The 56,454-nt window shown below is 63.3% G+C and carries 55 protein-coding genes (2 of these 55 running past the window's edge); 26 read left to right on the top strand and 29 right to left on the bottom strand.

Features of this window, described 5'->3' with window-relative positions; all coding sequences use genetic code 11:
* The 4 genes from NKH91_RS16405 to NKH91_RS16390 all read right to left on the bottom strand — a co-directional run.
* Window positions 1-718 carry the 5' portion of a carbohydrate ABC transporter permease gene (locus tag NKH91_RS16405; RefSeq protein ID WP_023676025.1) on the bottom strand. It extends 140 nt beyond the left edge of the window, so only the first 718 of its 858 coding nucleotides appear in the window; it begins with the start codon at window positions 716-718; its stop codon lies off the left edge, out of view.
* Window positions 719-727: 9 nt separating this feature from the next.
* Window positions 728-1,651, bottom strand: a complete 924-nt coding sequence (locus NKH91_RS16400) for a carbohydrate ABC transporter permease (protein ID WP_023716724.1) — start codon at window positions 1,649-1,651, stop codon at window positions 728-730.
* Between the two features lie 153 nt (window positions 1,652-1,804).
* On the bottom strand, window positions 1,805-3,250 hold the full coding sequence (locus NKH91_RS16395) for an ABC transporter substrate-binding protein (protein WP_352493964.1): 1,446 nt from the start codon (window positions 3,248-3,250) through the stop codon (window positions 1,805-1,807).
* Between the two features lie 44 nt (window positions 3,251-3,294).
* Window positions 3,295-4,269, bottom strand: coding sequence for a sugar-binding transcriptional regulator (locus NKH91_RS16390; protein WP_023716722.1), 975 nt, complete (start codon window positions 4,267-4,269; stop codon window positions 3,295-3,297).
* Window positions 4,270-4,495: 226 nt separating this feature from the next.
* On the opposite strand from NKH91_RS16390, the gene NKH91_RS16385 reads away from it, so the two are divergent.
* The 7 genes from NKH91_RS16385 (at window position 4,496) to NKH91_RS16355 (ending at window position 12,484) form a co-directional block, all read left to right on the top strand.
* Entirely contained in the window at window positions 4,496-5,539 is a 1,044-nt protein-coding gene (locus tag NKH91_RS16385; RefSeq protein WP_352639008.1) for a LacI family DNA-binding transcriptional regulator, read from the top strand.
* Between the two features lie 38 nt (window positions 5,540-5,577).
* Window positions 5,578-6,846 carry an ABC transporter substrate-binding protein gene (locus tag NKH91_RS16380; protein WP_352639007.1) on the top strand — a complete coding sequence of 423 codons (1,269 nt, stop codon included), beginning with the start codon at window positions 5,578-5,580 and terminating at the stop codon, window positions 6,844-6,846.
* 77 nt (window positions 6,847-6,923) lie between these two features.
* Window positions 6,924-7,769, top strand: a complete 846-nt coding sequence (locus NKH91_RS16375) for a carbohydrate ABC transporter permease (protein ID WP_352639006.1) — start codon at window positions 6,924-6,926, stop codon at window positions 7,767-7,769.
* Window positions 7,766-8,605, top strand: coding sequence for a carbohydrate ABC transporter permease (locus NKH91_RS16370; protein WP_352639005.1), 840 nt, complete (start codon window positions 7,766-7,768; stop codon window positions 8,603-8,605). The genes NKH91_RS16375 and NKH91_RS16370 overlap by 4 nt, the downstream gene beginning before the upstream one ends.
* 21 nt (window positions 8,606-8,626) lie before the next feature.
* Window positions 8,627-9,667: an ABC transporter ATP-binding protein gene (locus NKH91_RS16365; RefSeq protein ID WP_023716717.1), complete on the top strand. Its 1,041-nt coding sequence runs from the start codon at window positions 8,627-8,629 to the stop codon at window positions 9,665-9,667.
* 38 nt (window positions 9,668-9,705) lie between these two features.
* Window positions 9,706-10,986: an amylo-alpha-1,6-glucosidase gene (locus NKH91_RS16360; RefSeq protein WP_023716716.1), complete on the top strand. Its 1,281-nt coding sequence runs from the start codon at window positions 9,706-9,708 to the stop codon at window positions 10,984-10,986.
* 82 nt (window positions 10,987-11,068) lie between these two features.
* A complete protein-coding gene (locus tag NKH91_RS16355) occupies window positions 11,069-12,484 on the top strand; it encodes an FAD-binding oxidoreductase (RefSeq protein ID WP_352493960.1) in 1,416 nt (471 codons plus the stop codon).
* Window positions 12,485-12,519: 35 nt separating this feature from the next.
* Here the strand turns inward: NKH91_RS16355 and NKH91_RS16350 are convergent, their stop codons facing one another.
* The 13 genes from NKH91_RS16350 to NKH91_RS16290 form a co-directional block, all read right to left on the bottom strand.
* Window positions 12,520-13,449 (bottom strand): pseudouridine-5'-phosphate glycosidase, encoded by a 930-nt coding sequence (locus NKH91_RS16350; RefSeq protein ID WP_352547528.1) that lies wholly within the window; start codon window positions 13,447-13,449, stop codon window positions 12,520-12,522.
* Between the two features lie 10 nt (window positions 13,450-13,459).
* Complete coding sequence (locus tag NKH91_RS16345; RefSeq protein WP_352547505.1) at window positions 13,460-14,569, bottom strand: carbohydrate kinase; 1,110 nt, start codon at window positions 14,567-14,569, stop codon at window positions 13,460-13,462.
* A gap of 83 nt (window positions 14,570-14,652) precedes the next feature.
* On the bottom strand, window positions 14,653-16,170 hold the full coding sequence (locus tag NKH91_RS16340) for a zinc-binding dehydrogenase (RefSeq protein WP_352639003.1): 1,518 nt from the start codon (window positions 16,168-16,170) through the stop codon (window positions 14,653-14,655).
* Between the two features lie 10 nt (window positions 16,171-16,180).
* Window positions 16,181-16,618: an SRPBCC family protein gene (locus NKH91_RS16335; protein ID WP_352639001.1), complete on the bottom strand. Its 438-nt coding sequence runs from the start codon at window positions 16,616-16,618 to the stop codon at window positions 16,181-16,183.
* Window positions 16,619-16,699: 81 nt separating this feature from the next.
* A complete protein-coding gene (locus NKH91_RS16330; RefSeq protein WP_352884706.1) occupies window positions 16,700-18,886 on the bottom strand; it encodes a flotillin family protein in 2,187 nt (728 codons plus the stop codon).
* 79 nt (window positions 18,887-18,965) lie between these two features.
* Window positions 18,966-21,221 carry an ABC transporter permease gene (locus NKH91_RS16325; protein ID WP_352638999.1) on the bottom strand — a complete coding sequence of 752 codons (2,256 nt, stop codon included), beginning with the start codon at window positions 21,219-21,221 and terminating at the stop codon, window positions 18,966-18,968.
* Window positions 21,214-21,999 (bottom strand): ABC transporter ATP-binding protein, encoded by a 786-nt coding sequence (locus tag NKH91_RS16320; protein ID WP_352493955.1) that lies wholly within the window; start codon window positions 21,997-21,999, stop codon window positions 21,214-21,216. The genes NKH91_RS16325 and NKH91_RS16320 overlap by 8 nt, the downstream gene beginning before the upstream one ends.
* 27 nt (window positions 22,000-22,026) lie before the next feature.
* Window positions 22,027-23,274, bottom strand: a complete 1,248-nt coding sequence (locus NKH91_RS16315) for an ABC transporter substrate-binding protein (RefSeq protein WP_352638997.1) — start codon at window positions 23,272-23,274, stop codon at window positions 22,027-22,029.
* 46 nt (window positions 23,275-23,320) lie between these two features.
* On the bottom strand, window positions 23,321-24,346 hold the full coding sequence (locus tag NKH91_RS16310) for a branched-chain amino acid ABC transporter permease (RefSeq protein WP_352638996.1): 1,026 nt from the start codon (window positions 24,344-24,346) through the stop codon (window positions 23,321-23,323).
* Window positions 24,343-25,344 (bottom strand): branched-chain amino acid ABC transporter permease, encoded by a 1,002-nt coding sequence (locus tag NKH91_RS16305; RefSeq protein WP_023716705.1) that lies wholly within the window; start codon window positions 25,342-25,344, stop codon window positions 24,343-24,345. The genes NKH91_RS16310 and NKH91_RS16305 overlap by 4 nt, the downstream gene beginning before the upstream one ends.
* 74 nt (window positions 25,345-25,418) lie before the next feature.
* Window positions 25,419-26,759 (bottom strand): metal-dependent hydrolase family protein, encoded by a 1,341-nt coding sequence (locus NKH91_RS16300; RefSeq protein ID WP_023716704.1) that lies wholly within the window; start codon window positions 26,757-26,759, stop codon window positions 25,419-25,421.
* A 54-nt stretch (window positions 26,760-26,813) separates the two neighbouring features.
* Window positions 26,814-27,593 (bottom strand): alpha/beta fold hydrolase, encoded by a 780-nt coding sequence (locus NKH91_RS16295; protein ID WP_352638995.1) that lies wholly within the window; start codon window positions 27,591-27,593, stop codon window positions 26,814-26,816.
* Complete coding sequence (locus NKH91_RS16290) at window positions 27,590-28,468, bottom strand: fumarylacetoacetate hydrolase family protein (RefSeq protein WP_023716702.1); 879 nt, start codon at window positions 28,466-28,468, stop codon at window positions 27,590-27,592. The genes NKH91_RS16295 and NKH91_RS16290 overlap by 4 nt, the downstream gene beginning before the upstream one ends.
* 21 nt (window positions 28,469-28,489) lie before the next feature.
* Between NKH91_RS16290 and NKH91_RS16285 the strand changes: the two genes are divergently transcribed.
* Entirely contained in the window at window positions 28,490-29,335 is an 846-nt protein-coding gene (locus NKH91_RS16285) for a FadR/GntR family transcriptional regulator (RefSeq protein WP_352884709.1), read from the top strand.
* Window positions 29,336-29,379: 44 nt separating this feature from the next.
* Here the strand turns inward: NKH91_RS16285 and NKH91_RS16280 are convergent, their stop codons facing one another.
* Window positions 29,380-30,228 (bottom strand): MurR/RpiR family transcriptional regulator, encoded by an 849-nt coding sequence (locus tag NKH91_RS16280; RefSeq protein ID WP_023716700.1) that lies wholly within the window; start codon window positions 30,226-30,228, stop codon window positions 29,380-29,382.
* Window positions 30,229-30,443: 215 nt separating this feature from the next.
* On the opposite strand from NKH91_RS16280, the gene murA reads away from it, so the two are divergent.
* The 9 genes from murA to NKH91_RS16235 all read left to right on the top strand — a co-directional run bounded on the left by murA (window position 30,444) and on the right by NKH91_RS16235 (window position 41,081).
* Window positions 30,444-31,700, top strand: coding sequence for a UDP-N-acetylglucosamine 1-carboxyvinyltransferase (gene murA, locus NKH91_RS16275; protein ID WP_352638993.1), 1,257 nt, complete (start codon window positions 30,444-30,446; stop codon window positions 31,698-31,700).
* Complete coding sequence (locus tag NKH91_RS16270) at window positions 31,697-32,587, top strand: glucosamine kinase nucleotide-binding domain-containing protein (protein WP_352884711.1); 891 nt, start codon at window positions 31,697-31,699, stop codon at window positions 32,585-32,587. Before murA ends, NKH91_RS16270 begins: the two co-directional genes overlap by 4 nt.
* 186 nt (window positions 32,588-32,773) lie before the next feature.
* Window positions 32,774-33,679, top strand: a complete 906-nt coding sequence (gene murQ, locus NKH91_RS16265; RefSeq protein ID WP_502896899.1) for an N-acetylmuramic acid 6-phosphate etherase — start codon at window positions 32,774-32,776, stop codon at window positions 33,677-33,679.
* Window positions 33,680-33,778: 99 nt separating this feature from the next.
* Window positions 33,779-35,299 (top strand): ABC transporter substrate-binding protein, encoded by a 1,521-nt coding sequence (locus NKH91_RS16260; RefSeq protein WP_352884714.1) that lies wholly within the window; start codon window positions 33,779-33,781, stop codon window positions 35,297-35,299.
* Between the two features lie 34 nt (window positions 35,300-35,333).
* Window positions 35,334-36,293: an ABC transporter permease gene (locus NKH91_RS16255; RefSeq protein WP_352638989.1), complete on the top strand. Its 960-nt coding sequence runs from the start codon at window positions 35,334-35,336 to the stop codon at window positions 36,291-36,293.
* Window positions 36,293-37,132, top strand: coding sequence for an ABC transporter permease (locus NKH91_RS16250; RefSeq protein ID WP_352638988.1), 840 nt, complete (start codon window positions 36,293-36,295; stop codon window positions 37,130-37,132). Before NKH91_RS16255 ends, NKH91_RS16250 begins: the two co-directional genes overlap by 1 nt.
* Window positions 37,129-38,877 carry an ABC transporter ATP-binding protein gene (locus tag NKH91_RS16245; protein ID WP_352638987.1) on the top strand — a complete coding sequence of 583 codons (1,749 nt, stop codon included), beginning with the start codon at window positions 37,129-37,131 and terminating at the stop codon, window positions 38,875-38,877. The genes NKH91_RS16250 and NKH91_RS16245 overlap by 4 nt, the downstream gene beginning before the upstream one ends.
* Before the next feature lie 72 nt (window positions 38,878-38,949).
* A complete protein-coding gene (locus NKH91_RS16240) occupies window positions 38,950-39,951 on the top strand; it encodes a serine hydrolase domain-containing protein (protein WP_352884716.1) in 1,002 nt (333 codons plus the stop codon).
* A gap of 5 nt (window positions 39,952-39,956) precedes the next feature.
* Window positions 39,957-41,081 (top strand): anhydro-N-acetylmuramic acid kinase, encoded by a 1,125-nt coding sequence (locus NKH91_RS16235; RefSeq protein WP_352884717.1) that lies wholly within the window; start codon window positions 39,957-39,959, stop codon window positions 41,079-41,081.
* Here NKH91_RS16235 and NKH91_RS16230 read toward each other — a convergent pair whose 3' ends face one another.
* Together NKH91_RS16230 and NKH91_RS16225 are read right to left on the bottom strand one after the other, a co-directional pair.
* Complete coding sequence (locus NKH91_RS16230; protein ID WP_352482743.1) at window positions 41,082-41,510, bottom strand: GNAT family N-acetyltransferase; 429 nt, start codon at window positions 41,508-41,510, stop codon at window positions 41,082-41,084.
* Between the two features lie 49 nt (window positions 41,511-41,559).
* Complete coding sequence (locus NKH91_RS16225; protein ID WP_023716690.1) at window positions 41,560-42,741, bottom strand: MFS transporter; 1,182 nt, start codon at window positions 42,739-42,741, stop codon at window positions 41,560-41,562.
* Between the two features lie 48 nt (window positions 42,742-42,789).
* On the opposite strand from NKH91_RS16225, the gene NKH91_RS16220 reads away from it, so the two are divergent.
* The 3 genes from NKH91_RS16220 (at window position 42,790) to NKH91_RS16210 (ending at window position 44,947) form a co-directional block, all read left to right on the top strand.
* Window positions 42,790-43,329 carry an Lrp/AsnC family transcriptional regulator gene (locus NKH91_RS16220; protein WP_352482745.1) on the top strand — a complete coding sequence of 180 codons (540 nt, stop codon included), beginning with the start codon at window positions 42,790-42,792 and terminating at the stop codon, window positions 43,327-43,329.
* A gap of 138 nt (window positions 43,330-43,467) precedes the next feature.
* The gene (locus tag NKH91_RS16215) at window positions 43,468-44,007 is read left to right on the top strand and encodes a dihydrofolate reductase family protein (protein WP_023716688.1); all 540 of its coding nucleotides are present in this window, start codon (window positions 43,468-43,470) and stop codon (window positions 44,005-44,007) included.
* A gap of 22 nt (window positions 44,008-44,029) precedes the next feature.
* Complete coding sequence (locus NKH91_RS16210; RefSeq protein WP_352482747.1) at window positions 44,030-44,947, top strand: sigma-70 family RNA polymerase sigma factor; 918 nt, start codon at window positions 44,030-44,032, stop codon at window positions 44,945-44,947.
* A 74-nt stretch (window positions 44,948-45,021) separates the two neighbouring features.
* Here NKH91_RS16210 and NKH91_RS16205 read toward each other — a convergent pair whose 3' ends face one another.
* From NKH91_RS16205 to NKH91_RS16180, 6 genes are read right to left on the bottom strand one after another with little or no spacing between them, the layout of a single operon-like run.
* Complete coding sequence (locus NKH91_RS16205) at window positions 45,022-46,281, bottom strand: ABC transporter substrate-binding protein (protein WP_023716687.1); 1,260 nt, start codon at window positions 46,279-46,281, stop codon at window positions 45,022-45,024.
* Window positions 46,282-46,329: 48 nt separating this feature from the next.
* Window positions 46,330-46,758, bottom strand: coding sequence for a DUF4440 domain-containing protein (locus NKH91_RS16200; RefSeq protein WP_023716686.1), 429 nt, complete (start codon window positions 46,756-46,758; stop codon window positions 46,330-46,332).
* Between the two features lie 8 nt (window positions 46,759-46,766).
* Window positions 46,767-47,822, bottom strand: a complete 1,056-nt coding sequence (locus tag NKH91_RS16195) for an aldo/keto reductase (protein WP_352638981.1) — start codon at window positions 47,820-47,822, stop codon at window positions 46,767-46,769.
* Window positions 47,819-48,172, bottom strand: coding sequence for a TIGR04076 family protein (locus NKH91_RS16190; protein WP_352482752.1), 354 nt, complete (start codon window positions 48,170-48,172; stop codon window positions 47,819-47,821). The genes NKH91_RS16195 and NKH91_RS16190 overlap by 4 nt, the downstream gene beginning before the upstream one ends.
* Window positions 48,173-48,661, bottom strand: coding sequence for a DUF3830 family protein (locus NKH91_RS16185; protein ID WP_352482754.1), 489 nt, complete (start codon window positions 48,659-48,661; stop codon window positions 48,173-48,175).
* Window positions 48,658-49,395 carry a GntR family transcriptional regulator gene (locus NKH91_RS16180; RefSeq protein ID WP_084642406.1) on the bottom strand — a complete coding sequence of 246 codons (738 nt, stop codon included), beginning with the start codon at window positions 49,393-49,395 and terminating at the stop codon, window positions 48,658-48,660. The genes NKH91_RS16185 and NKH91_RS16180 overlap by 4 nt, the downstream gene beginning before the upstream one ends.
* 125 nt (window positions 49,396-49,520) lie before the next feature.
* Between NKH91_RS16180 and NKH91_RS16175 the strand changes: the two genes are divergently transcribed.
* From NKH91_RS16175 to NKH91_RS16150, 6 genes are all read left to right on the top strand, one after another.
* The gene (locus tag NKH91_RS16175; protein ID WP_352482755.1) at window positions 49,521-50,318 is read left to right on the top strand and encodes an ABC transporter ATP-binding protein; all 798 of its coding nucleotides are present in this window, start codon (window positions 49,521-49,523) and stop codon (window positions 50,316-50,318) included.
* The gene (locus NKH91_RS16170) at window positions 50,315-51,064 is read left to right on the top strand and encodes an ABC transporter ATP-binding protein (RefSeq protein WP_023716680.1); all 750 of its coding nucleotides are present in this window, start codon (window positions 50,315-50,317) and stop codon (window positions 51,062-51,064) included. Before NKH91_RS16175 ends, NKH91_RS16170 begins: the two co-directional genes overlap by 4 nt.
* The gene (locus NKH91_RS16165; RefSeq protein ID WP_352482758.1) at window positions 51,061-51,969 is read left to right on the top strand and encodes a branched-chain amino acid ABC transporter permease; all 909 of its coding nucleotides are present in this window, start codon (window positions 51,061-51,063) and stop codon (window positions 51,967-51,969) included. Before NKH91_RS16170 ends, NKH91_RS16165 begins: the two co-directional genes overlap by 4 nt.
* Entirely contained in the window at window positions 51,966-52,949 is a 984-nt protein-coding gene (locus NKH91_RS16160) for a branched-chain amino acid ABC transporter permease (protein ID WP_352884801.1), read from the top strand. Before NKH91_RS16165 ends, NKH91_RS16160 begins: the two co-directional genes overlap by 4 nt.
* Window positions 52,946-54,238 (top strand): NAD(P)/FAD-dependent oxidoreductase, encoded by a 1,293-nt coding sequence (locus NKH91_RS16155; protein ID WP_352638979.1) that lies wholly within the window; start codon window positions 52,946-52,948, stop codon window positions 54,236-54,238. The genes NKH91_RS16160 and NKH91_RS16155 overlap by 4 nt, the downstream gene beginning before the upstream one ends.
* Window positions 54,239-54,314: 76 nt before the next feature.
* Window positions 54,315-54,461 (top strand): hypothetical protein, encoded by a 147-nt coding sequence (locus tag NKH91_RS16150; RefSeq protein ID WP_023716676.1) that lies wholly within the window; start codon window positions 54,315-54,317, stop codon window positions 54,459-54,461.
* 52 nt (window positions 54,462-54,513) lie between these two features.
* On the opposite strand, the gene NKH91_RS16145 is transcribed toward NKH91_RS16150, so the two are convergent.
* The 3 genes in view from NKH91_RS16145 to NKH91_RS16135 are tightly spaced (at most 5 nt apart) and all read right to left on the bottom strand, a layout consistent with a single transcriptional unit that may run on beyond the window.
* Window positions 54,514-55,350 carry a GNAT family N-acetyltransferase gene (locus NKH91_RS16145; protein WP_352638978.1) on the bottom strand — a complete coding sequence of 279 codons (837 nt, stop codon included), beginning with the start codon at window positions 55,348-55,350 and terminating at the stop codon, window positions 54,514-54,516.
* Window positions 55,351-55,355: 5 nt separating this feature from the next.
* A complete protein-coding gene (locus NKH91_RS16140) occupies window positions 55,356-56,096 on the bottom strand; it encodes an aspartate/glutamate racemase family protein (protein WP_352884719.1) in 741 nt (246 codons plus the stop codon).
* A gap of 2 nt (window positions 56,097-56,098) precedes the next feature.
* On the bottom strand, window positions 56,099-56,454 hold the final stretch of the coding sequence (locus tag NKH91_RS16135; protein WP_352638976.1) for an ABC transporter permease. It continues 463 nt past the right edge of the window; only the last 356 of its 819 coding nucleotides appear in the window; the start codon falls outside the window, past its right edge; its stop codon occupies window positions 56,099-56,101.

The raw sequence follows: 56,454 nt of genomic DNA, 5'->3' as shown, positions 1-56,454 counted from the left end.
CGAGCGCGCCGACCGTCACCGGCTGCTTGTCGGCCGAGGCGAGCACCAGCGCAAAAACGAAATTGTTCCAGGCAAAGATAAAGGCGAGCAGGCCGGCAGCGGCAATGCCTGGGCCGGCGAGCGGCAGCGCGATCTTGCGGAAGGTAGCAAACCAGGAATGTCCGGCAATGCGGTAGGCGTATTCGATGTCGGCCGGTATATCCTCGAAATAGCCGCGCACGATCCACAGGATCAGCGGCAGGCAGATCAGCTGGTAGACCCAGATCAGCCCGATATAGGTATTGGCCAGCCCGAGCTTCTGGAAATAGAGGGTGAGCGGCAAAAGCACCAGCAGCGCCGGCGCGAAACGGAACGACAGCAGCGTGAAGGCAATGTCCTCCGAGCCGCGAAACTTATGCCGCGCAAACGCATAGGCGGCCGGCACGCCGAGCAGCAACGCGACGGCAACCGAGGTGACCGACAGGAAGACGGAATTCCAGAGATTGCGCATGAAGGCGATGTCGAGCGTGCCGGCCGCCGTCATCAGCTTGCCGGTGATCAAGGCGGTGTAGTTGGCGAGCGTCGGCTCGAAGACAAGCTGTGGCGGAATCCGCAGGATTGTCTCGTTGGTCTGGAATGACATCATCAGGATCCAGACGATCGGGAACATGAAGAAGATCACGACCAGCGCTAGGGCTATGCCGCGCAGGATGCGTTCGAGAAGGGAGGTATGTTCCATGCCAGCCTCCTATGCCTGGCCGCGGGCGCGTTCGCGCAGCCGCAGCCAGTTCTTGATGAAGATGTTCGAGAGGAAATAGGTGATCGCCCACAGGATGATCATCAGCGCCGCCGAGCGGCCGACATTGGTCGACTGGAAGAAGTTGAGATAGGCCTCGACCTGGAACACGGTCAGCGTGTCGCCCGGACCACCCTGGGTCATGGCGTAGATGATGTCGAACTGCTGGATGGAATCGAGCAGGCGGAACAATGTCGCCGTCAGGATATAGGGGGTTAGCATCGGCAGGGTGATGCGGAAGAACACGAAGCTGCGCGGCACGCCGTCAAGTGCTGCCGCCTCGAAGGGCTGCGTCGGCAGGCTGCGCAGACCGGCAAGCAGCAGGATCATGATGAAGGGCGTGTAGACCCAGATGTCGACAAGCACGACGGTGAGCAGTGCCGTCGAGGGCGACGAGGCCCAGCGGAAGTCCTGCAGCCCGATCAGGCTGGCGAGATAGCTGAGCACGCCAAAGCCGGGATTGGTCATCAGCTTCCACATCAGCGCGGCGAGCGCTGGCGCCGTCATCAGAGGCATCAACAGCATGATTGAGATGAAGTTGTTCAGCGTCGAGCGCTTTTGCAGCAGCATGGCGATGCCGAGACCGAGAAGCAACTCGAGCACGACGGTGATGCCGGCGTAGAGCAGCGACACCTGCAGCGTGTTCCAGAACTTCGGGTCGGTGAAGAACGAGATATAGTTGTCGCCCCAGTTGAATTGCCGCGCCCAAGGCTGGCTCAATCGGTAGCGCTGGAAAGAATAGACCACCGATGTGAAGAACGGGATCAGGATGCCGATGCAGACCAGCAAGGCCGGCAAGCTAAGGAGATAGGGCAGCACCCGCTTGCTGATCCTGAAGCCCGACGGCCTGTTTCTTTGTATTGTCGCCGCAGTCATCTGCTGCTCCGTCATTCTGTTGCTTCGCCGTCCCGGCCGCCCAAGGGAGCAAGGCGGCCGGTCGGGCGAGCAGGCGGTACCGCTCGGCACCGCGTCGCAAACGTATCACATCTCAAAGGCTGACCCGCGGACGGGCCAGCCTTGGCCGCGGCTTTAGCCGAGCCCGGCTTCCTTGAGCTGGCTGTTGATGCTCTCGGCCAACTTGTCGAGGCCTTCGTCGACCGGCACTTCCTTGGCCACCATCTTCTGCAGCGTCGCCGCCCATTCGGTGGTGAGATCGAAGAACAGCGGCTGCGGTGTGAACTTGATGCTGGCGCCCGGCGCCGAGACGTCGAACATCTCGACGTAGCCCGGATAGCTCTTGTTCAGCTTCTCGCGGAACATCTCGTCGTTCCAGACCGACTGACGAACCGGATTGACGAAGTCCATCTTGGTCGCACCGAACAATGCATGCTCGGGTCCGGATGCCCATTGCATGAAGTACCAGGTGGCGTCCTTGTCCTTCGAGAAGTTGGACATCGACAGCGACCAGATCCAGATATTGGGCGTCGGCGCCTTGGCGGCCGGGTTGGCCTTGAACGCCGAAAAGGCGAGCTTGCCGGCCATCTTGTTGTCGCCGCCATTCATGAAATAGCCGAGGATATCGGCGTCGAAAATCATCGCCGACGCACCTGCACCGAGATCGGTGCCGACCTGATACCAGGTGTAGGTCGACCAGTCCTTGGGGCCGCTCTCCTGGATCATCTGCACCCACTGCTTGTGGAAAGCCTTGGATTCGGCGGTGCTCATCGCGGCCGACAGCTTGCCGTCAGCCGAGACGTTCAGGTCCTTCTGGTCGAAATTAGCGTAAGCCGACAGGAAGCCCGGGTGGATCGTTGCCCAGGAGCGCGAGCCGCGCACGCCGATGCCGTAGACGCCGCCACCAACATCCTTGGTAAGCTTCGCCGCCGTAGCGACCATTTCATCCATATTGCCGGGAACGCTGACGCCGACCTTGTCGAACATGCCCTTGTTGTAGGTGATGTTGTTCTGCTCGAAGCCCCACGGAATGCACCATTGCTTGGCGTCTTCCGAACCGAGCGCGCCGCCCGGCTGGCCGTTCCAGGCGCAGGAATTCTTGACGCCGGGCAGGAAGTCGTCCCAGGCATATTTCGGGTTGGTCTTGGCCGGATCCTTGATCCATTCGTTGAGATCGGTGATCCAGCCGGCCGGGCCGTAGGTCCAAGTCATGTAGGCGCCGGTCATGAAGGCATCGTATTCGGGCGAGCTGGCCGACAGCGCGGCGGTAACCTTGTCGAAATAGACGTCTTCGGGGAACACGTCATAGACGACTTCCATGCCGGTCAGCTTCTTGAAATTGTCGAGGTTGGCAATCATCGCATCGGCGTAAGGATGCTTGTTGAGCAACAGCTTGATGGTCTTGCCCTTATGCGCCTGCCAGTCGAAATCAGCTGCGAGGGCACGGGTCTGCCCGAAATTGAGCAGTGTACCGGCGGTGCTGGCGGCAAGGCCCATTGCACCAAGGCCCTTGATCAGCCCACGGCGGTCGACTTGTCCACGCAGGAACGCGTCGATGAGGTCTTTCTCTTTCTCATGCATTTCTCTTCTCCTCCACAGGGTAGTTTCAACGAAATGGTTGCCGGCTACCCGACCGGCGTCTGTTCCACGAGCGATCGCGCCGTCCGCTCGTCGGTTATCAAGCCTTTGAGATAGCGGCCCTCCAGCACTGACTTGATGGCGCGAACCTTCACCTTGCCGCCGGCGACGGCGACAATCCTGCGGTTGCTGATGTCTTCGCGCGCCAGTGCCAGCGCCCGGTCGGAAAGCGTCGTCGCGACGGCCTTTCCGGCATCGTCGAAGAAATGGCCGAGCAGTTCGCCGACGCCGCCGTTGCGGCGGATCTCCTCCATCTCGCCCTTTTCGATCATGCCGGTGGCGACAAGCGAGGCCTCACGCTCGGCGGTGCCAATGCCGGCGATGAGCAAGTCGGCGGTCTTGGCGAGGTCGAAGACATCGCTGACGCCCTTCTGCCCGAGCAACACGGTTCGATCCTCGACCGTGTTGGCGAACATCGGTACGGGCATCACATAGGCTTCCGCACCAGTCCGCTCGGCGACGCGGTGGATGACGTCATGCGGATTGGCCGAGAACTTGCGCGTCAGGCCGCCAAGCAGCGAGACGAAACGGATCCTGCCGGCCGATATGCGCGGCAGATATTCCACGCAGGCGGCAAGCGTGCGGCCGTGGCCGACGCCGATCAGCGCCTCTTCGCCGCGTTCGATCTCGCGCTTGAGAAACTGCGCGCCGGCAATGCCGAGCGCCTTGAGCGGCAGGTCCTCGGCATCGAAGTCCGGGACCACCTCGCAATAGTCGAGGCCGTAACGGCCGGACAACTCGTCCTCGAGTTCCACGCATTCTGAGACTTCGCCGTCGATATAGACTTTGACCAGGCCTTCCTGATTGGCCTTGGTGATGAGGCGATGCGCCTTGAGGCTGGTCAGGCCGAGCCGCTTGGCGACTTCCGACTGGGTCAGGCCGCCGGCATAGTGAAGCCAGGCAGCGCGGGCTGCCATCCCGGTCTCGTCGTCGCGCAGCAGGCCGTTGCCAAAACCAACCATTTTCGCCCTTGATATTTTTATCAGTTGCTGCAAAATTTTTCACAAGGCGTCGCCCGAGTCAAGCAACCGCTGCGTTTAAATCTCCGTCCGGGAGCTTGCCGGCCCGGGGCCGAACAGGGCCGCGCGAACCAACGGGCAAGAAGCAACACCGATCGCGCGCATTTAAAACGTTTGCAATTTCGCTTGGACTGATTACAAACGTTTCAAACTTCGTTCGGGAGGAACGATGCCGGGCCGCGTTACCACCCTCAAGGAACTAGCCGCACAGCTCGGCCTGTCGATCACCACCGTTTCGCGCGCCCTTGCCGGCCACGAGCAGATCGCGTTGAAAACGCGCCAACGTGTCACCGAGGCCGCGCGCCAGGCCGGCTATGTGCCGAACACGGCAGCCCGCACGCTAGTCTCCGGCCGCAGCGGTTTTGTCGGCATGGTGCTGCCGATCCGCGGCCCCAATCTGGTCGATTCCTTCCTCGGCGAATTCGTCACCGGGCTCGGCGAAGGGTTGGTTTCGCACGGTTCCGACCTGATCCTGGCCGCAGCGGCGCAGGGCCAGTCGGAACTTTCCGTGCTTCGCCATGTTGTCGAATCCGGACGCGCCGATGGGGTCGTCGTCACCCGCATCGCCGAGGTCGACGAGCGGCTTACCTACCTGCGTCAACGCAATTTTCCGTTCGTCGCGCATGGCCGGCTGCTCGACGGTGACTTTGCCTATCATTGGCTCGATACCGATGGCGCGCACGCATTCGGCGAGGCCTTCGACATGCTGTACGATCTCGGACACCGCCATTTCGGCCTGGTGACGATTTCCGAGCCGATGACGTTTCGCCATCTCAGGCAGGATGGGCTCGCTGCCGCGATCGCCCGCCGAGGCGATCCGACGGTCAGGCTCGATGTGGCGACGGCACCGCGGTTCGATCGCGGTGCCCGCATCCAGGCAATCAACGGGCTGCTGCACGCCACCGAGCGGCCGACGGCCATTGTCGCGCTGTTCGACGAGCTGGCGCTGACGGTGATGGAAGAGGCTGCCCGAGCCGGCCTTGCCATTCCTCGCGACCTTTCGGTGATCGGCTTCGACAACATAGCCGCCTCAGCCTATGCGCCGCCGGGGCTAACCACTTTCGACGCCTCGATCCGCCAGTGCGCGCGCGAGATCGGCGAGATGCTGCTGACCGTCATCGGCAACAGGCCGGACGCGCCACTGACGCGGCTGGTCCGGCCGACACTTGTCTCGCGGGCAAGCCATGGCCCGGCACCCACAAGACAGAACTGACGCCCGCTTCGCGGCGCAACCCAGGGAGGAAGATGACGATGAATGCTTTGCGGATATTGGCCGGCGCCGTGCTGGCGCTGTCGCTCGCTGCCGGCGCAGCGCAAGCCCAGCAGGTGTTGTTCTGGTCGACACAGGCGCGACCTGTGGAAGAGACGCAAAAAATGCGCGGCGAGGTGCTGAAGGGGTTTGATGGCCAGGTCGACTATCAGGTCGCCGAGGACGGGCCTTGGCTCACCCGCCTTCAGGCCGAACTGCAGGCCGGCTCCGGCACCATAGGCGTGCTCGGCGGCCTGCACGGAGACTTCTCCACCGTCGGCGCGAACCTTGTCGATCTCTCTGGCGTCGATCTCGGTGGCGTCAAGGTCAACGAGACCTACAAGAAGCTCGGCATGCTCGGCACCGGAGAGCAGAAGTACCTGCCGTGGATGCAGGCCACCTTTCTGATGGCGGCCAACAAGCAGGCGCTGCAATATCTGCCGGCCGGCACCGATCTCAACACCATCACTTATGACCAACTGATCGAGTGGGCGAAAAACAGCGCTGAAAAGACCGGTTCGCCCAAATTCGGTTTTCCCGCCGGCCCGAAAGGGCTGAAGCACCGTTTCTTCGAGGGTTTTCTCCTTCCGTCCTACACCGGTTCGATGGTGTCCAAATTCCGCTCGGCGGAGGCCGAGACGGCGTGGAACAAGTTCAAGGAATTGTGGCAATACACCAACCCGAATTCGACCAACTATGCCTTCATGCAGGAGCCGCTGCTGACCGGCGAAGTCTGGGTGGCATTCGATCACGTGGCGCGCCTCGCCGACGCCTTCAACCAGAAACCCGATGACTTCGTCGCCTTCCCGGCGCCGGCCGGCCCGGCAGGCCGCGGCTACATGCCGGTGGTCGCCGGCGTCGCTATCCCGAAGACCTCGCCCGACATGGACAAGGCCAAGGCACTGGTCGCCTATATGTTGAAACCGGAAACCCAGATCGCGACGCTCAAGGCGACAAACTTCTTCCCCGTCGTCGACGTCAAGCTGCCCGACGACATGCCGGCCTCGGTGAAGGCCTTCAGCCCAGTGATCGCCACCATGACCGGAGCCCCGGATGCGCTGCCGGCGCTGCTGCCGATGGGACTTGGCGGCCTCGGCGGCAAGTTCAATCAGATCTACACCGACAGCTTCGAGCGCATCGTGCTCGGCGGCGAGGATGTGCACGGCGTGCTCGACGAACAGGCGACGGCACTAAAGGCGATCGTCGAACAGGCGAAGGCGCCGTGCTGGGCGCCCGACAAACCATCGCAAGGCGCCTGTCCCGTCGATTAAGAATCCTCCCCGGGCGTCCGGACTTTTCAGCGCGCCGGGCGCCCACCCCTTTTCAAGCATCGAATAGAGAGCGCTCCATGCATGGCAAGGCCCTGCCCTATCTGCTGCTGATGCCGGCGACGTTGTTCCTCTGCGTCTTTTTCCTCTACCCGTTCGTGTTGGTCGCGTTCGAGGCGTTCACCCGCGACGGCGGCTTTACACTCGACAATTTCCGCACGATGGCGGGCAGCTGGAAATTCCCGGTCACGGTCCGCAACACGCTGCTGCTGAGCGCCATCGTCGTGCCGATCCAACTGGTGATGGCGCTGCTGATGGCGATGGTGGTGTCGCGGCTTGAAACCGGGCGCAGCGCCGCGCTTTATATCTTCGCTATTCCGCTCGGCATCTCCGATCTCGCCGCTGGGCTGATCTGGCTCGCCATCTTCGACCAGTCCGGCTTCCTCAACACCTTGCTCTCCAATCTCGGCGTCATCGACAGGCCGGTCATGTTCCTCGGCTACCAGAGCAAGCTGACGATCTTCATCGCCGTGGCGCTGGCCGAGATCTGGCGTGCGACCGCCATCATGATGGTCATTCTGGTCGCCGGCATGGGGCTCATCCCCCGGGAATATTACGAGGCGGCGGAGGTTTTTGGCGCTAGTCCGTGGAAGCGCTTCATCAAGATCACGCTGCCTCTGCTGCGCCCCAGCCTGCAGACGGCGATCATCCTGCGCGTCATCCTTGCCTTTGAGGTCTTTGCGGTGGTTGCAGCACTCGGCGGCACCAATCTGCCGGTGCTGATGGGCGAGACCTACAATTGGCAGTTCACGCTGCAGGACCGCAGTGTCGCCGCCGCCATGGCGCTGTTCATCCTCGCCATATCGATCGGTTTCACGCTGTTCTTCCTGCGGGTGCTGCGTGTGCCGAAGGAGGCGCGGATATGAGCACGGTGGAACTGTCGATCGCCGCGCCTGAGGCCCGCAAAGCCGGCAACTGGTTGCTGGTCGCCACCGTCATCCTGCTTTGCATCTGGGTGCTGCTGCCGATCTATCTGTTGATCGTCAACGCGCTGTCGTCGCCGGAAGAGGTGACCGCCTTTCCCAAGCGCTTCTTCCCGTCATTCGATTTCGGCAGCCTTTCTTTCTTCATCAATTTCGCCGGCGTCACCAAGGCGCTGTGGAACTCCGTTCTTGTCGCCACGCTGACGATGCTCCTCTCGATCGGCTTCGGCGCACCCGCGGGCTACGCGCTGTCGCGCTTCGAATTCCCGGGCAAGGAAACGTTCCGTTTCCTCGTGCTGATGACCCGCGCCTTCCCGCTGCCGCTGCTGGCGCTACCGCTGGCGGTGATGTTCATCCGCACCGGCCTCGACGACACCGCGATCGGGCTGGCGCTGGTCCACACCACGCTGGCGCTGCCATTCGCGGTGCTGATCACGTTCTCGCTCTTCTCCGGCATTCCAGTCGAGCTGGAGGAAGCGGCCTGGACGCTCGGCTGCACGAGATTGCAGGCATTCCGAAAAATCATTCTACCGCTGGCGCTGCCGGGCATCGCGGCGTCGGCGGTATTTGCCTTCACCATCTCCTGGAACGAAGTGTTTGCCGCCGCCGTGCTCACCATCGAGAACCGGACGCTGACCGCCTTCCTGCTGCAGAGCCTCGGCGAATCGCCGCTCTACCTCAAATTCGCCGGTGGCGCGGCACTGGTCATCCCGGCGCTGATCTTCATCTTCGCCGTTCGCAAATATCTGTTCGCCATGTGGGGGATCGCCAACCGATGACGCGCACAAAAGAGAACGCCGATGGCTGAGATCGCCATCAAGCAGGTCGCAAAACGTTTCGGTGGCTTCACCGCGCTGCATTCGATCGACCTGACCATCGCCGACCAGGAATTCATGGTGCTGCTTGGCGCCTCGGGTTGCGGCAAGACCACGCTGCTGAGGATCGTCGCCGGGCTCGAAACGCCAAGCCAGGGCGAGGTCTGGATCGGCGGCCGTCGCGTCGACCATCTGCCGCCGCGCGAACGCGGCATCGCCATGGTGTTCCAGAATTACGCCGTGTTTCCGCACCTGACCGTGTTCGAGAACATCGCCTTCGGCCTGCGCATGAAGAAGCTGCCGCAGCAGGAGGTCGAGGGGCGCGTCAACCGCACCGCGGAGCTCATGCACATCGAGCAGCTTTTGAAGCGCTATTCGGGCCAGCTTTCCGGCGGCCAGCGCCAGCGCGTGGCAGTCGCTCGGGCACTTGCGATGGAGCCGGACGTGATCCTGATGGACGAGCCGCTGTCGAACCTCGATGCGCTGCTGCGGCTCGAAATGCGCGCCGAGCTCAAGGGCGTGCTCGCCGCGTCCAAGACCACCACCATCTATGTCACTCACGATCAGGTCGAGGCGATGAGCCTCGCCGACCGCATCGCCGTCATGCATCAGGGCCATATCGTCCAGGCCGCCTCGCCGGTAGAGGTCTATCGCAATCCGGCCGCACGCTTCGTCGGCTCCTTCATCGGCAACCCGCCGATGAATTTCATCCTGGCGACGAAGGCGGCAGACGGCAGCTGGACCGTCGCCGGGCTGACGCTGCCCGGCCCCAAATCGGACAAGCAGACGATAGAATTCGCCATTCGCCCCGAGGATGTCGACACCGGCACCGAAGGGCTGCACGCCACCGTGCGCGTTGTCGAGCCGCTCGGACCGCACACGCTGGTCACCTGCGATGTCGAGGGCGGCCTGTTCCGCGCCATCCTCGAATCGAATGCCACGGTCGCCGTCGGCGATCACCTGCGGCTCTTGCCCAAACCCGACCGCATCCGCTGGTTCGACCCCGAAACCACCAACGCGCTTTGATCCAAACGCCCTTCAATCCTGAAAGTACGACCGCCCCCATGATATCTCTTGCTGTCGACGAAACCATCGCCCGCGCCGTAGAGGTGCTCAGGGAAAACGACCAAGGCACCTACACCATACCGACCAAGGGCCTCTACCCGTTCCAGTGGAACTGGGATTCCTGCCTGACCGCGCTCGGTCTTGCCCACTACGATGAGGCTCGAGCCTGGACCGAGATCGACACGCTGTTCGCCCACCAGTGGCCGGACGGCATGGTACCGCACATCGTCTTCCATGTCTGGAGCGACGGCTATTTCCCGGGACCGGAGGTCTGGCGGACGGACCGCCCGACCGCCACCTCGGGCATCACCCAGCCGGCGGTCGCCGGCTTTGCCGTGCGCCGCTTGTTTGACCAGGCCAAGGACAAGACGCTGGCGGCCGAGCGTGCCCGGGTGTTGCTGCCGAAAATCGATGCCTGGCACCGCTGGTTCTACGAAAACCGCGACCCGAACGGCGAAGGGCTGGTCGCCATAATCCACCCATGGGAGTCCGGTCGCGACAACTCGATCGACTGGGACGAGGCGTTTGAGCACGTGCCGACCGAAGGCGTCGAGCCCTACACCCGCCGCGACATCCTGCACGCCGATCCGGCGCATCGTCCAACCAAGGCACAGTATGACCGCTATATCTGGCTGCTGCAGCATTTCCGCGGGCTTGGCTGGGATAATGCCAGGCTGCACGATGCCTCGCCGTTCCAGGTCGTCGATCCCGGCTTCAATGCCATTCTGATCCGTTCCGCCGCCGATCTTGCCGATCTCGCCGAGGCACTTGGCGAAACCGAAATCGCAAAAGCCAACCGCGCCCGTGCCGAAAACGGGCTTTCGACGATGGAACGGCTGTGGAGCGACACACATAGCCAGTACATTTGTTTCGACCGAGTGGCCGGAAAGCACGTTGACAGCGCGTCGGTCGGCGGCATTCTGCCGGTGTTTTCGGCTATTCCGGAAAGCCGGGCAGCGGCCATCGCCGCAACGATCGAGCGCATCGCCGGCAAAGCGCGTTACATCGTCCCCTCGCACGATCCTGGCGATGCGCGCTTCGACGCCAAGCGCTACTGGCGCGGCCCGGTCTGGCTGGTGGTCAACTACATGATCGCTAATGGCCTTGCCGCCGCCGGCCACAGCCAAATCGCACAACGGATCACCCAGTCCAGTCTCGACCTGATCGCCGAGAGCGGCTTTGCCGAATATTACGATCCCCTCAGCGGTGAGCCGCTCGGCGGTAACCGTTTCACCTGGACCGCGGCAATGGTGATCGAGTTTTTGAAAGGTCGAGGCTGAAGGCCGGCCACGACTGGCAGTCCCGCGTGGGTTTGACAAACAGCAGTCCGTGTCTATCGTCTGCCTGTTACAGGAGCGGCGCATGACGACACCATCCGTGAGCGCTCTGTCCCCACTGACCGGCGAACTCCTGTCGCGGCTGGAGAAGCGGCTGGACCGGTCGGCGATCGTTTCGGCCGATGAGGCCGGGCCGCGTTACAGGGAAGACCCCGACGGCAAAGCCGGCGTATCGCCGGAGTTCGTGCTGCGTCCACGTACGGCCGGCGAGGTGTCGGACATACTTCGCCTGTGCAACGAGGCCGGACAGAGGCTTGTCATCCAGGGTGGCCGGACCGGGCTCGCCGGCGGCGCTCGCGTCCAACCCGGCGAAGCGGTGCTGTCGCTGGAGTGTATGACTTCCGTTGAAGCCCTCGACCGTGAAGCGGCGACCATCATCGCCGAGGCCGGCGCGCCGCTGCAAACGGTGCAGGAAGCCGCCGATGCGGCCGGCTTGCTGTTCGGCGTCGACATCGGAGCGCGCGGCGCGGCGACCGTCGGCGGTAATGTCGCCACCAATGCCGGCGGCATCCGCGTGCTGCGCTACGGCATGTACCGGGCGCAGGTGCTTGGCCTGGAAGCGGTGCTTGCCGACGGCGGCATCCTGACCTCGCTCAAGGGTTTGGCGAAGGACAATTCCGGCTATGACCTCAGCCAATTGTTCATCGGCAGTGAGGGCACGCTCGGCGTGGTCACCCGCGCATGCCTGCGGCTGCACCCGAAGCCGGCCACCGAGATCAACGCCTTCTGCGCGCTTGCTTCGCTCGACGCTGCAATCGCGCTGCTGGCGCTGCTCAGGCAGAAACTCGGGCCCTCGCTCTCGGCCTATGAGGTGAATTTCGCCCCGCTCTATGGCGCCATGATCGCCGGCATGGACGCGCCGGCGCCGCTGCCCGCGGGCTCGCCCGTCTATGTGCTTGCCGAGATACAGGGCAGCGAGCCCGACCGCGACGGCGAACGCTTTGCCGCGACGCTGATGCAGGCGGTCGAGGAGGGCGTGATCGACGACGTGGTCGTCTCGCAATCGCCGCGCGAATTCCGGGCGCTCTGGGCGGTGCGGGAGGAGGCCAACCGTTTCCTGTTTTCGATGGCAGGCCTGATTGGCGTCGATATCAGCATCCCACTGGCGAGAATGGCGACTTTCCTGGACGAAACAGAAGCCGCCATCAAGGCCGTCGACCCCGGCGCCGACATCTACGTCTTCGGCCATCTCGGCGATGGCAATCTGCATTACCAGATCCGCACGGTGGATCCGGCAGCCGCATACGGCACCGTCTACCGCGGTGTGGCCGCCGCCGGCGGCGGCGTTTCGGCCGAACATGGCATCGGCCTTGACAAGAAGGAGTGGCTGCATCTGGTGCGCAGCGATGCAGAGATTGCGGCCATGCGGCGCCTGAAAGCAGCCTTCGACCCGAACAACATCCTCAATGCCGGGCGCATCTTCGACCTTGCGACGGGCTGAAATCGAAGTCCGGTAGCGCTGGCCGGGTGCTGCCTCTATCTGGTCACGCCCTTCAATTTCGCATGCACCACCGCGATGCGGGCGGCGAGCGCGGCGTTGTTGCGGACCAGCGCGATGTTGGCCTTCAGGCTGCGGCCTTGCGAAAGCTCGTTGATGCGGGCGAGCAGAAACGGCGTCAGTTCCTTGCGCCCGATGCCGCGCTGCTCCGCTTCGGCTACCGCCGCTGCGATCGTGCCGTCGATGAATGCCGGATCGAGCGCGTCCGCTTCGGGGATAGGGTTGGCGACGAGAATGCCGGTGCCGGATTCCATCTCGTCATGCAGCAGCATGGCTCGCGCGATCTCGTCGGGGGTATCGAGGCGATGATCGGCCTTGAGCCCGCTGGAGCGGGTGTAGAAAGCCGGAAAATCATCACTCCCATAGGCGATCACCGGCACACGCTGGGTTTCCAGATATTCCAGCGTCTTCGCAATATCGAGGATCGACTTGACTCCGGCGCAGACGACAGTCGTGCCGGTTTGGCCGAGTTCGGTCAGGTCGGCCGAGATGTCGAAAGTCGCTTCGGCGCCGCGATGCACGCCGCCGACGCCGCCGGTCGCAAAAATGCCGATGCCGGCGAGTGCCGCGATCCGCATCGTCGCCGAGACGGTGGTTCCGGCCGAGCCGCCGTGCACCATGATGGCGGCGAGATCGCGCCCGGAAGCCTTGACCACGCCCTTTGCCGCTGCCAACTCTTCCAGTTCACGGTCGTCGAGGCCAACCTTGATCTTGCCGGCGACCACTGCGATCGTGGCGGGCACGGCGCCGTTCTCGCGTACCACGGTTTCGACGTCGCGGGCCGTCTCCAGATTGGCCGGATAGGGCATGCCGTGGGTGATGATCGTCGATTCCAGTGCCACCACCGCGCGGCCTTCATCAAGCGCGGTAGCGACTTCATCGTTCAGGTGGACAAGGGAAGGTTTCATCATCTCGCTTTCAGGCAGGAATGCGGTACATGCCGGCCGCAAGGAAGCGCGGCGATAGATCGGGGTGGACGCTGGATTCGCTCTCCGTGGTCAGCGTGGCGAGCAGTGCGCCGGTGCGGACGGCATGAGCTACCGGATCATCCGAAAGCACCTTGTACAAAGTGCCAGCGATCATCGCGTCACCGGCGCCGGTGATGTCGACGGCCTGCGCCGGGACGGAGCGCATCGTCGTAACACCGCTCTCGGTCGCAACGGCAAATCCATGCGCGCCTGCGGTTACGATCACCGTGCTGGCGCCGGCCGCGCGCAGCGCTGCTGCTGCTTCCTTCGGCGTTAGCCGCTTGTCGGCATCCGTCATGCCGAGCATCGTATTGGCCTCGTCATGGTTGGTGAACAGAAGGTCGATGCCGGTCAGATCCTTAGGCAGGCGCGCTGATTTCGGCGACGAGACTGTGTCGACGGCGAGCTTGAAGCGCGCGCCCTGCTTGCGCGAGATCAGTGCTGCGATGGTCGAAGCCGGCAGATTGCAGTCGATGAACACCCATGTCGCCGAAGCCAGATATGGCCAGAAGCGGTCGAGATAGGACGACGAAAACAGATCGAAGATCTCCATGTCGGCAATGCCGAGCACCAGATCATTGTTGCGGTCGAGGATGGCGGCATATTCCGCCGTCGGCCGTTCCGTGGTGGTGATGACCTGGCTGACATCGGCGCCAAGACCGCGCAGGTGCCGCACCAGCGAGCGGCCGGTTTCATCGTCGCCGACGATCGAGACGAAGCTTATGTCGACGCCGAGGCGGGCAAGGTTTTCGGCTACGTTGCGGGCGACCCCTCCGAAGCTGCGATAACCGTCGACCGGGTTCGACGTCTCGAAAATCAGATCCTTCTTGGCGTGGTATTTGCGGTCGAGCACCGCGCCGCCGACGCAGACCATGCGCTTGGACGTCGGCAAGACGTAACCACGGCCGAGAATGTAGCCCTTGTTGACGAGTTGCACGATGTGGGCCGCGACCGTCGAGCGGGCGATGCCGAGCGCCGTTGCTATGTCCTGCTGGCCGGCGAATGGGTTCGCCGCAATGAGGTCGAGAACCGCTTGTTCCTGTGCTCCAAGGTCGTCCATTGTCCCACCCGGCCGTCAAATTCGAGGCTGAACGCTTCGCAACAACAGATGACATTGTCAACATCTGTTTCGACGAGTGTCGGCTATGGCACCAGCACCAATGCGCCTATTGTCCGCCTGGCCTCAAGGTCGCGGTGAGCATCGCCGGCGTCGGATAGGTTATAGCGCTTGGGCGGTTCGATCCTGACGACGCGCTGTCGCAGCGCGGCAAAGAAACGCTCGACGTGCGGGGCTAGTTTTTCCGGCGTGTCGGTGTAATGCGCATAGTTGGGACGCGATACGGTGATCGACTTTGATGCAAAGCGGCCGATGTCCCAATTGCCGATCGGCCCTGACGCCTGACCGAAACTGACGAGGTGACCGCGAATGCGGAGCGCCGCCAGCGAGCCGCCGAACGTATCCTGGCCGACCGCATCGTAGACCACATCGGCGCCGACGCCTCCCGTCAGCCGCATGACGGCCTCAGTGAAATTCTCACGCGAGTAGACGATGACATGATGGGCACCGAGGCGTTCGACGATGCGCGCCTTGTCGTCGCTCGACACCGTTGCAATGACCGTTGCGCCGAGAAGGCGTGCCCATTGCACCAGAAGCTGGCCGATGCCGCCGGCGCCGGCATGGACGAGAACGACGGAGCCCGGCTGCACCGCATGGACATCATGCAGCAAAAAACTCGCACTGACGCCCTTGAGCAGCCCCGCGGCCGCAATCTCGTCGGGAATATCGTCGGACAGGCGAACCAGCAGATCGGGCGCCATGTTGCGCCGCTCGGTATAAGCGCCGACCGGCGGGCAGGCATAGGCGATGCGGTCGCCGACCGAGAAACCGGCAATCTCCGAACCGACCGCTTCGACGACGCCGGCCGCCTCCATGCCAGGCACGCCCGGTGGTTGCAAAAGGTCGAAATAGCCGGTGCGGCAATAGACGTCGATGAAGTTGACGCCGATCACCGTATGGCGGATCCGCACCTCGTTCGGCGCCAGCGGCGGCAAGCCGACCTCCTTGAGTTGCAGCACCTCCGGACCGCCATAGCGCTCGACCACAATAGCCCTGGTTGTTGCTGACTGGCCGAACGATGTTGTTGCGGAAGAGACCGGCGAAGGGATCAGCGGCGGGGCTGACGGAGGTGCCGGCGTTGGCGCTCTTGCCTTGGCAGTCAGAACCCTTCCTCGCAAAAGGCTACGGATCGCCGCGAAGCCGGCCTGATAAATGCCTTCGGAGACGAGCTTGACCAGTTCGTCGCGGCGGTGCGTAGGTGGATGGAATTCGGAACGCCATTCCCAGAAGGTCGCGTTGCCGTCGGTCACCGGCTTCAGCTGGATCGATGCGACATAACCCATCAGCGGCAGCGGCGCTTCGAGCAGGCAATAGGCGAGCCGAAAGTCCTTGTCGGACAGCGCCAGCAGCTGTTCGCGCAACTCGCCGCCATCGGCCAGGCGGAAACGACGAACCGAGCCGACCGCGTCGACCGGGTCGCCACCTTCGATTTCGCTGAACGAGATCGTCGGGTGCCAGCGTTCATGGCCGTTGAAATCGCGTAGAATCGACCAGACATCATCGATCGGCGCATCGATGATGGTGCTCTGGCGGACTTGAACCATCGCGGGAATGTCAGCGCCCGAAGCGCTGCTTGAGTGCGCTCAACGCCGCCTGGAAGACGCCGGTGCCGATCTGATGCATAAGTGCTGCTTCGCGCTCAGGCGCACAGTCGAACTCCGCCTGCCATTCGGCCAGAGTGAGATTGCCGTCGGTGATCGGCGTCAGCGACAGGGTGGCGATATAATTCTCCACCGCCATCGGGCTTTCCAGGATAGCGTAACTGCACGACAGATCGTAGTCGGACAGTGCCAGCAATCTTTCGCGAATCCGCCCGCCATCCCTGAGCACAAAATTTCGGATGCAGCCGATCTGGTCGGCCGGTGCGTTCTGTTCGACGCGGCTCTCCGCAACGAATGGCGCCCAGGCGGGAAGGCCATTGAAGTTGCGCACGATCTTCCAGACTTCCGCAGCCGGCGCAGGGATGACCGAGGACACATAGACCTTGGTCATGCCCCACCGCCGGTATCGAACGAGCGGCCGGTGCCGAGGCATCGCCACTCATTCGCACAGCACACCGCCCACCGGACCTGGTCAGCGGTCGCGGTCGTCATCGTCGTCCTTGCTGACCTTGCCTTTGCCTTTCTTGTCGCGGGCCAGGCTCGATATGTCCTTGGCATCGCGCAGCACGTCGGTCATGCGGCCGAGCGAGCCGCCCTCGATGCCGATCTCCTTCATCAGATTATCGATCATCGGCGCCTGGACCCGGTAGCGCAGCGCCGAATCGATCACCTCGTCGGTGACGTTGCGGTTGCCGCCCTGCCCGCCATTGATGCCGTCGACGTGCAGGATCTTGATGCCGTCGATTTTCTCCATCGGCTTGACGCTTTCGCGGATGATGCCTTCCATGTGGTCGAGCAACTTGCCGCGCAGGCGACCGGCACGAGCCTCGTTGGAGAGCAGATTGTCGGCCTCGTTGAGCTGACGATGGCCGGCGGCATCAACCTCGTAGCGCTGGGCCGCCGCAAGGGCGTGGATCTTCTCCGCCTCGGCCGCGGCAACAGCGGCGATCTTCTGCGCTTCGGCCAGGCTCTTGGCCGCCTTCATCTCGGCATCTGCGGCCGCGGTTATGCGCAGGGCCTCGCGCTCGGCCTCGCGAGCCGCACCGATCAAGTCGGTCAGCTTGCGGCGCTCGGCGATCTCGCGCTCGCGCGCCGTGAAGGCCTGCTCCTCAGCCTGGATGGCCTTGGCGCGCACCGCCTCGGATGCCGCGATAGCGGAGGAACGCTCCTGCGTCTTTTTGGCGATGTCGATGGCCTTCTGGATTTCGGCTATCTCGATCTTCTGGTCGCGCTCGACGCCGAGCTGGCGGATGTCGCGGTCCTTGATCAGCCGCGCCTCCTCGATGCCGCGCTCGGTGGTGATGCGAGCGCGCTCGACCTCTTCGCCGGCCGATATTTCGGCTTCCTCGAAAGCCTGGCGCTTGGCGATCTGCAGCGCCTCGAGGTGACGCTCGCGTGCAATCCTGACCTCGTCGATGGCACGCTCCTGCCCGATCCGCGCTGTTTCGGTCGCCTGGTTCTCGACAATTTCGGCGCGGCGCTTTTCCGCCTCGGCCCTGGTAACCTCCAATGCCTTTTCCGCCAGCGCGATCTGGCGTTCGAGCTCGGCGATTTCGAGGGCTTTCCTGCGCTCGATCTCGAGCTCGCTCTGCGTGCCTTCGCGTTCGATCCTGGCCTTTTCCAGGGCGAGCTCTAGCGCGATCTGCTCGCGCTCGGTCAGTTCGCGCATTTTCATTTCCGTCTCATCGAGGGCGCGGCGGCGCGCAATCTCGCGGCGCTGCGTGTCTTCCTCGCTCTTGATGCGCTCCTCGGTAATGTTGCGCTCCTGGTTGAGGCGCGATTTCTGGACGGCCTCGCGCGCCGACAGTTGCGCCTGCTCGGCCTCCTGGTCGCGGATCGCCCGCTCCCTGGCGAGTTCGGAGCGCTGCGAGGCGCGACGTATCTCGACCTCGCGCTCCTGCTCGAGGCGGGCGTATTCGGTGTCGCGGTCGATCTCCAGCACCTTGCGCTGGGTGTCGAGGTTCTGGTTGCGGATGTCGACCAGCGTGCGCTGCTCGATCTCGTTGCGCATCCTGCGGCGCGTCTCGATCGATTCCGTCAGTTGGGTGAGGCCTTCGGCGTCGAAGGCATTGGACGGATCGAAATATTCGAGCCTGGTCTGGTCGAGGTCGACGATGGCGACGCTTTCCAGCTCCAGCCCGTTGGCGGCGAGCGATTCCGAGGCAAGCTGCCGGACCCTGGCCGCATAGTCGCCGCGCAGCTCGTGCATCTCTTCCAGCGTCATCTGGGCGGCAACGGTGCGCATGGCACCGGCGAACTTGCCCTCCAGCAATTCGCGCAGGCTGTCGGGCTGCAGCGTGCGGCGCCCGAGCGTCTGGGCTGCGGCGGCGACCAGATCGCGGCCGGCGCCGACACGGACGAAGAACTCTGCGACCAGATCAACGCGCATGCGGTTCTTGGTGATCAGCGCAAAGGCATCCTCGCGGCGCACTTCGATGCGCAGGACGTTCATGTTGACCGGCGTGATCTCGTGCAGCACCGGAATGACGAAAGCGCCGCCGTTCACCACCACCTTCTCGCCCATGAAGCCGGTGCGCACGAATGCCGTCTCCTTGGTCGACCGGCGATAAAGCCATCGCAGTATGTAGACGGCGATCACCACGACGATCGCGGCAATGATTAGCCACAAAAGGAAAGCGCCCAAGGTCTGCGCGGCCATCTTTTCTACCCTCCCAAATAGAATGCGGTCAGCCACAGGCTACCGGCACCGATTTTACAAATGCGCCTGCTCGAAGCCATTATGCTCTCCTCTGCAGTTTCGGTGTGATCGCGCGGAACGCATTGACCGCTGCATCGACGAAGAGCGCGTCATTGATGTTCGCACCCACACGCTCGAGATGGCGCTGCGGCGTCTGGCGAACGGTCTTCTCAATCGCCTCGAACAGGGCGTTGTCGGCCTCCGGATCGTGAAATGGTTGGCCTGGTGCATCGAGCATCGAGACACCGCCCTCCGGCAACAGGAACCGCACCGGGCCATTCATGGCATTGAGCCGCGCACCGATCCATTCGCCAAAGGCGCGGTTCTCGTCGCGGGTTGTCCGCATCAGCGTGACGTTCGGATTATGGATGACGAATTTGCGGCTTCGAAATTTCTCCGGCACGCTGTCGCGCGGGCCGAAATTGACCATGTCAAGCGCGCCGGTCGAGCCGACATAGGGCAAGCCGGTGCGGATTGCGGCGCCAAAGCGGTCTTCAGTCGCCGGAAAAACACCGCCGACGATCATGTCGGCCACTTCCGTCGTGGTCAGGTCGAGGAAGGCCGAGAGCAGCCGCGAATCGCCGAGCTTCTCCATTGCCCGCCCGCCGATGCCGGTCGCGTGGAACACGAGACAGTCGTAGTCGGCCTCGAGCAGTCTGGTCACCGCCTGCACTGCTGGCGTTGTTACGCCGAACATGGTGATGCCGACTGCGGGGCGCGCCAGCTTGCGCCTGGCCTCCCAGGCTTCGGCATTGGGCAGCTGCGCGACCATGCCCGCCATCGCATGCGCGGCGTTTGACAGCACCTGTTCGGTGATCGAATTCAACCCCTGAACGTCGGCGACCGAATGGAACATCATGATATCGGCACCGCCGACATATTTGGCGACGTCGCCGGCTGCCACGGTCGACACCATCAGTTTAGGGATGCCGACGGGCAGCACGCGCATGCCTGCTGTTGCCAGCGTGGTGCCGCCGGAGCCGCCGGCCGAGATGACGCCGCCAATGCGCGGCTCGCGCTCGATCCAGCGCGCGAAGGCTTCCGCCATAGCGCTCACCGAGCCGCCGCGATCATTGGTGAAAACGGCCGCCGATCCCCGCATATGCATTCCGGCTACCTGCATGGCAGGAACGTCGGCGCTCGACGGTTTTCCGGAGGTGGAGAGGTCGACGGTGCGAACCGGAATGCCGAGGGACTTCAGCCGGTCGGCGACGAACCGCAATTCCTTGCCCTTGGTATCGAAAGTGCCGGCGACGAGCACTGTTCTTCCAATGCGTTCGGCGAAAGGAATTGCAAAGACCTTCTTCAAATCGTCCTGTGGCGCGGCCCTCTCGATAGCCGCTTGCCGCATGGCCGTGACCGGCACGTTCCAGCGGTTGGGCAGTTCGGTGACCGGAAGGTAGGTTCCATTCTGGGTCATCGGTTCGGAACCGGTAGCCGTCCGGTCGATGCGGTAGACTTCAGCCAACTGGTCCTTCGCCTGTGCCGCGGCTGCCGGCGTGACGGACGTCTCGTCGGCATGACGTCCGACACCAAGCAGCCGTTGCTGCAATTCCCGGTCTGCCGCGAGCGCTGCCGCGTCCATCAGCCGATTGATGCGGCCGTTGACCATGATGGCGACCTGGTTGGAAACCGCGGTCGCCACGCCGATATTCTGCTCGATGACGAGGATCGCCATCTCACCTTCCTCGGCCAAGGTGACCAGCATCCGCTCAACCTGGTCGACAATGATCGGCGCAAGGCCTTCGGTCGGCTCGTCCATGACCAGCAGCTTCGGGTCGCTGAGCAGGGCACGCGAGATCGCCAGCATCTGCTGTTCGCCGCCGGAGAGCTGCGAGCCGCCATTGGTGCGGCGCTCGGCGAGGCGCGGAAATGTCTGGTAGATGCGTTCGACGGTCCAACTCGCATCGCGCCGATTGCCGGCAGCGAGACGGAGATGCTCATCAACGCTCAGGCTTGGCCAGACGCGCCGCCCTTGCGGCACATAACCGACGCCGAGGCGATGGATCTCGTGCGGTTCGAGCGCAGTGATCTCGCGGCCGTCGACGCGGATCGAGCCGGAGCGCGCGCGCTTCAGGCCGACGATGGTGTTGCAGAGCGTCGACTTGCCCATGCCGTTGCGGCCGACCACCGACAGCACGCCGCTTTCCAGCGCCAGCGAGACGCCCTGAAGGGCATGGCTTTCGCCGTAATAGACCTGCAGATCCTCTATTTTGAGGATCGCCTTGCCTATTTTGCCGGAAGAGGCTGGGCCAGAAGGGAGCGTTCGGCCGAGGGGAACGGGGCGCTCAGCCATGCTTGCCCCCGAGATAGATCTCCTGGACCTCCGGGTCGGCCTCGATCTCTTGCGGCGTGCCTTCCTTGAACAGACGGCCGTTGTGCATCATCGACACATATTCCGAAACGCGCAGCGCGACATCCAGATCGTGCTCGATGATAATATAGCCGATATGCTTGGGCAGCGCATTGAGGATCGCCACCAAGTCGCGGCGCTCGGTCGGCGACAGGCCGGCCGCCGGCTCGTCGAACAGGATGAAGCGTGGCGCGCCGGCCAGCGCCAGCGCGATCTCCAACTGCCGCTGCTGGCCATGGCTGAGTGTCGCCACCAGCAGGTCGCGATAGGCCTCGAGATGCACGGCATTGAGGATCGATTCCGCCTGCACCATGTTGACGTCGGTGGCCTTTGGGCGGAGCAGCGAGAACCGTCGGCGTGAGACGCCGCGGCAAGCGAGAAAGATCGAGTCGAGAACCGACAAGCCTTTGAACAGCTGCGAGATCTGGTAGGTCCGCCGCAAGCCCCGCCGGATGCGTTCATGCGGCGGCAAGTCGGTGATGTCCTCACCGAAGAAGCGGATGCGGCCAGCCGTCGGCAGGAAATCGCCGGTCACTGCATTGAACAGCGTGGTCTTGCCGGCGCCGTTAGAGCCGAGAACCGCGCGCCGCTCGCCAGCCGCGATCCTCATATCAATGCCGGAGAGCGCCACCAAAGCGCCGAAATGCCGCGCAACGCCATCGAGTTCCAGCGCAAAGGCGCCGGAGCTTTGGAGACGGTTCGCGGCAAGAGTTTCGGTCACGGGCGGATATACTCGCAAGCCACGCGGTTACGGGCAGCGCGGATTGTCGCGGCTGACAGCCCCAAGCTTGGCGAACTCGTCTTCGGGAATGCCCAGCGTCTGGTTGACCTGCGACACGACTTTGACGAGCTTGTTCAAAAGATTGCCGTCCGGCCCCTCGGTCACCTCGGTCAGGTAGATGTCGGCAATCGCGTTGCGGTTCTTGTCCAGTGACACCTTGCCGGTCGGCGTGTCGAAAGACAGTTTCGAGAGTGCGTCACGCAGTTTGGCGCCGCCATCGGAGACATCGCCGCCGACCTGTTCGAGACCGAGCAATGTCGCCTTCATGTTGACGTAATAGCCGTGGGCGAAGAGCGACGGCGAGGGAAAGGCACCTGGCTGCTTCTTGTAGGCTTCGACGAAAGTTTTCCAACTAGGCGCGTCGTTGGTGTCGGCGGTTGGTCCGGCGGAAGGCGTGCCGACCAGCACGTCGCGCAGCTTGCCCTTCGAGGTCAGCACCGTCTGGTCGACGGTGATCGAGCCACCAATCAAGGGGGCCGCGCCGCCGCCCTGCTGATACTGGGTCAGGAAGTTCACGGCGTCGGCGCCGCCAAGCGCGACGTAGATTGCATCGACGTCATCGGGAATGGCCGCGATAACCGACGAAAAATCCTTGTTGCCGATCGGCACCCAGGATTTGGACGGCACCTTGCCGCCTGCCTTGCAGAACTCGGCCATGAAGCCGAAGACCTGCGTATACGGGAAAGAATAGTCCTCGGCGACAGTGGCGACCCGCTTGTAGCCTTTGTCGTTGAAGGCATAGGTGCCGAGACCCGCCATCCACTGCGCGCCGTCGGTCGAGAAGCGGAAGAAATTTTCCGCCGGGTTGCGCAGCGTCGTGTCCTGCGCCGCCGAGGTGCCATTGATGAAGGTCACGGTCGGCTGGGTCTTGGCATAGTCCTTGACGGCGAGGCCCTCATCGCCCGAAAGCGGGCCGACCAACACCTTGACACCATCCTGCTCGACCAGCTTGCGGGCAGCGCGCACGGCGCTATCAGGTGAAGCGTCGGACGAGCCTTTGACGATTTCGATCTTCTTGCCGGCAACCATGCCGCTGACCTCGTCGAGCGCCGTCTTCGCGCCACGCTCGCCGTCTTCGCCGAGCACCGTGAACGGTCCCTCGAAAGTGGCGAGCAGGCCGATCTTGATCGTGTCGTCGGCGGCTAGCGCCAGAGACGGAGCTGTCAGCCCGGTGGCAAGCGCCAGCGCAAGCAGTGTGCGTCGATGTATTCTCATTTTTTCCTCCCTTTGATTGATTGATGCAGTTCATTCCGCTCCGGCGTCACGGACCGGAACGCAAGGACTCCTGAGCTAGCTGCGGTCTGATCCTCCCCCACAACCCAAGAATTCCATCCGGCGAGATGAAGACGATCACCAGGAACACCAGCCCGATCAGCGTGTTGAAACGCTCGGCTCCGACAAGGTCGATGGCAAAGGTCTGCATCAGGACAACGACGAGCGCGCCGAGAAAAGGCCCGATCGGGTGGCGCAAACCGCCGATGACGGCGATGATCAGCACGTCGATGGCTGCATCGACGCCGATCGTGCCGGGTGAAACGCGCCCATTGAACCAGACCAAAAGCACGCCTGCGACACCGGCAATGATTCCAGCCAGGAACCATGCGAAGACCTTGTGTGCGGTGACGTGATAGCCGAGCGCGCGCATGCGACGCGGATTGTCGCGGATTGCCTGCACGGTCATGCCGAAGGTCGAGCGGGCGCCGTAGAGTATCCCCGCGTAGGACAGCACCGCCGAACCCAGGCAGAGATAATAGAAGGCCTTCGGGTCGCGCCAGTTGACGCCCCAGAACACCGGCGCGCGAATGCCGGCATAGCCGGAATGGCCGTTGAAGATCGCGTAGTTTTGCTGGGCGAAATAGAAGGTCGCGGTGGCGATCGCCAACGTGATCATGATGGTATAGATGCCTTCGGTGCGCACCGAGATCCAGCCGATCAGCGCCGATGCCACCGCAGCTGCCAGAATGGCGAAGGGTGCTGCGATCCACCACGGCCAGCCGAGGCCGAGCACGTTCGAATTGTTCTCGCCGAGGATGGCGATGGCATAGGCGGCGATGCCGGCGACAGTGATCTGGGCAAGGCTGACCATGCCGCCATAGCCGGCCAGCATCATCAGCGACAGTGCGAGCATGCCGAAGATCAGCGAATAACCGCCGATCTGCGTCAGGAAGAAATCGGATGCCACCAGCGGGTAGAGAACCAATGCTACGGCAAGGATGATGTGACCGGCGCCGAGCTTCTCCAGCCAGTTCTGTCGAGGCGCGGCGCCTACGGCGACGGTCAGGCTCATCGCGCTTTCCCCATGATGCCTTGCGGCCGCACCGACAGCACTACCACCATGATGACGAAGGTGAGCACGATGCCGTAGGTCGGGAAATAGACGAGGCCGATCTGTTCGGCGAGGCCGATCAGCAGCGCGCCGATTGCAGCACCGGTAATCGAACCCATGCCGCCGACGATGACGACGACGAGCGAGGCCAGGAGATAGCGGACGTCCTCGCCGGGCGCAACCGACAATGCCGAGCCGCCGACGACGCCGGCAAAGCCGGCAAGCCCGGCGCCGACGGCAAAGACGATAGCAAAGACCGCGTGTACGTTGACGCCCGAGGCCGACAGCATGGCGCGGTCGTCGACGCCGGCGCGGACCATCATGCCGACGCGCGTCTTGTGCAGCATCAGCCAAAGGCCGATGCCGATAACGATCGCAGCCGCCAGCACGACGACGCGATAAAGCGGGTAGGTGAGAAACACCGAGACGCCGTTAGACCGCACGGCCGTGACCACCGGTAAGGTCAGTGCACCGTCGAGCCATTCCGGCACCGGGATCTGATAGGTGCCGCCGGCCCAGACCGCCAGCATCAGGTCGGCGGCGACGATCGAGATACCGATGCTGACCAGGGTCTGGCGAAGGTCGTCGCCTTCCAGTCGCCGGAAGACGAAGATCTGCATGACGACGCCGACAAGGGCCAGAACGATGAAGCCCGCGGCGACACCCAGCAGCCAGTAGCCGGTGCGGTTCGCCACCTCATAGCCGATATAGGCGCCAAGCAGATAGAGCGAGCCATGCGCCAGGTTGACGTTGCGCATCAGGCCGAAGATCAGGGTAAAGCCGCTGGCGACCAGGAAATAAAGGCCAGCCAGGGTGATGCCGTTGAGGATGGCGCTGACGAATGCCTTCTTGGAAATCAGGATGGCGTTCAGCCAGTCCGGCCAGACGGCAAAGACCAGCCATGCAATGACGGCAGCTGCGAGGAGCCAGAAAAGACCCCACGCCTGTCTGCGCGTCATGCCGCCGCCAGAAATCTCGAGCCCCGAAGTCTTAGGCCGCGAAATGTCGGGCGAAGATGGCCGGTCCAGAATGCTCATGCGGTCAGCCGGCGGCGCTGCTCATTCAAGCGCGGCGCCTTGTGGAACTTGCCGTCCTTCATGATGGCGAGGATGCGGTTCTTGTCCTGCAGGATGCGCACGTCCGATATCGGGTCGCCGTCGATCAACAGCAGATCGGCGAGATAACCTTCCTTGATCATGCCGAGCTCGTCGGCCATCCCCATGATCTGTCCGCCATATTTGGTCCCGGCCTGGATTGCCTCCATCGGCGAGAAGCCAAGCATCTCAACGAAGGTCTGGATGTCCTTGGCGTTGGTGCCTTGCGGCGTCCAGGCAAAGCCGTAGTCGCCGCCGATGCAGACGCGGATGCCGCGTCGATGCATCTTTTTCATCGTCTCGATGCACATTTCGAGCTCGCGCTCATATTCGAGCGAGAGCGGCGAGCCGGGCTTGATGCCCCATTGCTCGGCATGGCGCGCGGTGTTGATCAGCCAGGCGATGCCGGGGGCCACGAAATGCTTGTCCTTGGCCGCCTCGAGCATGTCCAGAGCTTCCTCGTCGGCAAACGAAGCGTGGTAGATGTTCTGGATGCCGTGGCGGACACATTGCTTGACCGAGCCGGATGAGCGCGCATGCGCCGACAGCACCTTGTTGCGGCAGCGCGCCTCGGAGGCGGCCATGGCGACCTCTTCCTCCGACATCGGCGTTTCTTCGGCGCCCATGCCGGTGATGCTTTCGCCGGACAGATTGAGCTTGATGGAATCGACACCGTATTTGATCAGCTGGCGCACCGTGCGGCGGATTTCCTCGGGACCGGAGACAACGATGCCGAGATTGAGGCCTTCATGCGGAATGTGCGAAGGCGCGGAATCGCCGAGGCCGCCGACCGTCGTGATCTCGGGACCGGCGGCGAGGTAACGCGGCCCGGGAAAACGCCCCTGATTGATGAATTTCTTGCACACGACGTCGAGCCGCGGCTTGGCGGCTGCGGCGCCGCGGCCGGCAGTGAAGCCGGCGTCGAGTACCAGCTTGGCCATCTCCATGGTGACCAGCATGTGCTCTTCCACCTCCATCATCTGGATCGGGTCGATGCCGGGCGCGTTGTTCCAGGAGAGATGCAGATGCGCGTCGATCATGCCCGGCATCAGCGTCGCGCCCATGCCGTCGATCGTTGTGACACCGCCTGACAAGCCGCTGTAGGAGGACGACACAGCCGGCGAGCCGAAACGCGACGAGCCCTTGGTGATCTGCTTGATACGGTTGCCCTGAACCAGCACTTCGCCGGTGTAGGGGTATTCGCCGGTCGCATCGAGCACGCGCACATTGGTAAAGAGCGTGCTGCCCGAACCGTTTCCGTTCCAGCCGTCGTCTGCCATCAGAAAACCTCCCAAACTGTCGGGCGCACTGTTTTTACGCCCGAATTCCGATCCTCACCTATCAACGCGTCTCAAAAAATCGGCGAGCCTTTGGCTGCTTTCGCGGGGGCACTCCACCGTGGCCCAATGTCCGCACCGATCGAGGGACAAGAATATCGCTCCCTTTATCCTGTCGGCAAGCGCCTGGCCGACGCTCATCGGATTGATCGTATCGGCGTCGCCGGTAACCAAAAGGGTCGGCGCTGAAATCCGGCGCGTATCCACAGCCGTGGCCTTGGCCAGGGCTTCGCAGGTGCGGGCATAGGCTTCCGGGTCCTGCCTGGTGATGGATTCGCGCACGAAGGCGACGGCGGCCGGCGAGGTCTCCCTGGTATGGGCCGACAGTGCATTGGCAACGATCTGGTCGGCGATGTCGGCGATACCGCCCGATCGCGCCAATCGCGCCCGGTTGGCAAGGCCTTGCCGCGTCGCCTCAGCTGGCTCGGCGAGAGCACCGAACAAAACCAGCGACCTGACCAGCGACGGCTGCATCTCTGCGACCAACTGACAGACGATCGTGCCCATGGAGTGGCCGACGAAATGCGCCCGGGTGACGCCCATGCCCGCCATGGCGCGGATGACGGCGTCGCTCATTAGCTCGATCGTCAATGGATCGAGCGGCCGCGGCGAGCGGCCGGATCCAGGCAGGTCGAGGCGGATGACACGGTAGGCCGAGAGCGCCTCCAGCTGCGGCTGGAACATGTTCGAGGTTCCGCCGAGACCGTGGATCATCACCACCGGCTCGCCCTCGCCGGCGACTTCCGCGACAATCGGACCGACGGTGACAGTCGTCATTGCACCCGCTCCACGATCCGGTTCTCCAGCGTCCCGATGCCGTCGATCTCGACCCGCACAATGTCGCCGGCTTTGAGATATTTCGGCGGATCAAAGCCGATGCCGACACCGACCGGCGTGCCGGTGGCGATGATGTCGCCCGGCTTCAAGGTGATGCCTTGCGAAAGCGTCGATATGATCGTCGGAATATCGAAGATGAGCAGCGATATTTTGGAATTCTGGCGGAGGTCGTCATTGACGAAACAACGTACCGAAGCGTTTTCCAGGTCGAGCTCATCCTTGGTGATCGCCCATGGCCCCATCGGGCAAAACGTATCCTGCGACTTACCGATTAGCCATTGGCTATATTTTCCCTGCAGGTCGCGGGCAGTGACGTCGTTGACGATCGTATAACCCCAGACGTGATCGTAAGCCTCGGCTTTCGAAATGCCGCGTCCGCCCTTGCCGATAATGACCGCCAGTTCCGCCTCATAATCGATCGCAATCGATATGGAAGGGTCGATCAGCACGTTCGAATGTGTTGCAACGACCGATTCGGGGACCTTCGAGAAAATGATCGGATGTTGCGGAATGGCGCCGGCACCGGCGCTCGAATCGAAGCCGCTGCGGGCAAACTCGTGGGCGTGTTCATAATAATTCTTGCCGACGCAAAAGATGTTGCGGGCAGGCAAAGGTATCGGCGCCTCGAGCTCGACCTGCGCCAGCGGAACCGGCGACAGCGTGCGCGGCATCCCGGCGCCGTTGCGCCGCAACAGCGCCAGCACGCCAGACAGCGCCTGGTCAACAGGGATATCGAAGGGGGCGACCGACTGATTGTCGACATCGACAACGCCGACGCGACGTTCGCCTGCAATCGAAAACGTCGCGACCTTCATTCGTTCCTCCCTGAACCTTTTATGAGCCAATATAAGCTCTTTCGTTACACGCTATCGCGGATTGGTTTAGGCTGCAAGAGGGTTTTCGTCACTTGTCGCGGTAAATCGGGCCTTGACCTCATCAGGTACTGGACCGGCAGGGCGCCGGCTGATAGTATTGGTTCAACATTGGATCAGATTAAAAGCTCTCAACAAATGCCCAAGCTCGTCGCCAACGACATCGCCACTGTGCTGAAAAAACGGATTTCGGCCGGCGAGTGGCTTCAGGACGGGCGGATGCCGCCCGAGCGCGACCTTGCGGCCGAGTTCGGCGTGGCGCGCAATACGGTGCGTCGTGCCGTCGGCTTCCTGGAGGAGGACGGAACGGTTGTCCGGCATGTCGGGCGCGGCACTTTTCTGACTGCGACCAATCCCGATTCCATCGCGGCGACGGTCACGCGGATGGAAGGCACCAGCCCCGCCGACATGATGGAGATCAGGCAGTTGCTGGAGCCAGCGGCGGCGGCCTTCGCCGCCACAAATGCCAGCATGGCGGAACTAAACGCGGTTCGCGAAGCGCATCAGACCGCATGCGCTGCCGAGGACATGCCGGACTTCGAGCATTGGGACGCCGAGTTCCATCACTGCGTCTTCGCCTGCTGCCGCAATGACTTCCTGAAAGAGATTCACAATCTCATGCGCACGATCCGCAACCAATCGCCATGGTTCGAAATGAAAAAGCGCTCATTCTCGGAGGAGCGCAGGCGCGTTTATTGCGACGAGCATCAGACAATATTAGACGCATTGCTGCGCCGCGACCCGGAAAGCGCCAACCAGGCGATGCTCGCCCATCTCAAGACAGTCGAGCGCAACCTTCTGGGCCGCTAATAGACGCGCGGCTCAAGGGAGAGCGGGTGAGATGCGTCCAACGACTAAGCCTTCAGTACCGAGACGGCCAGTTCGCTGTTGTGGACGTATTCGTTGGCGTCAGGCTGCTTCTGCACGAGCAGGATGAACAGCAGGTCGGTGAGCGTCAGTTGTGCGTCGCGCGCGGTTATCGACGAAGAGCGCGCGCGCTCTTCATCGGCGATCGTGTGGAGGCGAATGTCGGCAACGCGGCTCAGCGGATTGTCGCGAAGTCCAGTGACGGCGATCACGGTGGTGCCACGTTTGCGAGCCAGTTCGGCTATCCGCAGGGTTTCGATGCTCGCCCCGGAATAGGAGAGCGCGAACAGCACGTCGCCTCGTCCAAGCGTCGAGACATTGGCCATTTGCACATGGCTGTCGCTGTCGTGCAGCACGTTGCGGCCGAGCTTCATCAGCTTGTAGGAGAAATCGCGCGCCACGAGCGAGGATGCGCCGACGCCGGCCAGATGAATGCGGCGCGCCCCGTTCAACGCTTCGAGGGCTTTGCCGATTTCCTGCTCGGTGTTGGCTGCGACGGTCTGTTGCATCGACAAGAGCTTGCTGCCGATCAGCTTGCGCAAGATGACCAGATAGCTGTCGCCGACCTCGATCGAACCGTGGATCATGCCGGCCGGCACGTGCCATTCCTGCGACTTGGCCTCGCTGACGGCGAGCTTGAGCTCCTGATAGCTGGCATAGCCGAGCTTCTGGCTGAACTTGACGACGCTCGACTGACTGCGGCCGATTTCGGCGGCGAGCGCCGCCGTCGACAGGCGCAGCATCTGGTCGGGATTGTCGACGATGTACCGCCCGATCTCGCGATCGCCGGGCGCCATGATCTCGAGCTTGGCCTCGATCTTCTTCAGGACGGACATGCGTTCCCCTGTTGCCAGTCATCGACAATGCCAAGCCAAGGAATAAATTATTCCGTTCCTGATTGACAGCCAAGAATGATCTATCAAATCTCGACCCGTGCGGTTTCGGCCTAGCCTTTCGCCCACACCAACGATCGGACATGCACGGGAATTCGGACATGAAAGATCGCCTGCAAGCGCGTAGACTCGCCGACACCTTGGATTAGGTCAGAGCCATGGATAGATTGCGGATCGTCGGCGGGCACAGGCTTGAGGGCGCGGTGACGATCTCCGGCGCCAAGAACGCGGCCTTGCCGCAAATAGCGGCAGCTTTGCTCAGCCCCCACCCGCTGCAGCTGACCAACCTGCCTGAGGTGACCGATGTCGACAACATGCTTGGCGTCGTCGGGCTTCATGGGGCTGAAGTCACCAGATCGGCGCATGCCGCCACAATCGATGCCAGTGCTGCCGTCTCCAGGGAGACAAGCTACGACACAGTCAGGCGCATGCGCGCGACGGTGCTGGTTCTCGGTCCGCTGCTTGCCCGCTTCGGCCATGCCCGGGTCTCGCTGCCTGGCGGATGCGCGATCGGCGCACGGCCGGTCGACATGCATGTCGCCGCGCTTGCGGCACTTGGCGCCGACATTGCCATCGAAAACGGGCTGATCGTCGCGTCTGCGCCGGGCGGGCTGAAAGGCGCGCGCATCGTTTTGAGCTCGCCGTCGGTCGGCGCGACCGAAACTGCGATGATGGCGGCGACGACTGCAAACGGCGAGACCGAGATCCTCAACACGGCCCGTGAGCCGGAGGTAGCCGATCTTGCCGCCTGCCTGAACGCCATGGGCGCGCGGATCGAGGGCGCCGGCACGCACCGCATCCTGATCGCGGGCAGCACAGACTGGCGCGCCGCCACGCACGACATCATCCCGGACCGGATAGAGGCCGGCACCTATGCCGTCGCAGCGGCTATCACCGGCGGTCAGCTCGAGCTGACCCACGCGCGGCTCGAGCACATGGCATCCGTCGTCCGGCTGCTCGAAGCAGCCGGTGTGAAAATATGGCCGGGCGACCGCGGGCTGATCGTGTCGAGAGACGGGCCACTCGAGGCGGTCGACGTGACGACGGAGCCCTATCCGGGCTTTCCGACCGATCTTCAGGCGCAGTTCATGGCGTTGATGTGCTGTGCCGAGGGCGCTTCGCTGTTGCGCGAGACGATCTTCGAGAACCGTTTCATGCATGTGCCCGAACTGATGCGGCTCGGCGCCAATATCAAGCTGCAAGGCACCATGGCGCTGGTGCGCGGAGGCGAGAAGCTGAAGGGCGCGCAAGTGATGGCGACCGACCTGCGCGCCTCCGTCTCGCTGGTGCTGGCGGCGCTGGTGTCCGAAGGCGAGACAACGATCAACCGGGTGTACCACCTCGACCGTGGCTATGAGCAGCTGGACCGCAAGCTCCGCCTGTGTGGCGCCCAGATCGAGCGGATAAGTGGATGAGTGCCGGCGCGGTGTCTCCGCATTATTTCCTGGGCGTCGATGGCGGCGGAACCGGCTGCCGGGCGCGTATCGAAGACGAGGCAGGAACTGTGCTCGGGCAAGGCCTGTCGGGCCCGGCGACAACGCGGCTCGGTATAGAGGCGGCCTGGGCCTCGATTGCCAAAGCCTTTGGCGCGGCGATCGAAGAGGCAGGGTTCGCGGCGGCGGAAATCGCCAGGATCCGCGCCGGCATCGGTCTTGCCGGCATCGGCCGCAAGGGTGCGCTCGAGGCGTTTCGTGGCATCGAACATCGCTTTGCGAGCATCGACTTCGACAGCGACGGCGTCGCGGCTTGCCTGGGCGCTCATTCGGGTCAAGACGGCGCCATCGTCATAGCCGGAACCGGTTCGATCGGGCTCGGCTTTGTCGAAGGGCGCGACATGCGCGTCGGCGGCTACGGTTTTCCGATTTCCGACGAGGGCAGCGGCGCCGATCTCGGACTAAAGGCAGTGCAGCTTGCCTTGCGTGCCCATGACGGCCGGCATGAGCGGACGGCGCTGCTGACCGAGGTGATGCAGCGCTTCAGGGACGATCCGTTCGAGTCGGTGGCCTGGATGGACCGCGCCAGCGCGACCGACTATGCCGCCTTGGCGCCGATGGTGATCCGCCACGCCGACCAGGGCGATCCGGCCGGACGGCGCATCGTGCAAGGTGCTGCCGAGCAGGTCGACACGTTCGTGCGGGTGCTGTTCGAAAAGGGCGCGCCGCGGGTTACGCTGCTCGGCGGTCTGTCCAGCCCGCTAGAGCCATGGCTCGCTCCCGACGTCCGCCGACGTCTGAAGCCGGCCGATGGCGATGCGGTTTCGGGAGCCATAATCCTGGCTAGGAAATCCCTGTGTCAGCGATAGTGCTCCTGCCTGAAGGAATATTATATTCCTAGTATCCGTTGACACGAGGAATATCGAATTCTAAAAAGTTAACCAAGCAGAAGCAAGTTGCCGGTCGCCGGCTGCGGGCACTGGACGTCGGCTGGCACCGCATCACATTCCTGCTCACAGCAGATTGAAAGCAAGCAAGTGGTCGAACACGGGTTGATGTCGGAGCTGGAGCGATTGGTTTCCGAGGACCGGAATCCGAAGACGATGGACATCGATCTGTTGCCGACCCTCGAGGTGCTGCGCAAGATCAATGACGAGGACAAAGGCGTTGCGGCAGCCGTCGAGAAGGTCATCCCCGACATTGCTGCGGCCGTGGACCGGATCGTGAGCGCGTTCCAGAAAGGTGCACGCCTTGTCTATATGGGCGCGGGCACGAGCGGCCGGCTTGGCGTCCTCGACGCCTCGGAATGTCCGCCGACCTTCGGCGTGCCCGAGGACATGGTGATGGGCCTGATCGCCGGCGGCGTCGACGCGCTGGTGCACTCCGCGGAAGGCGCGGAGGACGATCCGAAGCAGGGAATAAAGGCGCTGCAGGACATCAAGCTGACCGCCGGCGACGTGGTGGTCGGCATCGCTGTCAGCGGACGCACACCCTATGTCATCGGCGGCTTGACCTATGCCAAGCAGGTGGGAGCCACCACCGTGGCGCTGTCCTGCAATCCGCGATCGACCATTGCCGGAATTGCCGATATTGCCATCTCTCCGGTGGTTGGACCGGAGGTCCTCACCGGCTCGACCCGGCTGAAATCGGGAACCGCGCAAAAGCTGGTGCTCAACATGCTGTCGACCGCCAGCATGATCCGCATCGGCAAGAGCTATCAGAACCTGATGGTTGACCTCAATCCAAGCAACAAGAAGCTGATCGCCAGGGCGGTCAGGATCGTGATGCAGACGACCGGCTGCGCGGCGCAGCAGGCACGACAGGCACTCGACCAGACCGGCAATGACGTAAAACTGGCAATCCTGGTGACGATCACCGGCATGGGCGTCGAAGAAGCACGTAAGGCGCTTGCCAATGCGGGAGGTTTCCTGCGCAAGGCGATAGGCGAAAAGACGGTGTAAGACCGCATGGATGCTGGGCCGATGTTCCGGGGCGTGTGTCCCTTTGAAGCGGTCCGGGGAACTGCAAGGCATCAGGTTTAACAATAATGGGAGACGACAATGGTACGGCACATTGGCAAGAAACTGCTTTCCGGGATGACGCTTGCGGCAATGCTGGCCATTGCCGCGGCACCGGTGCAGGCGAGTGCGGCGACGCTGCACATGGCCTGGTCGCAGGACGCCACCGGTCTTGATCCGCACAAGCAGACGGCATTCTCCTCGCTGCGGTTGCTGGAGCTGATCTATGAACCGCTGGTACGGCTCGACGCCAATCTGCAGATCACGCCCGCGATTGCCGACTCCTGGCAGTTCTCGGCGGACGGCAAGGAGCTGAGCTTCAGGCTCAATCCGAAAGCAAAATTCCAGAACGGCGCCGCCGTGACCTCGGCCGACGTCAAGGCATCCTTCGAGCGCATACTCGACGAGAAGACCGGTGCGGCCGCCCGCGCCAACTTTCTCTCGATCGCCAGCATCGACACGCCCGATCCAGCCACCGTCGTGTTCCACCTCTCGCAGCCGGATGTGCCGATCCTGACGGCGATGAGCGACGTCAATGCCGCGATCGTCCCGGCAAGCGAAATCACGGCCGGCTCGATCGGCACGACGACGGTCGGCTCGGGTCCGTTCAAGCTCGAAAAGTGGGATCCTAATTCCAAGGAAGTGCTTGTCGCCAACAAGGATTGGGCGGGCGGCGCGACCGGTGTCGACGGCATCGAGATCAGCGTGCTGCCGGACGAAACGGCGATCCTGGCGGCGATGCGCACCAAGCAGATCGACTTCGCCCTGCTCAACGATCCACTTGTCGCCACGCTGGTGCCCAAGGAAGCCAGCCTGCAGTTGAACCGCGTGCCGGTGCTTGCCTACCACGTGCTGCAGCTCAATCCGTCCCGCAAGCCGATGACCGAACTCAAGGTGCGTCAGGCGATCTCCTGCGCCATCGGCCGGCAGGAAGTGCTGGACACCGCCTCGCTCGGCGAAGGCAAGGTCACCGGCCCGCTGACCATCCCGGCCCTGGCGACCGATCCGAACCAGTTGTTCTGCTATAAGCGCGACATTGAGAAGGCCAAGCAACTGATGACTGAAGCCGGCTATGCCGACGGCTTTTCGGCGACCGTGACCGGCGCCACCGGCGAGCCGCCGACGGCAGCGGCGGAAGCCCAGGTGATCCAGTCGCAACTCGCAGAAATCGGCGTCAAGCTCGACATCAAAATGATGGAGCTCAACGTCTATGTCGATGCATGGCTGAAGGGCGATTTCGACATGGCCGTCGCGCTGAACGGCGGCAGGGCCGATCCCTACACTATGTATAATCGCTACTGGACCAAGACCGGCAATCTGCAGAAGGTGGCGAACTATATCGACGATACGCTGGACAGCCTGATGCAGAAGGGCCGCACCGAGACCGACCCGGCGGCGCGCAAAGCGATCTTCGCCGACTTCGAGAAGCACATCACTGAGATGTCGCCCTGGATCTGGCTCTACACGTCCTACAGCTACACGGCCCAGCAGAAGAATATCGCAGGATTCGAACCAGTGCCGACAGGTTCGCTGTTCAGCCTCGCCAAGGTGACGATCCAGTAGCTGCTTCGATGCCGGACGAGAGGATATTATTCGCGTGAACTATCTGATGCGGCGACTGGCGACCTTCCCTCTCGTCCTGCTTGGCGTGTCCATCGTGGTGTTCCTGGCGATCCGGATGGTTCCGGGCGATTCGATCACGGCAATGCTGGGAACCGAAGCCGGCCTGCTGACGCCTCCTCAGCGCGACGCGCTTGCGGCCTATTTCGGCATCGACCAGTCCTGGTTCATTCAGTACTGGCGCTGGCTGCTTGGTCTTTTCCAAGGCAATCTCGGCATTTCGTCCACCTATGGCAGGCCGGTGCTCGGCGTCATCCTCGAACGCTTCCCGCTGACGCTGGAGCTTGCGCTGCTGTCGATGATCATCGCCCTTGTCGTCGGCATGCCGGCCGGGATCTTTGCCGCCACCCACAATGAGAAGCTTTCCGATCTCGGCGTGCGCGTTGTCGCAATGATCGGACAATCGACGCCGAACTTCGTCCTTGCACTGCTGATCATCTACACGCTGTCGGCGGGGTTTGGCGTTTTGCCGGCGATGGGCGAGTTTTCGCCGCTGTGGCGGGATCCTCTGCGCAATATCGGCCAGTTGTTGCTGCCGGCCGTCACGCTCGGTTTCGCCTTCGCGGCGTCGGTCACCCGTATATCGCGTTCGGCGATGCTCGATGTGCTGAGCGACGACTATGTGAGGACGGCGCGCAGCAAGGGCGTTTCGGCGCGCGGCGTCATCTGGCGGCATGCTTTGCCCAATGCGCTCATCCCGGTCGTGACGCTGAGCGGCATAGAGTTCGGCTATCTCCTGGGCGGGGCAGTCATCGTCGAGCAGATCTATGCACTGCCCGGTCTCGGCCGCATGGTGCTGGATGCCATCCTGCAGCGCGACTACGCGCTGGTGCAGGGAAGCGTGCTGTTCATCGCCTTCAACTTCATGATCGTCAATCTCCTCGTCGACCTCGCCTATGTCGCGCTCGACCCGCGCATTCGGCTAAGCGAATACTGATGGCGACATTGCGGGCTATACTTGCGCACACCAGCGGCCGCATCGGCGGTGCCATCGTTGCGCTTTATCTGCTGCTTGCCGTACTTAGCATGCTGGGGCTGACGCCGGACAATCCGCTGACGCAGCACCGGGTCGAGCGGCTGCATGCGCCTGACAGCACGTACTGGATGGGCACGGATCTGTTCGGCCGCGATGTCGCAAGTCGGCTGATGACCGGGATCGGCCAGTCCTTCCTGGTGGCCTTTTTTTCGGTCGCCTTCGCGACGCTGGCCGGCACCGTGCTCGGGCTGGCGGCAGCCTGGTTCGGACGCCGCTGGGACGGCCTGGTGATGCGCATCATGGATGTGCTGCTGGCATTCCCGGCGATCCTGCTGGCGCTGCTGATCGTCGCGGTTGCGGGACCGGGAACCTGGACCAGCGTCGTCGCCATTGCCATCGTCTACACGCCGATCTTCACGCGCGTGGTGCGCGGCCCGGCTCTGTCGCTGAAAGCGCGCGAGTTCGTCGACGCGGCCCGCACGTTCGGCAGCAGCTCGAGCTACATCTTGACACGGCATCTGCTGCTCAATCTGGTCGCGCCGTTGACGGTTCAGGTGACGCTGGCGCTGGCCTGGGCCCTGCTCACCGAAGCCGGCTTGAGCTTCCTCGGGCTCGGCACCCAGCCGCCCGCCGCGTCGCTCGGCTTGATGTTGAGCGACAGCCGCAATCTGATGGAGACGGCTCCCTGGTTGATGATCTTCCCGGGGGTGGCGATCATGATCAGCATCCTCGGTTTCAACCTGCTCGGCGATGCGTTGCGCGATGTCCTCGACCCGAAGACGCGGAGATCGATCGCATGATCCCGCTGCTGTCCGTCAGCGGTTTGCGCGTCGGCTTCGGCCGAAAGCCGTCAGCCAATGAGGTCGTGCGCGGCGTCAGCTTCGATCTCGCTGACGGCGAAACGCTGGCCATCGTCGGCGAAAGCGGCTCGGGCAAATCGGTGACGGCGCTCTCGATCAATCGCCTTGTCGATTATGGCGGCGGCCGCATCACCGCGGGCTCGATCAAGCTGAAGCGGGCCGACGGCAGCATGTTCGACCTGACCGCCGCGGCCGAGCCGCAGCTGACCAAGATCCGCGGCGGCGAAATCGGCATGATCTTCCAGGAGCCGATGACCTCGCTCAATCCGGTGCTGACCATCGGCAGGCAGATCGAGGAGTCGTTTCGCCTGCATCGCGGCCTGACCGGCCGGCAAGCGACGGCGGCGGCCAAGGACGCGCTCGACCGTGTGCGCATTCCCGACGCAGCACGGCGGCTGAAATACACGCCCAACCAGCTTTCGGGCGGCATGCTGCAGCGGGTGATGATCGCCATGGCGCTCGCCTGCAACCCGCGCCTGCTCATTGCCGACGAGCCAACGACGGCGCTGGATGTTACGGTGCAGGCGCAGATCATGGCGTTGCTCGCCGAGTTGAAGCAGGAAACCGGGATGTCGATGATCTTCATCACCCACGATATCGGTCTGGTTGCAGGCATCGCCGACAAGTTCATGGTGATGCAAAGCGGAGAAGCTGTCGAGCAGGGCGCGCTGAATCAGATATTGGATGAGCCGCGGCATCCCTATACGCGGCATCTGCTTCATGCGGTGCCGCATTTCGCCGGCGGCAGTGCGACACGCAAAGACATGCAACGCGAAAAGCAAAAAGCTACCGAGCCGGCGCTGAAGGTCGATGGCCTCGTGGTGCGATTTCCCGTCAAGGGTGGGTTTTTCAGCCGCGCCAGCGGTGCCGTGCACGCGGTGGACGGTGTGGATTTCGACTTGATGCCGGGCGAAACATTGGCCGTCGTCGGCGAGAGCGGTTCCGGAAAATCCACCGCCGCCCGTGCGATTCTGGGGCTGGTGCGCTCGACGCGCGGCACAATCTCGGCCAGCACGCGCACGGCCGCCGCCGGGCAGAGCGCCCTTCCCGTGCAGATGGTGTTCCAGAATCCCTATGGCTCGCTTAATCCCAGGCTCGCCATCGAAGGCATTCTTGCGGAACCGGTGATCGCCACGGGCGGGCGGATAACTGCTGAGACGCGAGCGAAAATGGCCGCGCTGCTGAACCGCGTCGGCCTGCCGGAAAACAGCCTGCAGCGTTATCCGCACGAATTCTCCGGCGGCCAACGCCAACGGCTGTGCATTGCCCGTGCGCTGATGCTCAATCCCTCCGTTGTCGTCCTCGACGAAGCGGTTTCGGCGCTCGACGTATCGGTGCAGGCCAGAGTGCTGGAGCTTTTGATCGAGCTACAGAGTGAATTCGGGCTGGCCTATCTGTTCATCTCGCATGACATGGCTGTGGTCGAGCGGATCGCCCATCGCATCGCGGTCATCTATGCCGGCCAGATCGTCGAGATCGGCGATGCCAGATTGGTGCTCTCGGAGCCGAAGCACTCCTATACCAAACAGCTTATCGCGGCCGTTCCCACCATAGACCGGCGGTATGAACGTTTCGAGCTGGACACGCGCCAGGTTCCCTCGCTCGTGCGTCCGCTGGGATTTGAGCCGGGCCCGGCAAAATGGCAGCAGTTCGGGCCGGATCATAGAGTACGGGTGGAAGTGTGATGATTGTCGCCCAGACGGATGCAAGGCCAGAGGGAGTGGGACGGATCGCTGCTTTTCAGACGGAGGCCGCAATTGATCGACCATGATCTTTTCGACCGGGCGTTTGGCCCACTCGAAGCGGCGGTGGCTGCGTCGCGCATTCCCGGCGGCGTGCTCGGCATGGTCGACCGGGACGGCCAACGCGTCGTCCGGGCAATCGGCTCGGCCCAGCGGGTGCCGAAGGTGCGGCCGATGCATGCCGAAACCTGGTTCGATCTGGCATCCCTGACAAAAATCATCTTCAGCACGCCGCCTATATTGGCACTGGCGGAAGAAGGCGTCATCGACCTCGACGCGCCGCTGATTTCGGTCCTGCCCGACCTTCGCCAATATGACGAAAAAGCCTGGGAGCGGACGGTGACGTTTCGCCAGTGTCTCGGCCATCAGACACCGTTTCCCGCCGTCGCGCCGATCTACACCTATGGGCGTGACCCCGAGCTGTTGCGCGCCTTTGTCTTGCAGCGCGAGTGGCAGGTCGGGGAGCCGGTCTATTCCGATATCAACTTCATTCTGCTCGGCTTCGTCCTGGAGCGCCTGTCCGGCAAGACCATTCGCGATATGGATCCCGGTCCGGGCTTCGCGTTCTCCGCCGAACCGGGTCAAGCGGCGGCCACAGAAGATTGCACATGGCGCCATCGCGTGCTGTCAGGCGAGGTCCACGACGACAATTGCTCGGCATTGCAAGGGGCCGGTCACGCCGGGCTGTTCGGAACGGCAGCTTCGGTCCTCGACTTTGCGCGAGGGCTGCTGGACGGGACCGGCGCGTCGCAGCGTTCGATAGCGCTGATGCGCACGCCCTTGTCGGCAACCCGCACCCATGGCTGGGAGCGACCCTACGAAGGCTGGTCCGGCGGCCGGCTGTGCAGCCCCGAAACCATCGGGCATACCGGCTTCACCGGCACCGGGCTTTGGGTCGACTTCGACAAAAGCAGAGCGTGGACCTTGCTCACCAACCGGATCCATCCGACACGTCATTTCAACAGCGGGATCGCAGCGCTTCGCCAAGCGGTCGGCGATCTCGTCAACGGAGCCTGACAATCATGAAAAATGGCGAATCAATGTGGGCCGTCGGCTTGATGACCGGCACCGTGCTGGACGGCAATATCGACGTCGCGCTGATCAAGACCGACGGCGAGCGGATCGCGGATTTCGGCACCTACACGCTGGCCCCCTACCCGCAGTCGATCCAGACCTTGCTGGAAGAGACGCTTAGGCAGGCAAGGAACTGGAATTTCACCGGGCCGGAACCGGCAATCTTCCACGAGGCAGAGGAGGCGCTGACGCGCGCCCAGTCTGCGGCGGTCAAGGATCTTGTCGAAAGCCACGGCCTGACCATGGCCGACATCGGCGTCGTCGGCTTTCATGGCCAGACCGTGCTGCACCGTGCCCCGCAGGTAGGCCGACTGGGCCAGAGTCGCCAGCTCGGCGATGGCGAGCTGATGCATGCCATCCTGGGCACCAAGGTCGCCTATGACTTCCGCTCGGCCGACATGCGCGCCGGCGGCCAGGGCGCGCCGCTGTCGGCGGCCTATCACGCCGCGCTGCTGCGCGAAGCCGATGCCAGCGGCGACACGGCGGTGCTCAATCTCGGCGGCGTCGCCAACATCACCTGGTGGGACGGCAAGGACAATGTCATCGCTTTCGATACCGGACCCGCCAACGCGCCGCTGAACGACTTCATCAAGTCGAAGGGGCTTGGCGAAATGGACCGCGACGGCGCGCTGGCTCGCGTCGGGACGGTCGATGAGGCACGGTTGGCCAAGCTCCTGCAGCACCCGTACTTGACCAAGCCATACCCGAAATCGCTGGACCGTTTCGATTTCGGCGCCTCGATGGCGGACGGGATGAATGCCGAGGATGGCGCTGCCCTGCTGACGGCCTTCACCGCGGCCGCGGTCGGCAAGGCGCTCGATCTTCTGCCGCGCCGGCCGAAGCGGCTGGTGGTCAGCGGTGGCGGTCGCCACAACCCAACGATCATGGCCATGCTTGCCAGCCGCGCCGGCGTCGAAGCCGTGCCGGCGGAGGCGCTTGGCTGGAAGGGCGACGCGGTGGAGGCGGAGTGTTTTGCCTTCCTGGCTGTGCGCGTGCTTAGGGGCTTGCCGATCAGCTTCCCCAGCACGACCGGCGTGCCACAGCCGATGTGCGGCGGACGCCTTGCCGGCTAGTTAAGCCACCAATTTCTTCTGCAGGAAGATACGGCTTCGGCCAATGGGAAAGTCGGCGAGCGCACCGAACGGTCGATAACCTTGGCGCTCATAGGCCTTGGCGGCCTTGGGATTGAACGTGTCGATCCAGGCGCCGTGACAGCCGCGCGCCATCGCCTCCCTCTCGGCTGCCTCGAGCATCCGGCCGGCCATGCGCTGGCCGCGCAGCTTTTCATCGACCCAGAGCCATTGCACATAGAGCCAGCCCCAGGCGGTGTATCCCGAGATGCCGGCGACAATCGCGCCGTGCTCATCGCGCACGAACACGGCCAATGTCTTCCTGCCGGAGGCGCCGACATCGCTGTCGTTGAACGCCGCAAGCCGCTCTCCAAGAAAAGCCAGCTCGTGCGGCAAGGGATTGGCGGTTGTCTCAAGCGTTGTATTGTCCATCCAACGAGCATCTATCGAAGGACCGGGCCGAGACGCAAGCCTTGCTGCGCTATAGCTTCGGCGAACGCCACGCCGCTGCCGCAGCAGCGATCAGCATGAGCAAGGCTGCAACCACCGCCGATGCCGCAAACCCGAACGTGGAATAAAGCGGCCCGAACGCCGTGGTGCCGACGAACACCGCGAGATAGGTCACCGCGCTGTTCAAACCCATGATCGTGCCGCGGCGCGCAGGGTCGAGCGCCGATAGGCGCATCACCAGGACGTTCAGCCCGAAATGATTGGCAAGGCCCCAGACGGCTATCATCGCTATGGTCAGGCCGAAGCTGCCACTTGCCGCAGCAATCGCGACATAGACGAGCGCGACGAGCAGATAGGCAAACGGCATGACCCGCCGCGCGCCCAGACGATCGATGACGCCGTCAAGAAGTGCCGCCGTGCCAAAGCCGGCGCCATAGGCGAGCGCGGCCAGCCCGTTGGCACTGACCGGCCGTCCCAGGCCGTTGTGAAGGTGATCGCCGAGATAGCCATAGACGCCATAAAACGCCGTCATGAAGGCGGCGCAGGCGACCAGAAGCGGCACTATGCCGGGAACACCCAAGGCGCCCAGCGGCGTCGGTGCCGGACCGCTCTTCCTGACGTCGCTGAGCAACGTCAACGTGAGGCTGGCCAATGCGAGTGTTGCGAGCACCGCGACCGCCGCGAACACGGCGCGCCAATGCACCAGGTCGGCAAGTACGGCCGACAGCGAAACGCCGGCGACCATGCTCAGCGTCCAGCCGGTCAGCACGACGCCGATGGTCCCGCTTTCACGACCGGGCGGCGCAATCGCGGCGGAGCTGGCATAGATTGCCGGCATGGCGACACCCGCAGCAATGCCGGCGAGAAGCTGGGCCGCGACCAGCGCCGTCACCGTCGGCGCCGCAGCGCTGGCGACGAGCGCTATTGCCAGCAGCAGCAACGCTCCCTGCAGCATGCGGCGGGCGCCGAGCCGGTCGATGTAGCGCGCCAGGAACAAGGCGCTTGCCGACGTACCGAGCCCGAACGCGGCGGACGCGATCATGACCGCCGGCACGCTTGTGCCGAACGACGCGGCCACCGCCGGTGCAATCGGACCGAGCACAAGCGAGTTCGAGCCGATCACGGCAATGCACCCGGTCAGCAGGTAAGCGAGTGCCGGGATTGGCGGCTTGGGGGCCGCTGCGAATGTGGCGACTTGATCACTGTTCGACATATGGCAATAATGGCCGTATTAAATTCTGCATCAATCGGGAATTTTAATATGGATGAAGAAACAGATGGCATTCCGCAGAACAGGCCTGCCGCCCGCGATATCGATGCAATCGACCGAAAAATATTAGGCGTCCTGGTCGACGACGCGACGATCAGCTATGCCGAGCTCGGCGACCGCGTCGGCCTTTCGCCGCCGGCAGTCCATGAACGCGTCAAACGCCTGCGGCGGAGTGGCGCCATCCGCAACACCGCGGCCATCATCGATCCCAAGGCGGTACACAAGCCGCTGCTCGCCTTCGTCCATATCGATACCAAGGGGTGGGGAAAGACGCCGGAGCTGATGGCGATTTCCGAACATCCCGAAGTCGAGGAGATCCATTCGGTGGCCGGCGACACATGCATGCTGATCAAGGTCCGCACCGAGGATACGCGGGCGCTCGAAGGCCTGCTGTCGCGCCTCTACGAAACACCCGGCGTCACCTCGACGCGAAGTTACGTGGTGCTATCGACCTATCTGGAGCGGCCAGTGCAGCCGGGGATTACGACGGAGTGGCCGACGCCCCGGCACATGGCCAAGCCGCTCTATTAACTCAAACGATCCTCACGCGTATCCAAAGTCGAACCGGGAACGTCCTAGAGACTGCATCCTGTGGTTATCCATCGGGCCGTTTCGTTTTCGCCGGTTCTTGGGTCTCACGGGACGCCTGTGCGCAACCGGAGATATGCGATGAGAAAATTGATCGTGGGCAGCTTCATTTCGCTGGACGGCGTCATCGAAGCGCCAATGGAATGGGCCTCGCCCTTCTTCGACGAGGAGATGAAGGAGCACTCCTATGAAAAGGCCGGCGAGGCCGATTTTTTCCTACTCGGCCGCATCACCTATGAAATGTTTTCGGCGCGCTGGCCGCAGGTCAAAGGCAGCAAGTACATGGACCGCATGAACGGACTGAAGAAGCTCGTTGCGTCGCGCAGCCTCAAGGAGGTGAGCTGGAACGCATCGCTGATCGAAGGCGACGTCGCTGCCGAAATTGCCAGGATCAAGCAACAGGCCGGCGGCAACATACTGAAGTATGGAGTGAGCAATCTCGACCAGACGCTGCTCGCCAACAGGCTTGTCGACGAGTATCAACTCTCGATCGTGCCGACCCGCGTCGGGCATGGCAAACGCGCTTTCCAGGATGTCGACCCATCCCTGGTCAAGCTGGAGCTTATAGATACGCACCGTTTCAAGAACGGCGTCATTACGCTGACCTATGTCCCGCTGTGATCCGCCGCCGAATTGAATGCCCATGAAGATGCAGCCAAGACTTGACCCGACCGGGCTTTTCGACGTCCGCTACGCCGGCTTCCTGGAGACAGTCGCGCATTTGCGTGGGCGGCTGCACCGCTACTGTGCACGCATGACCGGTTCGACGCTCGACGCCGAAGACGTGATGCAAGAGGCGCTGTTCGAGGCCTATCGGAAGATCGAGAAGCTGGACGATGCGAGTGCTCTTCGCCCCTGGCTGTTTCGCATTGCACATAATCGCTGCATCGATTTCCTGCGAAGCCGGCAGGTGCGTCAGCATGCGGAGGCCAATTTCGTCGAAGACGAGATCATCCTGCCGGTCGAGCCGGTGGGCAACGGCGCGGATCGCGCGATCGAACGGCTGGTTATCCACCTGCCGCCCAAGGAACGCGCCTGCGTCCTGCTCAAGGATGTCTTCGACTATTCGCTGGAAGAGATCGCCGATCTCGTCGGCTCGACCGTGGGTGGCGTCAAGGCCGCGTTGAGCCGTGGCCGCTCCAAATTGGCCGCCTTGTCAGGCGAGCCAATCGTCCGTTCGGAGCCCCAGCGCGATCCGGAACTTCTGGAATTGCTCAGCCGCTATGTCGAACTGTTCAATCGCCGCGACTGGGACGGGGTACGGGCGCTGACCAGCGCGGATGCCCAATTGCAAGTCGCGGATTGCTTCAAGGGAAGGCTATCGGAATCACCTTACTTCGTTGAATACGAAAGAGCCTCGACGACCTGGAAAATGGCGATTGGCATAATCGATAGCGAGGCGGTGCTGCTCGTGCTTCACCATGGCGAAGACGGTTGGAAGCCGGCCCATCCGGTTCGGATCGAAGCCGCTGGCGGGATCATAAATCGCGTCACCGATTACTATGCCTGCCCCTGGATCATGCCGGCCGCTGGTGCGGTGGTCGTTTCCGGGCCGGCCTAACCGGCAGCAGGACCTGCAAGTGTCCGGCATCGACCTCAATGAAATGGGATCGATGCCGGACGGGGCATAGGCGCTTACTGAAGTTTCGCCTGCAAGGCGTTGACGTCATCCGTCGTCATTTCGCCGTCGGTCGTCACCTTGCCGTCGACGATCTTCCAGAGCCGGAACGGGCCGGTGATGTCGCCATACTTATCGAAGGCGACCGGACCGATGACGCCTTCGTAGCGGATCGGCTTGCCCTCCTTGATCAGGCCGAGCGCCTTGGCGAACTCGTCCTTGCCGGCATAGATCGGCGTGCCGGCCGGGTCGACCGCCTTGTACATCGCGTCCTTGATCTTGGCCGGATCCTCAGAGCCGGCAATGGCGATGGCCAAGCCGACGATGGCGCCGGCATCATAGGATCGATCGGCCGCCGGGTTCGAGGGTTCGATGCCCGAAAATTCCTTGTAGTTTTTGGTGAAATACTCGGTCGATGCGGTCGGGCTGGTGCCGGAGGAAGTGCCGTACGCATCCTTCAGGTAATCCGCGCCAACGGATTCGATGAAGTCCGGGCTGTTCATGCCGTCATTGAGCAGGAACTTCTGGACACCGCCCTGCGAAATCCAGGTGCGGGCGATGGTCGCGCCGTCGACAGGCGTGCTGACGAGATAAAGCCCGTCCGGTTCGCCGGCCATCGCCGCGGTCACTTCCGAGGCATAGCTCGACTGCTTTTCATTGTAGGGCGTGTCGGAGACGATGGTGCCGCCGAGCGCCTTATAGGCGCGTGAGAATTCCGCCACCATGTTAACGCCGAAGTCGTTGTTGACGTGGATGACCGACAGCTTCTTGAAACCCTTGTCGATGGCGTATTTGGCGGCAGCGACACCCTGCAGCGCATCAGATGTGATGGTGCGGAAGAAGATGCCGTTGGTCTTGCCGTCGCGCCCAAGCGCCGTCAGCGTCGGCGACGAGGAAGCAGGCGACACCTGGACGATCTTGGCCGGAGCGGTGACCGAGGTCAGGATCGGGATCGACACCGAGGAAATGATGCCGCCGATGATCACCGGCACCTTCTTGACCTGCACGAGTTGTGTCGCGGCATCGACCGCGATGTTGCCTTGGCTCTGGCTGTCGCGGGTGTCGGTTGCTAGGTCGCAGCCGCGCACGCCGCCCGCCTCGTTGATATCGCGGAAGGCCATTTCGACCGATTTTGCGCCGGCCTGGCCGTATTCGCCGGCGGGACCGGTCAGTTCCATGACGAGGCCGACCGTGATCTTGCAATCCGCGGCCTGCGCTGCACCGGCCGCTGTCACCAGAGCCAGCGCAGTGGTGATCTGAAGTATGGTCTTTTTCATTGTTGTTCCCCTTTCGTTACACGACTCTCATTGACGCCTTGAGCCTGTTCAGTCTTCCGGCATCTGCAGCCAGGTTTCATGCAGATGTCGCCATTCGACGCCGTTGGGCGCCGATGAGCTGGTGGTGAAGACCGCACTCGAGCGGCGGCGGCTGTGCTTGCCCCCGCGCTGCTGTGCTTCGATGTAACAGACGACGATCGTGTCGTCTGACTGCCAGCCGGCCCGGATATCCTCGATCGAGATACTGAAATCGCCATCAGAGGTGGCGCGGCTTGCCCTGACATGGTCGAGCACCGCGTCACGATCGAGGACCTGACCGTCCGGCGCAACCATGCAGAAGCCTTCGCCCATGACGCGTTCGAAGCGGCTGAAATCTGCATTGTCCGCACTCGCCGCATTGAACCAGTCGACGAAGAAGCGGTGGAGATCGACCACTTCGGCACTGGCGCGGGAAAGCAAGGAGGGCTTCTCGTCCATGGCCGCGCTCATTTCCTGCCTGCATTCAAATTGTAATGCATGATCGAGCCGTGGCGGCCGTGACGGTCGCGTTCCAATGTGTAGACGTCGCCCAGCGGCCCACGGCTTTGCGCGATCACGGCAGCGATCCTCGCCCGGTCGTCGGCATCGAGCGCGATGTCCATGATTCTGGCATTGGCAAGGGCGTGCGCCTGGTTGCGGGCGCCGACGATGACGGCCGCCACTTGCGGCTGCTCCAGCACCCAGGCGCTGGCGATGGTGGCGATGTCGACGCCGTGGTGGTCGGCGACGGCCTTCAGTGTGTGAAGCAACTCCTGGAAAAGCTCCCAATCGCCAAAGTCGTCGATGATCAGCTTGTATTTGACCAGCGACCGGTTTTCGAGTGGCGTTTGTGGCTCGGCAACGCCTAGCCATTTTTCGCTGAGGAAGCCGCCCGCCACCGAACCGTAGCAGAGGAAACTGACGCCGTGCTGGCTGGCGAGCGCCGCAAGGCTGTTGGCCGGCCGCTGGTCGAGTACCGAGTATTGCAGCTGTTGGCTGACCAGCGGCACGCCGGCGGCCAGGATCTCGGCCAGCCGCGGCGTGTCGAAATTTGTGGTGCCGATGTTGCGCACCTTGCCTCGGAGACGCAGGTCGTTGAGCCAGCCCATCGCATCGACGTAGCCCGGCAGCGCATAGTCCCACCAATGGAACTGAACGAGATCGAGCCGCTCGGTCTTCAGCCGCCGCAGCGACTGGTCGACGATGCTGCTGATGTAGTCGCGGCTGATGCTGGAAAGCCTTTCGAGGTCAGGCACCAGCTTGGTGTGCACCTTCATCTTGGCGGCGGCGTCGAGGCCGCGCTCATTGGCAAGCCGCAGGCGCGCGGCACCGATCAGTTCCTCGACGCCGGTATAGATGTCGGCACAGTCATAGGTCCCGATGCCGGCGTCGAACGTGGCGATCAGGTCGGTTACCGCCTGTTGGCGGTCGATCGCGCCGTGCCCGCCGGCAAGCTGCCAGCCGCCACGAATGACGCGCGAGATCGTGTAGCCGGGGCTGAGCTCGAACGCCTTGGCGGTCATCTCTGGTCAGTCTCCTTGGGCAGCGGCACAGCCGTGGTTTCTGAATGACTGAACCACCGCTTGCCGGTCCTGACGATCCTGAGCCGGCTGGCGCAATTGGGATCTGGACAGGCGATCTCGGCATCCGAAGTCATCCAGTCGTTCCTGTGGGTCGGGCGTTGCTTTGCGGCCAGAAGCGGCAACACTGCCGCAATGGAATAGATCGAGAAGCCCTGCCCCGTCGGCATCGACAGCATCTCGCCCTTCAACTCGAAATAGTCGCCGGCCTTGGCACCGCAATAGATCGGCTTGCCCTCGGGGACGACCGCCTCGACGCGAAGGTCGAAGAGTTCGAAACTGTCGTCGGCCATTCAGATCTCCACCCGGGTGAAGGTGATGTCACAGGCGCCGTTGCGGCGGATCGCGCCACAGGCGGCAGCGAATTGATCGCGCTCTTCGGGACGCACCTGCGCGACGACGCTTCCGGCAAGCCAGCCGATCGGGAACAGCAAGCGCGCGCCCGGTCCATAAAACAAGCCGATGTCGAAGATGGCATTCGGGTTGCCGCCCCACATGCGCGGCGGCACGTAGGACAACACGATGTCACCCGGCTGCGGCGTTAGCGTTGCGTTCTCCGCCGGCAAGGGCCTGGCATAGGTTTGGCCCTCAAGTTCGGCTGATGGAACCGGGCAGGAGATTTCCGGCCCGGTCCACATCGCATGGATGCCGGCAACGACGCGCGGCTGCTCGAGATAGGCCAGCAGGAAGGCGGCGTTGTCGGGCGCCTTTTCAGGCAACAGCAGCGCGGTCACGGAAAGCTTCGAGCGTGGCTCGGTGATCCTGATGCCAGGCGTCGTCATGCCCTCAATCCTTCTTTGCTTGCGGATTGGAGCTTGTCGCGCAGGAAGGCGAAGGGCCGGCTGATGTCCGCCACCAGCGCCTCGCGCGCTGCCTGGGCATCCTGCCTGGAAAGCGCTGCGACGATACTACGATGGTAGTGGGCGGTATCGACTTCACCGGCATCGGAAAATGCGTAAATGGCCACGCGAATGCACGGCCCGGATTGCAGCCACAGGCTCTCGATCATCGGGATCAGCACGGCGGAGCCACAGCATCGGTAGATCTCGAAGTGGAAGCTCTGGTTGAGCGTCGCCTCGCGGTCGATATCCTTCTTGTGCTTCAGCGCCCGCATCTCGTCCCATTGGCCCAGCATGGCTTCGACCGTGGCTATCTGGCGCGAATTCATGCGTGTAGCGGCAAGTGCTATCGCTTCGCCCTCTATGAGGGAGCGGGCGCGCAAGAGGTCGTCGATACGCTCCAGCGTGATCGGCGGCACGCGCACCGAGCGGTTGGGAAGCGCCTCCAGCGCCTTCTCGGTGATCAACCGCCCGAGCGCCTCACGCACCGGCATGGTACTGGTGATCAGCGCGTCGGCGAGGCCACGGATGGTCAGCACCTGACTCGGCTCAAAAAGGCCGCCGATCAAGGCACGGCGCAGCTCCGAATAGACGCGATCCTGCACGGTTTCGCGGCCGACCGGCGTAAGCTGGGCTGCGATCGTTTCGTTATTCCGTTCGATGGCGGCCTTCTGCATGGCGTTCCCGGTGGCCATTCGGCCCGTTTTCGGCTTGCGGAAGAAATTAAAGCCGAATAGCGTGATCAAAGCAAGTGTGATCACAAATCATAGGCGGCGAAGATCGCTTTCGGCCAGAGGGATTGATGGGCGACACGACAGAACGGCAGGAGGAGATCCGCACGCCGGTTCTGACGGCCAGGAACGTCGTCAGACGCTTCGGCGGCCTTGTCGCGGTCAACAATGTCTCGTTTGACGTCCAGCCAGGCGAAATACTCGGCCTTATCGGCCCGAACGGCGCCGGCAAGACGACGATGTTCGACCTCCTGGCCGGCAGCATCCTGCCGACCAGCGGCGAAATCCTTCTCAACGGCGTATCGGTGTCGGGGGAAGCTGCCCATCGCCGCATCGGCCGCGGCCTTGGCCGCACGTTCCAGATCCCCCGGCCCTTGCCCAATCTGACACTGATCGAAAACGTCATGCTGGCCGCGCAGGGGCAGGCCGGAGAAAGACTGCTCGCCAATTTCCTGACGCCGCGGCGGGTCGCCACCGAAGAGCGGGCGGCCGAGACGAGAGCCATCGAATTGCTTGAGCTCGTCACGCTCGCCCGCCTGGCGCACGAGCCGGCGCGCGTGCTTTCGGGCGGCCAGCGCAAGCTGCTCGAACTGGCCCGCGTCATGATGGCCGATCCGGCAATCATCCTGCTCGACGAACCTGCGGCCGGCGTCAATGCGACGCTTCTTGAAGTCATCATCGACCGCATCCGCGATATCAACAGAAGCGGCATCACCTTCCTGCTGATCGAGCACAATATCGACATGGTGACGCGGCTCTGCCACCGGGTGCTGGTCATGGCAAGCGGCCAGCTGCTGTGCGAGGGCACTCCGGACGAGGTTGCGCGCGACCCGCGCGTCATCGAGGCCTATCTCGGAGGCGCTGCATGAGCCAAACGGTACTCGACGTCCGCGGTCTCGAAGCCGGCTATGAGCCCGGCGTGCCGATCGTGCGCGGCGCTTCGATCACCGTCGACCAGGGCGAGATCGTCGTCGTTCTCGGTCCCAACGGCGCCGGCAAGTCGAGCCTTATCAAGGCCATCGCCGGCCTTGTCCCGATCACCGGCGGCACCGTGCTGCTGGACGGCAAGGACATCACGGCGGCGCCCGCCCACACCATGGTCCGCCTTGGCCTTGCGTTCGTGCCGCAGACCGAAAACATCTTCCCGCTGATGTCGGTCGAGGACAATTTGAAGGTCGCCTGCGGCATCCTGAGGCCGCGCGAGATCCCTGCCCGCATCGAGGAAATGTATGCGGCCTTTCCCGATCTCGCCCGTCAGCGCAGAACGGCCGCGGGCAATCTCTCGGGCGGACAGCGGCAGATGCTGGCCGTCGCCCGGGCGTTGATCGTCCATCCCACGGTGCTGGTGCTCGACGAACCGTCGGCCGGCCTGTCACCGAAATTCGTGGCGATGGTGTTCGAGATGCTGGCCGGTATCCGCAAATCCGGCGTCACCATTCTGCTGGTCGAACAGAACGCCAAGGCAGCGCTTGCGATCGGCGATCGCGCCTACGTGCTGGTCGAGGGCAAGGACCGGCACCAGGGCATCGCCTCCGAGCTCTGGAACGATCCTGTCGTCGCCGAGCTCTATCTTGGCCAGCGCCGCCCCGACCTTGGAAAAGGAGGCGCGGCATGAACCTGCAATTCGTCGCCGACGGGCTGCTGGCAGGCTCGATGATCGGCCTCGGCGCCATCGGCGTGACGCTCACCTATTCAATCCTGCGCTTCTCGAACTTCGCCCATGGCGACTTCATGGCCTGGGGCGCCTATGCGACGCTCGCCGTGGTTGGCGCTATCGGCGCGATGTTCGGCAAGATCGCGCCGATCGCACCCCTCTCCTTCGGCTGGCCGCTGATCGTCGCGCTCATCATCGGCATGGCGGCCACCGGCCTGCTGGCGCTGGCGCTCGACATGGTGCTGTTCGCGCGGCTGCGCGCCAAGGGCCAGGCGATCATCGTGGTGATGGCGAGCTTCGGCGCCTCGATGGCGCTGAGAAGCCTGCTCGAATTCATCTTCACCTCGCGTCCGACCTATTTCAGCCGGGCGATCCAGATCGCCATGCCGATAGGCTTCGGCATTCGCATCACCCCGGACCAAATCGCGCTGCTGCTGCTGACCGCCGTTCTGGTGCTCGGCGTACATCTTTTGATGACGCGTACCCAGACCGGCCGCTCGATGCAGGCGTTGAGCCAGAACGCGGCACTTGCCCGCATTGTCGGTATCGACGTCGCCAAAGTCGTGCGCGTCACCTGGATCATCGGCGGGGGGCTGGCCTGTGTCGCCGGCGTCATGATCGGCATTCTCATTCAGATCCGCCCGTTCATGGGTTTCGAGATGCTGCTGCCGATGTTCGCGGCCGCCATCCTCGGCGGCATCGGCAGTGTGCCCGGCGCCGTTCTCGGCGGCTTGATCATCGGTTTGGCCGAAGCCGGCGCGGTGCAATTGATCGGCGCCGAATGGCGGGCGGCCATCTCCTTCATCATCCTGATGGCGGTGCTGTTCGTGCGGCCCATCGGCCTTTTCGGAGTGGGGGAACGCTGATGGATCTGCTCGGCTACGGCGCTTTCTTCCTGACCACCGCGCTGATTTTTTCGCTCGTCACGCTCGGGCTCAATTTGCAATGGGGGCTGACCGGGCTTTTCAATGTCGGGGTCGCCGGCTTCGTTGCCATCGGCGCCTACACCTCGGCACTGCTGACCACGCCCGACGATGCCGCGCGACTCGGCGGCTTCGATCTGCCGATCCTTGTCGGCTGGCTCGGCGCCATGCTGGTGGGCGGTGTCGCCGCCGCCATCACCGGCATCGCGACGCTGCGCCTGAGATCGGACTATCTGGCGATCACCACCTTTGGCGTCGCCGTCGTCGTGCAATTGGTGGCTCTCAATGCCCAGACGCTGACCGGCGGCCCGTTCGGCATCGGCTTCATTCCGCGTCCGTTCGGCGGCCTTGCCGAAACCCCATTGCTGTTCAACCTGTCGAATCTTGCCGTCGTCTCGGTGGTGACGCTAATCGTCTATCTCGCGCTGCAGCATCTGTCGCGCAGCCCGTGGGGGCGCGTGTTGAAGGCGCTGCGCGAGGATGAGCGGGCCGCGATATCGCTGGGAAAAAGCGCGCGTTTCTACCGCGTCCAGGCCTTTGCCGTCGGCGGCGCCTTCATGGCGCTGGCCGGTGCGCTGCAGGCGCATTTCACCGGCTTCATCGCCCCGGACAATTATTTGCCGGCGCTGACTTTCCAGGTCTGGGTGATGCTGATCGTCGGTGGCTCGGGCAGCAACATCGGCGCCGTCATCGGCAGTATCCTGGTCTGGGCGATCTGGGCCGGATCAGGAGCCTTGACGAGTGTGTTGTTCTCGCCCGAACAGCAGGCCCGCGCCGCCTCGCTGCAGATCGTCGCCATCGGCGTGATGCTGTGCGTCATCCTTCTGGTCAGGCCGAACGGCCTGTTCGGCGACAGGCCGCGACGCGCAAGCTTCGGCAAGGGCGCGAAAGCGGCTCCGGACGAGAGCGCTGCACGGTCATGAGCAACGTTGCCATGCCACGCGGCCTGTCGCTATGGCATGCGGTCGGCCGCAACCGCCGCGACCGGCCCGCTCTCGAAGGTGCACTCGATGTCGATCTGGCGATTGTCGGCGGCGGATTTTCGGGCCTTTCAACCGCGCTGCACACCGCCGAAAAAGGCATCTCGGTTGCCGTCCTCGAGGCGGAAATCATCGCCTGGGGCGCGACCGGCAGGAACGCCGGCTTCATCGTGCCGAATTTTGCCAAGCGGGACCCGGACGATATCATTGCCCAGCTCGGACCGGAACGCGGCGAACGCCTTGTCGATTTCGCCGCCGGCGGCGCCGACCTCGTCTTCGACCTGATCAGGCGGCACGGCATCGAATGCGATGCCGTCCAGAGCGGCTGGATACAACCCGCCCATTCGCAGACCGCTTTGGAAAAGACCAGATCGCGCGCCGAACAATGGGCACGACGCGGAAGACCGACTGATGCGCTGGGCAGGCAGGCGGTCGAGGAGTTGACCGGCGTTCGCGGCTATCTCGGCGGCTGGATGGACAGGTCGGGCGGTATCCTCAATCCGGTCGAATATGCGCGCGGGCTCGCCGACGCGGCGGAAAAGGCCGGTGCGCGCATCTTCGAACATACACGGGTTAAATCGATCGACCGGACAGGGGGTGGCTGGGCTCTGAAGACGGCCGCCGGTTCGGTCCGTGCCGAAAAAGTGCTGGTCGCCACCAACGCCTATGGCGGACAGCTCGAGCGCACGCTCCAGCGAACCTACTTCCCACTGAAGATCTTCCAGATCGCGACGGCGCCGCTGCCGCGCGAATACCGCACCCGGTTGCTTCCGGGCGGGCAAAGCGTCGGCGACACCAGGCGCAATCTTTTCACCTTCCGCTTCGATGGCGAAAACAGGCTGATAACCGGCGGCATGCATGTTTTTGGCCCCGGTGCCGACACGCGGGTGCCGCGGGCGATCTGGCGACGGCTTGCCAGGCATCTCGATCTCCCGGGAATGCCGCCGATCGACTACAGCTGGTCGGGCATGGCTGCAGTCGAGCCCGACTTCCTGCCGCACCTCGTCGATCTCGGCCCCGGCCTGGTTGCGGGCTTTGCCTGCAATGGGCGCGGCATCGCCATGACGACTGCCATGGGCAAGGTGCTTGCCGACTGGGCTGATGGAACAAAGCCTCAGGATTTGCCGCTGCCGTTTGGACCGTCGTCGCCGATCCCGTTCCACAGCCTGATGCGGCATGCACCAAACATGGTGCTCCCCTGGAGCATGCTGCGCGACCGGCTGGATGGCTGATCGACGTGCGTGTCCGTCCGTCGTCCTGATACCCGAACTGCTAGACTCGCCCACATCATGTTGTTAACGACAGCGGATGAAGCAGAACTATCTTTATCTCATCATCGGCGCTTTGGTCGTCGCCGTCATTGCCTTGGGCATTTACGTCTATCGCGAGGAGACTAAGCCGAAAGGCGTGGAACTTCGTATCGACGATTCCGGCATCTCAGTTCAGGAAAAATAGATCGCGTATTCGTGTTGCCCGACTTGCGCGTTAGACGCCGGCTTGCACCGTTTCAGCCAAGCTCCAACGTCGTTATCGCAAAAACCCCGGACTGCATGAGCTGCGGCGCCCTTCCCTTGTACATCCGAGCTGTCTCGAAGCCGGGTTGAAGGCCGGCGGACGACAGCAAATCTGCAAATTGCCCGCTGGTCTCGGGCACGTCGAGATGGACGTTTCCGGGACCGGACATGTACGCGAGTGCGGCGAAGAGACGGCTCGCTGCATCCAGGCTGTCGGCAAAGAGCGGGCCGATCTTGCAGCCGTCCCGGCATTGGCGCGCGACGCCATATCCTGCAATGGCGCCGTGCTTGACGATCGCATGGGCCATATGCGGCGGGCGCAGCCAGTGCTCCAGGAAGGATCGCCTCGGGCCGGGAAAGAAGCGGCGGTCATAGTCCAGTATGTCCGGCACGAGTTCCGGCCCTACGGCGCGAATGTCGCTGCCGGCGGCTGCCGGGGCATTCGACGACCCCATGAGCCGTATCGTCCGGTAGGCCGGCGCAAAACCCATGCTGCGGTAGTTGGCCTGTTGTTCGACGACGCCGTCGAGGCCGATCGTGCGGTTGTCGAGCCGCGCCATGCCGGCATCCCAAACGGCCTTACCATGGCCTTGGCCACGCCTGTCCGGCCGGCAGATATACAGGCCGATGAAGCCGAATTCCTCGCCACAGGCAACGGCTGAAATGCCGGCCGCCATCTCGCCGTCGACAAAGGCGCCGATGAAGCCCTGCGGGTCGGCTGCCTGGAACAGCGCGGCGTCGCTGAGGCCGGGATTCCAGCCTTCCGCCGCCGCCCAATCGACAAGGGTTTGCACTTCTTCAAGTGCGAGCGTTCGGATCGTTCGGGGCATTGCGATCACTCGGCGGCATCAGGCGCGAAGGACTTCAACGCACCATGATAGGGCTTTGCCAGAGGGCTTGCATAGGCGCCGCGCTTGGATGTCGTCAGGCCAAGCGCGATCAATGCCTCGGCCTGCTTGACCGCAGCGCCGACGCCGTCGATGACTGGAAGCCCGAATTCCCGCTGCAGCGCCACCGCCAGATCGGCCATGCCGGCACAGCCGAGCACGATGGCCTCGGCGCGATCCTCGTCAATAGCGCGCGCAATCTCGTTGCGCAGCTTCAGGAGCGCGTCGGACGCCGGATCTTCGAGGGCAAGAACCGGGATGTCGGCAGCACGCACGCGCGCGCGCCCCGCCATGCCGTAGCGCTGCACCAACCCTTCGACCGGCACGCGCGAGCGTCCGGTCGTGGTGACAACGGTAAAGCGCTGGGCGATGAACGAGGCCGTGCTGAGCGATGCCTCGCAGATGCCGATGACCGGAATATTGGCCATGGCGCGCGCGGCATCGAGGCCGGTATCGTCGAAACAGGCGATGATCGCGGCTTGCGCGCCCGAGCGTTCGCCGGCGGCGATCTCGACCAGCAGGCCGGGCACGGCAAGTGCTTCATCGTAATAGCCTTCGATCGATACAGGTCCCATCGACGAGGTGACGGCAACGATCGTGGTCGTTGCGCCGGCGACCGATCGCGCGGCGGCCGCGATGGTCTCGGTCATGCTGGCGGTGGTGTTTGGATTGACGACGAGGATCTTCACTGTCAGGCACGCTCGCGGCGGCGGCCGACATAGACGATCGCGCCGAGCGTCAGCAGGATCACCAGGAAGGAAAACACGGTTGTCACTGTGCCCAGCGCATAGAGCACCGGCGTCGTCACATTCGTCGTCATGCCGTAGATTTCGAGCGGCAGCGTGTTGAAGGTTCCCGAGGTCATCAGCGTGCGGGCGAACTCGTCATACGACAGAGTGAAGCCGAACAGGCCGACACCGATCAGGCTGGGAGCGATCATCGGCAGCACGACATGGGCGAAGGTCTGCCACGACGACGCTCCGAGGTCGCGCGCGGCCTCTTCATAGGCCGGCGAGAACCGGTTGAAGACGGCAAACATGATCAGCA

The sequence above is a fragment of the Mesorhizobium sp. M0894 genome (genome assembly GCF_040319725.1).
In the GTDB taxonomy this organism is placed as follows: Bacteria; Pseudomonadota; Alphaproteobacteria; order Rhizobiales; family Rhizobiaceae; genus Mesorhizobium.
This window is presented reverse-complemented; position numbering and strand designations above follow the sequence as displayed.

Coding starts and splice junctions, on each gene's coding strand:
- NKH91_RS16400 (WP_023716724.1), bottom strand. CDS start 1,651: ATGACTGCGGCGACAATACAAAGAAACAGGCCGTCGGGCTTCAGGATC.
- NKH91_RS16395 (WP_352493964.1), bottom strand. CDS start 3,250: ATGCATGAGAAAGAGAAAGACCTCATCGACGCGTTCCTGCGTGGACAA.
- NKH91_RS16390 (WP_023716722.1), bottom strand. CDS start 4,269: ATGGTTGGTTTTGGCAACGGCCTGCTGCGCGACGACGAGACCGGGATG.
- NKH91_RS16385 (WP_352639008.1), top strand. CDS start 4,496: ATGCCGGGCCGCGTTACCACCCTCAAGGAACTAGCCGCACAGCTCGGC.
- NKH91_RS16380 (WP_352639007.1), top strand. CDS start 5,578: ATGAATGCTTTGCGGATATTGGCCGGCGCCGTGCTGGCGCTGTCGCTC.
- NKH91_RS16375 (WP_352639006.1), top strand. CDS start 6,924: ATGCATGGCAAGGCCCTGCCCTATCTGCTGCTGATGCCGGCGACGTTG.
- NKH91_RS16370 (WP_352639005.1), top strand. CDS start 7,766: ATGAGCACGGTGGAACTGTCGATCGCCGCGCCTGAGGCCCGCAAAGCC.
- NKH91_RS16365 (WP_023716717.1), top strand. CDS start 8,627: ATGGCTGAGATCGCCATCAAGCAGGTCGCAAAACGTTTCGGTGGCTTC.
- NKH91_RS16360 (WP_023716716.1), top strand. CDS start 9,706: ATGATATCTCTTGCTGTCGACGAAACCATCGCCCGCGCCGTAGAGGTG.
- NKH91_RS16355 (WP_352493960.1), top strand. CDS start 11,069: ATGACGACACCATCCGTGAGCGCTCTGTCCCCACTGACCGGCGAACTC.
- NKH91_RS16350 (WP_352547528.1), bottom strand. CDS start 13,449: ATGAAACCTTCCCTTGTCCACCTGAACGATGAAGTCGCTACCGCGCTT.
- NKH91_RS16345 (WP_352547505.1), bottom strand. CDS start 14,569: ATGGACGACCTTGGAGCACAGGAACAAGCGGTTCTCGACCTCATTGCG.
- NKH91_RS16340 (WP_352639003.1), bottom strand. CDS start 16,170: ATGGTTCAAGTCCGCCAGAGCACCATCATCGATGCGCCGATCGATGAT.
- NKH91_RS16335 (WP_352639001.1), bottom strand. CDS start 16,618: ATGACCAAGGTCTATGTGTCCTCGGTCATCCCTGCGCCGGCTGCGGAA.
- NKH91_RS16330 (WP_352884706.1), bottom strand. CDS start 18,886: ATGGCCGCGCAGACCTTGGGCGCTTTCCTTTTGTGGCTAATCATTGCC.
- NKH91_RS16325 (WP_352638999.1), bottom strand. CDS start 21,221: ATGGCTGAGCGCCCCGTTCCCCTCGGCCGAACGCTCCCTTCTGGCCCA.
- NKH91_RS16315 (WP_352638997.1), bottom strand. CDS start 23,274: ATGAGAATACATCGACGCACACTGCTTGCGCTGGCGCTTGCCACCGGG.
- NKH91_RS16310 (WP_352638996.1), bottom strand. CDS start 24,346: ATGAGCCTGACCGTCGCCGTAGGCGCCGCGCCTCGACAGAACTGGCTG.
- NKH91_RS16305 (WP_023716705.1), bottom strand. CDS start 25,344: ATGACGCGCAGACAGGCGTGGGGTCTTTTCTGGCTCCTCGCAGCTGCC.
- NKH91_RS16300 (WP_023716704.1), bottom strand. CDS start 26,759: ATGGCAGACGACGGCTGGAACGGAAACGGTTCGGGCAGCACGCTCTTT.
- NKH91_RS16295 (WP_352638995.1), bottom strand. CDS start 27,593: ATGACGACTGTCACCGTCGGTCCGATTGTCGCGGAAGTCGCCGGCGAG.
- NKH91_RS16290 (WP_023716702.1), bottom strand. CDS start 28,468: ATGAAGGTCGCGACGTTTTCGATTGCAGGCGAACGTCGCGTCGGCGTT.
- NKH91_RS16285 (WP_352884709.1), top strand. CDS start 28,490: ATGAGCCAATATAAGCTCTTTCGTTACACGCTATCGCGGATTGGTTTA.
- NKH91_RS16280 (WP_023716700.1), bottom strand. CDS start 30,228: ATGTCCGTCCTGAAGAAGATCGAGGCCAAGCTCGAGATCATGGCGCCC.
- murA (WP_352638993.1), top strand. CDS start 30,444: ATGGATAGATTGCGGATCGTCGGCGGGCACAGGCTTGAGGGCGCGGTG.
- NKH91_RS16270 (WP_352884711.1), top strand. CDS start 31,697: ATGAGTGCCGGCGCGGTGTCTCCGCATTATTTCCTGGGCGTCGATGGC.
- murQ (WP_502896899.1), top strand. CDS start 32,774: ATGTCGGAGCTGGAGCGATTGGTTTCCGAGGACCGGAATCCGAAGACG.
- NKH91_RS16260 (WP_352884714.1), top strand. CDS start 33,779: ATGGTACGGCACATTGGCAAGAAACTGCTTTCCGGGATGACGCTTGCG.
- NKH91_RS16250 (WP_352638988.1), top strand. CDS start 36,293: ATGGCGACATTGCGGGCTATACTTGCGCACACCAGCGGCCGCATCGGC.
- NKH91_RS16245 (WP_352638987.1), top strand. CDS start 37,129: ATGATCCCGCTGCTGTCCGTCAGCGGTTTGCGCGTCGGCTTCGGCCGA.
- NKH91_RS16235 (WP_352884717.1), top strand. CDS start 39,957: ATGAAAAATGGCGAATCAATGTGGGCCGTCGGCTTGATGACCGGCACC.
- NKH91_RS16230 (WP_352482743.1), bottom strand. CDS start 41,510: ATGGACAATACAACGCTTGAGACAACCGCCAATCCCTTGCCGCACGAG.
- NKH91_RS16225 (WP_023716690.1), bottom strand. CDS start 42,741: ATGTCGAACAGTGATCAAGTCGCCACATTCGCAGCGGCCCCCAAGCCG.
- NKH91_RS16220 (WP_352482745.1), top strand. CDS start 42,790: ATGGATGAAGAAACAGATGGCATTCCGCAGAACAGGCCTGCCGCCCGC.
- NKH91_RS16215 (WP_023716688.1), top strand. CDS start 43,468: ATGAGAAAATTGATCGTGGGCAGCTTCATTTCGCTGGACGGCGTCATC.
- NKH91_RS16210 (WP_352482747.1), top strand. CDS start 44,030: ATGAAGATGCAGCCAAGACTTGACCCGACCGGGCTTTTCGACGTCCGC.
- NKH91_RS16205 (WP_023716687.1), bottom strand. CDS start 46,281: ATGAAAAAGACCATACTTCAGATCACCACTGCGCTGGCTCTGGTGACA.
- NKH91_RS16200 (WP_023716686.1), bottom strand. CDS start 46,758: ATGGACGAGAAGCCCTCCTTGCTTTCCCGCGCCAGTGCCGAAGTGGTC.
- NKH91_RS16195 (WP_352638981.1), bottom strand. CDS start 47,822: ATGACCGCCAAGGCGTTCGAGCTCAGCCCCGGCTACACGATCTCGCGC.
- NKH91_RS16190 (WP_352482752.1), bottom strand. CDS start 48,172: ATGGCCGACGACAGTTTCGAACTCTTCGACCTTCGCGTCGAGGCGGTC.
- NKH91_RS16185 (WP_352482754.1), bottom strand. CDS start 48,661: ATGACGACGCCTGGCATCAGGATCACCGAGCCACGCTCGAAGCTTTCC.
- NKH91_RS16180 (WP_084642406.1), bottom strand. CDS start 49,395: ATGCAGAAGGCCGCCATCGAACGGAATAACGAAACGATCGCAGCCCAG.
- NKH91_RS16175 (WP_352482755.1), top strand. CDS start 49,521: ATGGGCGACACGACAGAACGGCAGGAGGAGATCCGCACGCCGGTTCTG.
- NKH91_RS16170 (WP_023716680.1), top strand. CDS start 50,315: ATGAGCCAAACGGTACTCGACGTCCGCGGTCTCGAAGCCGGCTATGAG.
- NKH91_RS16165 (WP_352482758.1), top strand. CDS start 51,061: ATGAACCTGCAATTCGTCGCCGACGGGCTGCTGGCAGGCTCGATGATC.
- NKH91_RS16155 (WP_352638979.1), top strand. CDS start 52,946: ATGAGCAACGTTGCCATGCCACGCGGCCTGTCGCTATGGCATGCGGTC.
- NKH91_RS16150 (WP_023716676.1), top strand. CDS start 54,315: ATGAAGCAGAACTATCTTTATCTCATCATCGGCGCTTTGGTCGTCGCC.
- NKH91_RS16145 (WP_352638978.1), bottom strand. CDS start 55,350: ATGCCCCGAACGATCCGAACGCTCGCACTTGAAGAAGTGCAAACCCTT.